Below are 57671 nucleotides of genomic sequence, written 5' to 3' on the forward strand. Positions count from 1 at the left end.
GCCGTGACGCGGGCTCGGCATCGCCTTGCGCACGAGGTCGCCATCGATGATCTCGTGGAAGCGCTCGGGCTCCGGGATGGCGAGGAGGTCGGCGACCGTGGCGGGCGCCTTCTTCAGAGCGGCGGGCGGCATGGCGGGAGGATAGGGCTTCCGGCTGCGGGCAGCCACCCGGGGCCTGCGCCGCCCCTTGCCGCGCGCGGCCCGTCAGGGCGCGGCGGGCGGGTAGCCGGCGGCGGGGGTCATCGCCTCGATCCAGGCGCGGACCGCTGCGACGGCCTCCTCGTCGACGCGGCGGGTCGCGAGCGGCGGCATCTGCTCGGGCGGCGCGCCGGGCGCGTCGCGCCGGGACATGGCGCGGAGCAGCGTGCTGCGATCCGGATCGCGGGGCCTCAGCCGGTAATAGCGTGCTTCCGGCGGCGCCCCGGACGGGCGGAGCTTCGCTGGCTGGTTGATCGCCGTCTGGTAGACGCGCGTGCCGCGCACATCGCCCACCTGGCCGGCAGCATCGATGTTGAGGCGCATCTCGAAGTGCGTGGCGACGCCGGACGGATGGTGGCACGAGACACCGCAGTTCGCGTGGAGCAGACCGAGCGCGCGCCGCTCCGTCTCGGTCCCGGGCACCGCGAGCGCGGCCGCGCTGGGCAGCGGGCCGCCGGACGCCGTCGAGAGCAGGCCGCGCTGGATCAGCTCGGCGTACGTCAGTCCGCCTGCTCCCCGCGCGGCGAGCTGGATCGCCTCGAAGCCGAGCGGGTTATCGGTCTTGCCCGCGTGGCAGCGGATGCAGTCGACCTGCGCCGGGATCGCATAGCCGTCCGCGCCGGGCACGTGGGGAACACCGGCCTTCACCTGCAGCGCGCTCGCGCCGTCCTCCGACCAGACATAGGTGGCGCGCGTCCAGCGATCCTCCGCGGTCTTCCAGAGGAGCCTCGTCTCGAGGCGGCGGCTCGCGCCGGAGGCGGGGCTCCGGAACTCCTTCCACAGCCTGGTGCCGACAGGGAAAATCCAGTCGTTCATCCTGGAGACATCGATGGTCGAGCCCGGAGGGAGGTAGATCCAGCGCGTCTTCTCGGCGCCGTCGCTCCAGAGCTCGAACGCCGGCCTGAACTCGTGGACGCCCTCCGCGAGCGAGCGCGCGCCGAAGTCGCTGTAGAGGCCGGTGCAGCGGAGATCGTGAGGATCCTCGTCCCCGTCCTTGCAGGGCGGCGGATCCCGGGGCGCGGCGGGCGCGCTCGCGGCTGGGCGCTCGTCCGCTCCGGCGCCGCGCGCGGCCGTTCCGGCGTGTGCGCCGAGCCGGTCGGGCGCGGGCAGGGGATCGGCCCGGGGCGTCTCCTGCGCGCTGCAACCGCCGCAGCTCGCGAGCAGCAGCGACGCGACCACGGCTTGCCATGGATGGCCGGTCATGCTGAAGGTGGAGGCGGAGGTGTCCGCTTGTCCGAGAGACCGATCCACCGCCGCGCCGCGGGGCGCGCTGCCTGTGTGACGAGAGCGTGCGCGTTCCATCGGACCGCCTTGTGCCTCCTGCTCGCGGGCAGTGTAGCCGCCTGCGACAGGCGTGTGCAGGTCGCTGGGCCGCCCGAAGGGCCGCGCGAGGGCGGCGCCGCCGGCGCGGCCGCGGCAGGGAACGCGGCCGCGCCGCCGGCGCAGGCGAGCGCGGCGCCCCCCGGTCCGGCGCCCGCCGCGGCGGAGGGCGCGCCCGCCACGAAGGGCGCGCCCGCTGCGGAAGACGGGCAAGCGCCGCCGCCGGCGAGCGCGGCGGAGCTGGCTCGCCCGGCGAAGTGCGGCGGCGTCCCGCCGCTGAAGCTCACGCTTGTGGCGAGCGGGTTCGACCAGCCGACGTATGTCGCCGGGCCGCCCGGCGATCCGGCGCGGCTCGTGGTGCTCGAGAAGGCGGGGACGCTCCGGCTCGTCAAGGACGGCGCGGTCCAGCCGGCGCCCTTCCTCGACGTGCGATCGCGCGTGTTCTTTCCGGCGCCGAACGCGGAGGGCGGCCTGCTCGGGCTCGCCTTCCACCCGGACTACGCGAGGAACGGGCGCTTCTGGCTTCATTACTCGTCGGCCCCGCGCGGCAACGTGGTGATCGAGGAGTGGAAGCGCGCGGCGCAGGGCGAAGGCGCCGCCCATCCCGAGCCGGTCCGGTCGCTCGTCGACGTGAAGCACGGCGCCTGGAACCACGTCGGCGGCATGCTGGCCTTCGGCAAGGACGGCCACCTCTACGCCGCCATCGGCGACTCCGCGCGATCGCCGAGCCCGGCGGCCGATCTCACCTCGAAGCTCGGCAAGATCCTCCGGATCGACGTCGAGCAGCCGGGGAAAGCGCCGGCGGGCAACATGACCGGCGGAGATCCGATGATCTGGGATTACGGGCTCCGGAACCCGTGGCGGTTCAGCTTCGACCGGCTCACGGGGGACCTGTACATCGGCGATGTCGGTCAGAAGAGCTGGGAGGAGATCCTTGTGGAGCGCGCTGGCCAGGGCAGGAACGATTACGGCTGGGAAGCGATGGAGGGCGCCCATTGCTATCCACCGGGCGCGGCGTGCAAGCCGCGCGGGGTCCCGCCTACGGTCGAGCACCCCCGCAGCGAGGCGGGCTCGATCGTCGGCGGCTACGTCTATCGCGGGGCGAAGATCCCGTGCCTGCGCGGCCGCTATCTGTATGCCGATTACGTGACAGGGCGCTTCTTCTCCTTCGTGTGGGACGGCAAGGCCGCGACGGATCGCGCAGAGCTCACCACCGCGTTGAGCCCGAACGGTCTCCCGTCCTCGTTCGGCGAGGACGCCGCCGGGGAGATCTATGTGGTGATGTTCAACACGGGGCGTATCTACCGGATCGACCCGGGGTGAGGCGTCCGCGTGGCGCTTTCCAGGCGCCGAGCCCGGCACGAGCCCGCGCCGCCGGCGAGGGGCTTCACCCGGCCCGGGCGAGTTCGTCGCGCGCCTGCGCGGTGAGCTCGAGCGAGCGCACGCGCGCGGCATGATCGAAGATCGGTGAGCTCACCATGAGCTCGTCGGCGCGGGTGCGGGTGATGAACGCGTCCAGCCCCCGCCGCACGGCCTCGGGCGAGCCCGCGATCGTGCAGGCCAGCATCTGCTCGAGGCCAGCGCGGTCCAGCGGGCTCAGCTGGCGCTCGAGGTCGTCGACCGGCGGCGGCAGGGGCCCCGGGCGGCCGCGGCGCAGGTTGACGAAGGCCTGCTGAAGCGAGGTCCCCAGCCGTCGACCCTCCTCGTCGCTGTCGGCGGCGAACACGTTGACCCCCAGCATGACAACCGGCTGCGCGAGCTGATCCGAGGGGCGGAACTCCCGGCGATACAGCGCGATCGCCTGCGCCATCTGGCCCGGCGCGAAGTGCGAGGCGAAGGCGTAAGGGAGGCCCAGCGCCGCGGCGAGCTGCGCGCCGAAGAGGCTGGAGCCGAGGATCCAGATCGGCACGCTCAGGCCCGCGCCGGGCACGGCCTGCACCAGCTGGCCAGGCTCCGCCGGGCGGAAGTAGCCCATGAGCTCCAGGACGTCCTGAGGGAAGCTGTCGACGTCTCCGGACAGGTTACGCCGTAGCGCGCGGGCGGTCGCCGGGTCGGACCCGGGAGCCCGCCCGAGGCCCAGATCGATGCGCCCCGGAAAGAGGGACGCCAGCGTGCCGAACTGCTCGGCGATCATGAGCGGCGCGTGGTTCGGCAGCATGATCCCGCCCGCGCCGACGCGGATCGTCGAGGTGCCGCCGGCCACGTGCGCGATCACGACCGAGGTCGCGGCGCTGGCCACGCCGGCCATGTTGTGGTGCTCGGCCAGCCAGTAGCGGCGATAGCCGAGCCGCTCGGCGTGGCGGGCGAGGTCGAGCGTGTTGCGGAAGGCCTGGGCGGCATCCCCGCCTTGGACGATCGGAGCCAGGTCGAGAACGGAAAAGGGGGTCATGTGGGCACCTCGCTGGACTGTTGCACGGCGAGGACGGTTTCGGGAGCGCTCGGGGGGGGGTGGCGCTCCCTGGAGCAGAGAAACTCCCTCCCTCCAGCGCCCCCGCACCCTCCAGCGCCCCCGCGTCCTCCCTCCAGCGCCCCCGTCCGCCCGGCGCCTCGCCCTCGGCGCTCGAGCCGCCTGGAACGGTCATGACGCGGCCGCGCTCGCTGTACTACGCTCGGGTCGTGCGCCGTACCGTCTCGCCGCTGCGCCGGCTCCCGCAGGTCCTGCTCGTCGTCGCCGCCTCGGCCGCCGCGCTCGCGCCGCCCGGGGACGCCGCCGCGTTCCTCTGGCCCAACGTGCCGGAGCAGATCGCGCGCGCGCTCACGTCGGGCGACGTCTCGGAGCGGCGCCTCGCCGCCACCCGCGTCGGCGAGCTCGCCCCGGAGACGGCGATCGGGCTGATCCAGAAGGGCATGAGCGACCCGGACATCGAGGTGCGGCTGTACCTCGCCGGGGCGGCTGTGCGCTTCCGGATGCCGCGCGCAGGAGACCTCGTGATCGAGTGGCTCGGCGAGGGCGACGCGCGCCTGCGGCTCGCGGCCTGCGACCTCATCCGCGCGGCGCCCACCGATCGATCCGTCGTCGCCCTCGGCCGGGTGCTCGGCGATCCCGATCCGCACGTCCGCCTCGCCGCCGCGGCCGCCATGGGCGCGGCGGGGCTCCCGGACGCCGTCTCGCCGCTGCTTGGCCACCTCGACGACACCGCGCCGGAGGTGCGCGCGGAGGTCGTGCGTGCGCTCGGCCGGATCGGCGACGGGCGCGCCGTCGTGCCGCTCATCGGCAAGGTGCAGGACTCGGTCCCGGAGGTCCGTCGGGCCACGGCGCGGGCGCTCGGAGAGCTCGGCGATGCGCGGGCGGTCAGCGCGCTCATCCTCACGCTCCAGGACGCATCTCAGGACGTCCGCGTCGAGGCGGTGAGCGCCCTCGGCCGGCTGCGCTCGGACGAGGCCACGTCCGCGATCGCCGATCTCGTCGAGGCGTCGCCGGCAGGCACGGGCGCGTTCCTCGGAGCGCGCCCGGCCGACAGCGGCACCTCGAGCAACGACGTGCGTGATGCGGCGCTCCGGGCGCTCGGCCGCATCGGCTCCGACGCGGCGGTGAAGGTGCTGCTCGCGGCGCTCGCGAAGGACGACCCCGCGGCGCCGCGGTCCGCGGTCCGCGACGCCCTCGTCAGCGCCGGGAAGCCGGCTGCGGCCCCCGCGCCGGCTGCGGCGCCCGCGCCGGCTGCGGCCCCCGCGCCGGCTGCGGCGCCCGCGCCGGCTGCGGCCCCCGCGCCGGCTGCGGCCCCCGCGCCGGCTGCGGCCACCGCCCTCCCCGCGCTCGTCGCCGCGCTCGCGGCCGCGCCGTCGGCCAACACCGCCGCGGGCGCCGCCCTCGTGCTCGGTGAGCTCAAGGCCAGGGAAGGGCTGCCCGCGATCGTCCGGGGGATGCAGCGGGGCGTCGTCCCGCTCCGGCACGGGCTCCGCGCCCTCGGGGCGCTCGGCGACCCCGCGGCGCTGCCCAGCGTGCTCGAGCTGCTCGGCGACGTCGACCCCTCGGTCCGCCGCGAGGCGATCCGCGCCGCGACCGCGCTGCTCGATCCCGCGCGGCCCGACGGGCGCGCCGTCGACCCCGCGCGCGCCCTGCTTGTCGACCCGGCGACCCCGCCCGACGAGAAGCTCGCCCTCGTCCAGCTCCTCGGGCGCACCGGCTCGCCCCGCGCGCAGGAGGTGCTCCTGCCGCTCGCGAAGGCCCGCTCCGCGCCGCTCCGCCTCGCCGTGATCGAGGCGCTCGGCGCGGCGCGCGCCGCCGGGGAGCTCGGCGCCGCCGTGGACGCCGCGCTGCTCGAGGCGCTCGACGACGAGTCGGCCGACGTGCGCCTCCGGGCAGCGGTCGCGCTCTCCCGCGTCGCCGGCCCCACGAGCGCGCGCGCGCTGCTCCAGCGCCTCACCGTCGCCGCCGAGCAGGACCGGGGCGCCCTCGGCATCGCCCTCTCGGGCGCGCTGTCGCGCGCGGCGGACGACCCGAAGGACGGCAGCGGCAAGGGCCTCGCCCACGACGTCGCGGCGGCCATCGCGAGCGCCCCGGACGCCGCGCGCGACGCGCTGCTGGAAGGGCTCGGCCGCATGCCCGGGCAGGCCGCGGGCGCCGCGCTCGTGCGGATGGCCTCGGCGGCGCCCATCGACGACCGCCGCAAGATCGCCGAGGCGCTCGCCGGGCACCCGGCGGCCGCCGCCGCGCTCCGCAAGCTCGCGGGCGATCCGGATCCGGGCGTCCGCGCCAACGCCGTCTGGTCGCTCGGCGCGGTGGGGGACAGGGACGCGCTGCCGCTGCTCCAGCCGCTCCTCAAGGACCCCGACGCCGCCGTGGCGGGCAACGCGGCGGGCGCGATCGGGCGCATCGCGGGCCGCGCCGGCCAGCCCGCCCGCGCGGCCGCGGCGCTCTGCGGGGCGCTCGCCGACGCGCGCCCCTACCTGCGCGCCAACGCGCTCGCCGGCCTCACGGTCGCCCGGGCGCGCTGCGACGGCGCCGCGGCCCGGGACCTGCTCGCGCGCGACCCCGCCGAGGCGGTCCGCCTTGCCGCCGCCGACCACCTCGCGCAGGGCGGCGACGACGCCGATCGCCGCGCGCTCGCCCGCTGCGCCGGCGAGGACAGGAACGCCTCGGTCGCGGTGCGCTGCGCCCACGCCGTCCCGCCCCGCGCGCCCCCCTCGGGCGCCGAGGACGTCGCGGTCTTCGTCGTCCCGTTCGACGCGGGCCGGGGCGGCTCGGCCCGCGACGCGCCGGTCCCGCGCGCCCCCTTCGCGCTCGTGCGCGCGGACGGCCTCATGCGCCTCGGCGTCGCCGACCGGCGCGGCGAGGTCTTCGAGCGCGGCGCTCCCCGAGGGCCGCTCCGCCTCGCCGTCCCGGCGCCGCTCGTGAAGTGAGCCCGCGCCCGCCGCGCTGAGCCGCTCTCCATGCGCAGCCGACCCGACGTCGAGCTCCGGATGTCCAGGACCGTCCACCCGGGCGACGTCGTCCAGGTCGAGCTCGTGCTCCGCAGCCGCGGGAGGACGCCGGTCGACTCGATCGAGCTCCACCTGGAGGGCATGCAGGTCGCCCGCGTCGAGGAGCGCGTCCTCGTGCCGCCCCACTTCCTCTCGCTCGTCGCCCGCCTCGCGGGGGAGACGACGCTCCCGGAGGGCGAGCAACGCTACCGCGCGAGCTTCCCGCTCCCGGCCGACGCGCCCTGCTCGTACCTCGGCACGCGCGCCGAGATCCGCTACGGCATCACGCTCTCCATCGCGATCCCGTGGTGGCTCGACGTCCAGGAGTCGTACGAGGTGCTCGTCACGCCGCGCCCCGTCACGCGCCCGGCCCGGTCGCCTGTCGCTGGCACCACGGCGCGCGGCGACAGCCCCTTCATCGAGGTCTCGCTCGACGATCAGGTCTTCGCGCCGGGCGACGAGATCTCGGGGGCGGTGGCCCTCGGCAACGTGCAGGGCCGCAGCGTCCGCGGGATCGAGATCTCGCTCGTCGGTGTCGAGCGGCTCCTCAGCGTCGACCCCGCCGCGTCGAACCGCGCGACCGAGGCGCACCGCTTCACCGCCTTCCGCCGCGCGGACAGCCGCGACGAGGGGCGGGAGCTGCCCTTCCGGTTCCGGATCCCCCGCTCCGTCGCGCCGTCGTTCGACGCCGGGTGGGTCGCCCTCCTCTGGGGGCTCGAGGTGCGCGTCGAGCTCGCGCGCTCGGACGGCGTCGTCCACACGACGCCGCTCGCGCTCGGCGTCTTCGATCGGCCGCCCGGCCTCGGCGCGATGCGCCGGCAGATCGGCTCGGGGAGGTGGCGCGGGGTCTGGGGCACGGTCGGCGCGCGCCACGGCCTGTCGCTCGACCCGCTGGAGCTGCGCCTCTCGGGCGCGCTCGCCGGCTGCGCGGCGTCCGTGTGGATCGACGCGGGCTCCTCGTCGAGCGGCGCGATCGTCGGAGAGCTGCGCTGGCCGTCGTGGGGGCTCGACCTGGAGGTCGGCGTGAAGCGCTTCCTGCTCGCGCTCGCGTCCGAGGACGACGAGGGCTTCGGCCGCCGCTACCGCGTGCGCGGGCGCGACCCCGGCCAGGTCCGCGCCGTCGTCGCCGGGCCGCTGCGCCGGGCGCTGCTCGCCTTCGACGACGTCCGGCTCGACGACGAGCACGTGTCGGTCCGGTCCCGCACGCCCGGCCATGACCAGCCCTGGCTCGGCGCGTTCCTGGAGCACCTCGCCGCGCTGGCGGCCGAGATCCGCGCCGCGTCCGCGCGCATCCCGCCGCCCACGCCCATGGCGGCGATGCGCCCGGCCTGGGAGCAGTTCGCGGCCGAGGTCCACGGCCGCTTCGAGGTGGGCCGCATGCGCATCCGCGACGCGCAGCTCGACGGCGCCACGTTCCACATCGACACGTGCTTCGAGCGAGGCCCGCACCCCGAGCGCTCCGAGGTCACGCTTGTGCTCGATCCGCCCCTGGATGTGACGCTCGATCCCGATGACCCCGAGCAGCTGCGCGCGGCCTCGCCCCGGGCGCGCGAGGCGGTGAGGCGCCTGCGGGCCCGCACGCACGCGCTGCGCATCGCCCCGCACGCCATCGTGATCACGGTGCCGGCCCCGCTCGAGGACCCCGCCACCCTGCGCGACCTGCTCGACGCGCAGCTGCACCTCTCGGCGCTCCTGCGCGGCCCGCGCGTCGCCCGCCCGTACCGCTGAGCCGCGGCCAGCGGGCGCAGCGGGCGAGCCGCCGGAGCCGCCGAGCCGCCGAGCCGCCGAGCCGCGCGTCAGGGAAGACGCGGGAGCGCGGGAGCGCGAGCGCGGGAAGGCCAACGCGCCGGGGATCTCCTTACAGCGGACCGCGAGCCGATTTCCACACAGAACGCCGGCTGATCCGGGCTAAAGTCTTCGCCCATGCTCGACAAGCTCTCTCGGCAAGAACGCCTCCAGCTGATGCGGTTCATCTGTTCGTTCGCCTGGGCCGACCTCCAGGTGCGCGAGCAGGAGCGCGAGTTCGTGCGCAAGATGATCCTGCGGCTCCAGCTCGACGAGGAGGAGGCCAGGGAGGTGCGCAGCTGGCTCGATGTGCCGCCCGCGGCCGACGACGTCGATCCGATGCAGATCCCCCGCGCGCACCGGCAGCTCTTCCTGGCGGCCGCGCGCGAGATGATCTCGTCCGACGGCGAGATCGGCGAGGAGGAGCGCGAGAGCCTGAGCCTGCTGGAGCAGCTCACGCGCTGACCGGGGCGCAGCGCCTCGGTTGACGGATGGATGATGGATCGATGAGTCGGCGATTGGTGGAACGATGAGCACGATGGCGCAGCGAGGGGCCGGCGAGGGCCGGGCCCCGACCGAAATGGGAGCGAGCTCGACCGAGAGGCCCTGGGTCGGCGTGATCATGGGGGGCAAGAGCGACTACGAGCACCTCGCCGTGACGAGCGAGCTGCTCACGCAGCTCGGCATCCCGCACGAGGTGCGCGTCGTCTCGGCGCACCGCACGCCGGACCGGATGTTCGAGTACGCGAGCACGGCTGAAGGGCGCGGGATCGAGGTGATCATCGCCGCCGCGGGCGGCGCCGCCCACCTGCCTGGGATGGTCGCCGCGAAGACGGTGCTCCCGGTCATCGGCGTGCCCATCCCCGCCACGGCGCTGAACGGCATGGACGCGCTGCTCTCGATCGTCCAGATGCCGAAGGGGGTCCCCGTCGCCACGATGGCCATCGGCAAGCCCGGCGCCGCCAACGCCGCCCTGTTCGCGGCGGCGGTCCTGTCGGGCAAGCACCCCGAGCTCCGCGAGCGCCTCGCCGCGTTCCGCGGCGCCCAGGAGGCGGCGGTCCTCCGCGACGCGGTCATCGTTTAACCCTCCACCTCCACCTCGCCCCGCCTCGCCCTAGGTCCTCCGGAAATGCCCATCGCTCCCGGCTCTACGCTCGGTATTCTCGGCGGCGGTCAGCTCGGCCGCATGACGGCGCTCGCCGCCCGCACGCTCGGATACAAGGTCCACGCCCTCGACCCGGACCCGGACTGCCCGGCCCGCTCGGTGCTCGATCGCTGCATCGTCGCCTCGTTCGACGACGCGGCGCAGGCGGCCGAGCTCGCGTCGCAGTGCGACGTCGTGACGCTCGAGATCGAGAAGATCTCCACGGAGGCGCTCACGGCCGCCGCCCGGCTCGCGCCGGTGCGCCCGTCGGCCGACGTGCTGGCCATGGTGCAGGACCGCGGCGTCCAGAAGCGCTGGCTGTCGAGCAACGGCTTCCCGGTGGGCCCCTTCCGCGAGGTCGCGACGAGCGCGCAGCTCCTCGAGGCGACGCGCGCCATGGGCGGGGCGTGCTTCGTGAAGTCGTGCGTCGGCGGGTACGACGGCAAGGGGCAGCTGCGGCTCTCGGGGGGCGCATCGCCGGGCGACGGCGACGCCGGGAGCGAGGCGGCGGCGCTCTTCGGGTCGCTGGGCGGCCAGCGCTGCGTTGTCGAGCAGGCGCTCGATCTCGAGGCCGAGCTGTCGGTGCTCGTCGCGCGGAGCCCGAGCGGCAAGCTGGCGGTCTACCCGCCGGCCCTGAACCACCACCGCGACCAGATCCTCGACTGGTCGCTGCTGCCCGGCCCGCTCTCGGCCTCGGTGACCGGGCAGGCGGTGCAGATCGCGCTCGATCTCGCGGTCGGCCTGCGCGTCGAGGGCCTGCTCGTCGTCGAGCTCTTCCTGCTCCGGGACGGCCGCCTGCTCATCAACGAGCTCGCCCCGCGGCCCCACAACAGCTACCACGCGTCCGAGGTCGCCTGCGCGACGAGCCAGTTCGAGCAGGCGGTCCGCGCCGTCTGCGATCTGCCGCTCGGCTCGACCGAGGTCGTCCGCCCCGCCGCGATCGTCAACCTGCTCGGCGACGTCTGGATGGACGGCGCCTCGCCGGCCTTCGAGGCCGCGCTGGAGATCCCGGGCATCCGGCTCCACCTCTACGGCAAGCGGATCGCCCGCCCCGGCCGGAAGATGGGCCACCTCTCGGCGACGGGCCGCACGCCGGAGGAGGCGCTCGTCGCCGCGAAGCTCGCGATGGCCCGGCTCTCGGCGCACGCCGGGCTGCCGCTCACCGGCCGCTGAAGGGCCTCCCGGCAGCGCACGGCGCAGGCCCCTGACAGGCGCATTTCGAGCCCCCGCGCGGCCCGGTCACGTCGATTCCTGAGCCGCCGGCGAGCCGCGGTCCAACGACAGACCTCGGCTGACGCGATCGCGTCACTGTTCCTGAGTCGATGCAGATGTGCCCACGTGGTATACATCGTGTCTTCTGTTCCGATGCTCCTTCACGTCCAGAGCTTCGACGCCTTCGAGGACGTGGGCGCCGCCTTCTTCACCGCTGTCCCGGCGCTGATGGACTCGCACCATCGCGCCATCAGCCGGGCCGTCATCGCCGCAGGCACCTTGTTCCTTGTCTATTACACGCTCGCTTCCCGCTCCCTGGACAGGCGTGGCTACCGGGTGTCGTTCCCCGAGGTGTGGCTGCTCGCGAGCGCGGGGCTCTGCTCCATCTACGCGTGGGGGTTCAACCCCTGGGGACAGGCGTTCTTCATCATGAACCTGTTCCACGCGGTGCAGTAGGATGTATGAGGATCCAGGGTTGTCTCGGCTCCGTGCGCTTCTCGCTCGCGGTTGCCTCGAAGGCGCTCGTCTCGCCCGCCTGCAGCAAGTCGCCGCAGATCACGGCGGAGAGCCTCGAGGATAGCTGGGCGCTCGTGGAGTAGCACGATCCCGGCTCCGTATGAAGGGCCCGAACGGGGGTGTGCTCCAGCCCGTCGGGGACGACATCGTGAGGGTGGAGGTGCTCGCCGCGGCCTCCCGCGGCGCCCGGACGCGGTAAGGTAGCGGCGCCGCGCGCCCGCGCCTCACCCGACGGAAAGCCCCTCTCCATGACCGAAGCGCCCGATCTCCCCGACCTTTCCCCCGACGACTGCCACCCCCGCGCGGCCGCCGCGCTCGCCGACCCGTTCTTCTGGTCGCTCACCGACGCGACCGCCCCCTTCGGCAACGAGACGGCGCACGACACGCTCACCGCGTTTCGCGACTTCCGCGACGAGCACCCGAAGGCGAGCCCCATCGAGCTGCTCGACGCGCTCCTCGCCCGCTGGGAGGTCGACAACGCCCACTGGGACGCCGTGGACGCGGCCGAGGTCCAGGCCCTCGGCGAGGAGGACGAGTACAGCCTGCTCACGCGCGACGAGGCGCTCCTCGCCCTCGCCTTCAGCCAGATCGTCACCGAGGGCAGGCTCGAGCCCGAGGTCCGCCGCCGCGCGCTGCTGGCGCTGGCCCGGCAGGCGCTGCCCGCCCTCCTCAGCGCCTTCGAGGGCCGCGCCCTCGAGCGCGCGCTCAGGATCGACCGGATGAGGGCCGTCCTCTCGGAGCGATGGGCCTAGACCTCGATCAAGCGCGTCGAAATCGCTTCGTAGCGGGATCAAAATGAAAAGCCCGGGTGTTCGTCGAGTTGCTGAAGCTTGACACAAAACACCCGGAGGCTTTTCAGGTGAAGGATCGACGAAATTGGGCCGAAAGTGAAGCGAGAAAGATCGCGCGCCGACTGAAGCCCGTCGAGGGCGGACGCGAGCCGCGTGGAACGGGTCCCGAGTTCGCTGCACGCACGATTCGTTACGAGGCGTCCGACCGGGTTCACGCCATCCCCTGTGGCGGGCTCGGGGCCATTCATCAACTGGCCTGGAAGGTCGGGCTGGTGACCGCGCTCGACACGAGGCTGCCGATCTTGAAGCGCCGGCGCCCGTACAGCGAGGCCGACCATGTTCTCAACATTGCCTATAATTTCCTGTGCGGCGGAGCGGTGCTCGATGACATCGAGGTGCGCCGCAACGACAGGGCGTTCCTCGATGCGCTCGGTGCGCGTACGATCCCGGATCCCACCACTGCGGGCGACTTCTGCAGGCGCTTCGGGGCCGAGCAGATCCAGGGCCTGATGGACGTCGTGAACGACGTGCGCGTCGGCGTCTGGCAGAGGCAGTCGCAGGCGTTCTTCGAGCAGACGGCGCGAATCGACGCGGACGGCTCGCTCGTCGCCACCAGCGGTGAGTGCAAGCAGGGCATGGACATCGCGTACAACGGAATATGGGGCTACCACCCGCTTGTGGTCTCGCTGGCGAACACCGGGGAGCCGCTGTTCGTCGTCAACCGCAGCGGGAACCGACCTTCCGAGGAGAGAGCGCCCGAATTCTTCGCGCGCGCGATCACGCTCTGCCGTCGCGCCGGCTGGACGGACATCCTGCTGCGCGGCGACACGGCCTTCTCGCAGGCCGCGTACTTCGACCGTTGGCACGACGACGGCGTACGCTTCGTGTTCGGGTACGATGCCTACAAGCCGATGGTGGCACGCGCTGAAGGTGACGATGTGAGCGATTATCAAGAGCTCGTTCGCAAGGCCGACACCCTCTTCGAGGAGAGCAAGCGGCGCGCGAAGCAACCACGCATCAAGGAGCAGATCGTCCGTGAGCGCGAGTATCGTAATATGCGCCTCGAGCGTGAGGAGTTGGCGGAATTCGAGCATCGACCCACCAAGGCGGCGCGATCGTACCGCTTCGTCGTGCTTCGCAAGACGATCGTTGAGGAAAGGGGCCAGCGGTACCTGGGACAGACCTTCCGCTACTTTTTCTACGTGACCAACGATCGCGAGATGACGTGCGAGCAGGTCGTCCGCGAGGCCAACTGCCGCTGCAACCAGGAAAATCTGCTCGCGCAATTGAAGAGCGGCGTCCCGGCGTTGCGCGCCCCGCTGAACACGCTCGAGTCGAACTGGGCCTATATGGTGATCGCGTCGCTCGCGTGGTCGCTCAAGGCTTGGTTCTCTTTGCTCATGCCCACGGCGCCGCGATGGCACGAAGCACACCAAGCCGATCGAGAGCGCGTTCTGCGCATGGAATTCCGCTCCTTCGTGCAGCGTTTCATTCTCGTTCCGGCGCAGATCCTCCATACCGGTCGAACTCTCGTCTATCGGCTCCTTGCCTGGCGTCCCGAGCTGCCCATCTTCTTCCGCTTCCTTGATGCGCTCTGACGGCCGGGGCTGCCCGACGCACTGAGGCACGGGCAGCCCGACCGCGAACCCACAACCTCGAACCACGAAACGAGGGATCCTTGACCAGCCGCAGCGACGATCACCGAATCCCGGCTCTCCGGCAGGACGGATCCGCTCGGCGATTCGAGACGGCGGTTCGGCCCATTTCGAGGGTCGCCAAGCGCTTGTTTGAGGCCTAGAGCACCGATCAGCTTGAAATGCCCGGGAATGAAGAGATTTGAACCACAGAGGCACAGAGGACACAGAGGGACAACAAAAAACTCTGTGCCCTCTGTGCCTCTGTGGTTCATTTTCTCGGGGTTTCAACCTGTTCGGTGTCCTAGCGCCGGGCGACGAACGGGGTCTCCTCGAGCCTACCGCTTTCCCGTGCGAACGTAGGAGCCGCCGATGTCCGAGCTGGCTCGGTAGGACTCGCAGCAAGAGAGCTTGGCGCGCGCCACACAGCTGTCGCCCGCCGCCGCCCGATCGCAGGACGCAACACGCTGCGGTTTGTACATGGACGGCTTGAAGACCAAGAGCGCTTTGTGTCGCCGGTGTTCTTACACTTCATGCCGTTGAGGCTCGCGGCCGTCGGACGTACGCCGGCGTGGAATTCTCCGCCGCGGTGGTGCTGGTGCCCTGCGATACCGCGCGACGGTTGCGCTCATGGATCGTCGAGCTCATCGGTACAGGAGGTGAAGCGGGTGACGCGGGTGAAGCGAGTGAAGAGCGTGAAGCGGTCCCCCTCTTCGTTTGTGAAGGCCCGGCAGGAGCGGCGAGGCTCGTCGGCTCCGCCCTCGGCCGATCCGCTGGAGCCAGCGCTGCGCGCATGATACGATCATCGTTCCGGCGATCGGTGTCGCATGGGACCTTGAAACGAATGGGTAGGGCATGGCGCCCCAAAACGAAGGAGTGAGGAATGGAGCTCAGGGCATGGTGCGCGGCGCTCTGCGCAGGGACGATGGGTCTCGTGGGGTGCGGCGGGGGCGCGGGCACAAACCAGGACAGCGGTTCGCCGGGCGCTGGAGGCCCGGGCGCCGGAGGCCACGGGCAGGGGGGTGACGTCTTCGGGCAGGGGGGTAACATCTTCGGGCAGGGGGGTGGTTCCATCGGCAACGGGGCCAACGGAGCGAGCGGTGGGACAGGGGGCAACGGCCCGAACGGCTCGGGGTGCCAGCACGTCGATGTCGTGTTCGCGCTCGACAACTCCTCGAGCATGCGTGAGGAAAAGCAATCGATGCGCGAGGTCGTGTTCCCGGCCTTCGCGCAGGCGCTGCTCGATATCAGCGGCATCCAGGACTTCCGCGCGGCCGTGCTGGACGCCTGCCCTCGGCCCGCAAATTTCCACACGCGCGGCGTCGGGGGCGACTGTTCGTTCCAGAGCGGAAAGTCGTGGATGGAGAGCTCGAGCACCGACATCCTCGGCGAGTTCGAGTGCGCCGCAGATGTTTACTCGAACGATGTCGAGTGCAGCAGCAACAACGATGACGAGCAGCCCGCGTCCTCGGTCGCCGCCGCGCTGGAGCCGCCGTTCTCGAACGAGGAGAACGCGGGCTTCCTCCGCGAGGATGCGCTGCTCGTGGTCGTGGCGATCACCGATGAGGACGAGCAGCCCGTCCCGCGCCAGCAGCCGCAAGCGATCCACGATCGGCTCGTCGCCGTGAAGGGCGACGCAAAGAACGTCGTGTTCCTCGGCATCGGCGGGAAGACCGATTGCGAGGGGGCCTATGGGAGCGCGGACGAGGCCGAGGACATGCAGCGGCTCGTGGACACCTTCGCCGCCGACAACCGTGGCTTCTTCTGGGATCTTTGCGAGGGGCGCCTCGAGGACGGCCTCACGAACGCCCTCACGGCGATCGAGGAGGCGTGCGAGGAGTTCGTGCCCGTCGTGAATTGATGCGCGCCGGGTGCCAGGGAACGCCTTGAACGCACCTGGCCCCGGAGCGGCGGGGCGTTCGACCTTGCCCTGATCACGCCTCGCGGCGGTACGATCGCCGCCATGGACACCGCTTCCTTCCTGGCCGAGGTCGAGCCGCTTGCCCACGACGACCGCGTCCGCCGCGTCGTGGCGCTGGGCGGCGCCGTCGCGCGCGGTGATGCCGGCGCCGCGGCCCTCCTCGGCGCGCTGTCGGGCAGCGCTCAGCCCTACGAGCGCCTCCTCGCGCTCATGGCCGTGTATGGCTCGGGGGACGGCGCGCGCGTCGTCGCGGCCGTGTCGGACCCGTCCCGCCTCGTCCGGCGGCGCGCGGGCTGCATGGTGGCCCGCTTCTGCGACGACGCGCAGGCGCTCGCGGCGCTCGGCGCCCTCGTCGAGCGGCGCGCCCTCCGGCGCACGGTGGCCCAGCTCGCCCGCCGCAAGCGCCAGGGGGTCGTGGACGCCTTCCTCGGCGCGCGCATCCAGCAGGGGCGCGATCCGGCGATCGTGGATCTGCTCCCGTTCGGCTCCGAGCCGCTCGTCGCGGCGCACCGGCACGCCCTCGACGAGGCGGGCGGTCCGCACTGCCTCGCGCGGCTGGCCGGCAGGCACCCCGCGGCCGCGGCGCGCTGGTTCGGGGAGGCGGTCGCGCGCTCCGGATCGCTCGATGTCCGGCTGCGCTACCGCCTCGCGCCGCTGCTCGTCCCGCTCGCCCGGCGCGCGCCCGACGCGGCGCTCCCGCTGATCCGGGCCCTCTTCGACCTCGGCGAGGAGCCCTCGTTCCTCGCCGGCCCCCTCGGCGTGCTGGCCCGCGCGCGCCCGGCCGCCACGTTCGACCTCCTGAAGGCGCGCCACGAGAGCGGCCGCCCCGCGCGGCCGCCCGGCGCCTTCGCGGTCGTGAGCTTCGACAAGGGGGCGCCGGCCCTCGGCGCCGAGCGCCTCGACTACCTCATCCGCAACGCCTGGGGCGCCCTGAGCGACGGGAAGCGGGGCCCGCGGTGGTTCCTGCGGCTGCGTCCCGACGACAAGAGGGCGGTCCTCCGGGCCTTCCTCCTCGGCGGGCGAGGGGGCTTCGGCGCCTTCCTGTTCCGCTACGTGACGGCCGAGTCCGCCGAGGAGCAGGCGCTCCGGGAGCGGGCCTTCGAGCGCTGGTCGCGCGCCGCGCAGGCCGCCGACGGCTCGATCGCGCCCGAGGTGCTCGACGCCCTGCCCGGCGACCTGCGCGAGCGCGAGGCGCGGCGGCACCTCGTCGACTGCCCCGCGCTCGTCGCCAGGCCGGACCGGCGGATGAGCTACGCGCGCCTCCTGCCGTTCGCCGAGGCCAGGACGGTGCTCGCGCCGCTCCTCGGGCACCCCGAGGGCGACGAGCGCGCGAAGGCGCAGGCGCTGCTCCTCGCGAGCGTCCTGCACGATCGGGGCGCGCTCGCGGACGCCCTCGCGAACGTGCGCGCCCGCAAGTTCGAGCAGGATCCGGTGCGGCGCGCGATGATCGGCGCCCTCGCCGCGCTCCCGCTCGCCCGCTTCGGGCCGGAGCACCTCGAGGCGGTGGGCGCCGTGGCGCAGGACGCGCTCGACGCCGCGGATCTGTCCCAGGCCACGGCCTCGGCCGTGGAGCGGCTCGTGGTGCGGCTGTTCCGCGTCGACGGCGCGTGGGGCGCCCGCTGGCTCGGGCGGATCCTCGCCGTGCGCGGCTCGGTCTCGACGGCGGGGCTCGGGGAGGGGCTGACGAGGGCCGAGGCCGAGCGGCTCACCCCCGCGCTCGCGCAGCTCGCGGGCGCGTGGTGCACCCGCGAGCGGGCGGGGGCGGTGCTCTCGCTCGCGCACAGCCTCGGCATCCGCCTCGGGGTGGTCGTGCCGCTGCTCGAGGCGCTCGAGCGGCTGTCGCGCGAGCTCCCGTTCGTCGGCGTCGCGGCCGGCGCGCTGGCGCTCCTCCGCGCCCATGATCGGCCGCGGTTCGCGCGGCTCGTGCCCGCGCTCCTGCGCGACGACGCGAGCTTCGTCCTGATCGGCGACGTCGCCCGGCACGTGAGCCGGAAGCGCCAGGATCTCCTCGACCCGCTGCTGGACGGCCGGCCCATGACGGGCAGGTTCGCGACGGGCCGGACGCGTTGGGTGCTCGACTTCGGCGCGGGCCACGGCCGCTGGACGGCGCGGCAGCAGGAGCGGTACGCGGCCGGCCTGCGCGCGCTGCTCGCGGACGAGGGGTGCGATGTCCCCACGCTGCGGTTCGCCGTCTCCGCGCTGGTCCGGCTCGCGTACGTCGACGCCTCGGCGATCACCCCGTTCGCCGCGGATCCGAGGCCGCCGCTGCGCGAGATGGCCATCCGGGGCCTGCCGTGGCTCGACGCCGGCCAGGGCGTGCCCGTCCTGATCGAGTGCCTTGGCGACGAGCGCGCGCGGTGGGCCATCTACGCGCTCCGGAAGGCGTTCGCCGAGATGCCCCGGGACCGGGTGCTCGCCGAGCTCCGGGCGGTGCCGACCGCGAAGGTGACCGTGGCCAAGGAGGTCGTGCGCCTGCTCGGCGAGATGGGCGGCGACGACGCCTACCGGGACCTGCTCCGGCTGGACGGCCCGAAGACCCACCGCGACGTGCGGATCGCGCTGCTCCGGGCGCTCTGGGACCACCTCGACAAGCCCGGGACCTGGGACGTCTTCGGCCGTGCCGTCGGGGATCCCGACTGGATCGTGGCCTCGAAGCTCGCGGACCTCCCGCTCGGCAGGCTCTCGACCGAGGCCGAGCCGCGCGTCGTGGGCCTGCTCGCCGCGATCCTCGGGCGGGCGGAGCCGGAGGCGCGGCTCGACCTGCTCCGGCGCGCCGCGCAGCTGCCGCTCCGGGACGAGCAGCGCGCGCTCTTCCTCCGGCTGCTCGCGCACCTGGACGCGCCGGCGCCCGAGGAGGCGGCCGAGGCGCTGGCGGCCGTGCTCGCCCGGATGCAGCCGGCCGAGGTCGCGGCCGTCGTGGCGCGGCTCCGGGAGCTCGCGCCGAGGCGCCGCCACCTCGTGGCGTTCCTACCGGTGCTCTCGGCGCGGCTCGGCGCGTATGCCGCGCGGCACCACCTGGCGGTCGGCGAGGGGCTCCTCGCCGTGCTGCAGGCGGACGCCCTGGCCGTGCCCCAGTACCTCGGGCTCGCGGCGCGCCTGCTGCAGTGGCGGGAGCTCGGGCAGGCGCTCTCCGAGCTCGGCCGGCGGGATCTGCTGCACCACGACGCGATGGTCGCGGCGATGGCGGCGGTGCAGGGCTGCGTGCACCCGTCGCTCCTCGAGGAAGCGCTGCGGGGGAGCGACGATCCGCGGCTGCGCCGGCTCGCGCTGGAGGCGCTCGTGCAGGCGGCGTCGCCGAAGAACGGGTGGACGGAGGAGCGGCGCGCGCTGCTCGAGCACTACCGGGGCGACCGGTCCCCCGCCGTGGCGGGGCCGGCGGGGTTCGTCGCGCCGCCGTGAGGGCGGGGCGCGGGCTGTCTTGGGTTGAGGGATTTCCTGCGCGATTCGCGGCGCTGTTCGCGCGCAGCGAGCCGCGCGAGCGGGCGATCGAGTACGTGCGCTCGCGGATGGGGACGGCGGCGCGGCGGAACGGTTGGCAGCGACCCATCTTTTCTTGGAGGCGTGTCCACCGGGAGATGGGTGCGACCCATCTTTTCTTGGAGGCGTGTCCACCGGGAGATGGGTGCGACCCATCTTTTCTTGGAGGCACGTCCACCGGGAGACGGGTGCGACCCATCTTTTCTTGGAGGCACGTCCACCGGGAGACGGGTGCGACCCATCTTTTCTTGGAGGCGTGTCCACCGGGAGATGGGTGCGACCCATCTTTTCTTGGAGGCGTGTCCACCGGGAGATGGGTGCGACCCATCTTTTCTTGGAGGCGTGTCCACCGGGAGACGGGTGCGACCCATCTTTTCTTGGAGGCGTGTCCACCGGGAGATGGGTGCGACCCATCTTTTCTTGGAGGCGTGTCCACCGGGAGACGGGTGCGACCCATCTTTTGGTGGACGCGCCAGCCCACCCGGACGGGTTCACGGCGTGCCGCCCGCCAGGGCGAGGGCGCCGGCCCTTGGAAAGGATGTTCGTCGCGCGGCACGGCCTTGCCCTTGCCCGGCTCCAGGAGATAGCTAGCGACGGGCATGGACTCGCTCACGCACGGGCTCTTCGGGCTGGCGGTCGGCGCGATGCGTCGCCCGGACGTCATGCCCGGCCAGGGGCGCGCGTCGCCGACCGACCGGGCCGTGCTGCTCGCGTGCGTGATCGCCGCCGAGCTGCCGGATCTCGATTACCTCTGGCCGGCGGGGGACGCGGTGCTGCGCACGCTGCGCGCGCACCGGGGGCCGTCGCACGCGCTCCTCTTCGCGCCGGTGGTGGCGGCGGTGGCGGCCGGGCTCGCCTGGCTCGTCCTCGGGCGGCGGGCGCGGCTCGGCCCGGTCTACGCCTTCAGCATGCTCTCGGTCGCCCTCGCGCACCTCTTGCCGGATCTCTGGACCGGGTGGGGGACGCGCCTGCTCCTCCCGCTCTCCGACGCGCGCCTGACGCTCGACTGGACCGGCGTGCTCGACCCGCTCGTCACGCTGCCGCTCGCTCTCGGCGCGCTCGTCGCGTGGCGCCGGCCGGCGCGCTGGCGGCGCGCAATCCTCGCCGGCGCCGCCGTCGCCGCCGTGTACGTCGGCGGCCGGATCGCGGCGCAGCAGGTCCTCGTCGCCCGCGTCGCCGCCGCCCACCCCGAGGCGCAGCGCGTCGCCGTCTTCCCCGCGATGCTCGGCGTGACGACATGGCGCTTCATCGCGACGCATGAGGACGCTTACGTCGCCGGCTCGGTCGCCCTGTTCGGCGGCGCGCCGGTCGAGGAGCGCCGGCTCTCGCGCGCGCCCAGCGGCCCTGTCCCCACCCAGGTCATGGCCGTCCCCACCGTGCGCGAGGCGCTCGCCTGGGCTCGCTTCCCCGTGGTCCGCCACGCCCCCGCCGAGGGAGGCGGGACCACCGTGCGCGTCGCCGACCTCCGCTATCACCTCCGCGGCAACCCGACGCTCGAGTTCATCATCGACATCGCCCCCGGCGGCGCCGTGACGCGCGCCCGCCTCGAGCGCGGCGGCTCCGCCCGCGAGCTCCTCGAGCGCTGGCGGGAGTAGTAGCTCGTCACCTGGGGATGGGTCGGCCCATGCGCGCCGGCGCCCAGCCACGTGGGATCGGTGTAGCGACGGGACAGTAGAGGATCGGTCTCCAGGAAGGCGCCCGAGCCGGACGCGGGCGTGCGGCGCGCGCGCGCGAGGAGGGTCCAAGCCCTCGACGACGGCGAGGAGCCAGGCACGATCGTCCTCCTCGGCGAAGGTGTCGAGTCCGGCGAGCATCCCGTCGAACGGCTGGTCGCCGCGCTGGCTGGCGAGCTCGAGGATCGCGCGACGGAGGCGCGGCCGACAGGAGATCAGCATGCACCCCCCGTGGCCGGGAGACGCGAGATCGCTCCGAGGCGCGCCGGGCGGCCCGTGGTCTCCACGTGCGCGGTCATCGGTCGTCTCGCCGGTCACGTGCCACGATGGCTGAACTCCAGGCGTTCTGCGAGATGGCGCAAGCAAGCGAGCAAGTTCCGGTATGGCATACAGGATCAGGCAGTCCGGGCGGTGAACGCTTACGACTCGCCCTGTGACCGGATCGACCGCCTGCATCGCGGGCCCGTGAGGCCGCTTCCTGATACTCCAGCTAGCCTCTTCCATCCTTCCATGTGAACCGACCCCTCTGTAGCACCGGACCAAATCCATGCACGCATCCTTGCTCGATCGCGCAACGGGCCGTGCTCGTCTCCGCCTCTGAAGCGGCCCTCGCAGCGCGTCGTGGCGTGAAGAACCGTCGAAAAGAGGGGCTGCGAGCCCGCGCTCCGCGCCTCGGGAACGCTGGCACGGGCGATGCTGAGACGGTTTCGTGACGGGAAGCCGGTCCCGGAGCGGAGGCCAATCGAGAATGCTTGCTCGACCGGCGCCGTGGCCGGGCTCATCTCCCCCGTTGCACCAAAGGAAGGAAACACACAATGAACGCCATGACCATCAAGAAGACGAAGCTCAGCAACGCAGGTCTCTCCGTCCCCGGGCGGAGCCTCTCGATCACGAAGATGAAGCTCAGCAACGCAGGCCTCTCGGTGCCTGGCTGAGCCTCGCGCGTCCGGCGAGCCTCCCGTGACGGGGAGGCTCGCCGCGGTGCCCATCCGCCACGAGCGCACGCTCGCGGGCTCTTGGGCTGCACGCTGGCCGATCCCTGCCGGCCGGCATGTGTTCTACCGGCGCATGCCCGCGCTCTCGGGCTGAGTTCATCGTTCATCCAGAAAAAATCGTCTCCGATCCACAGCGTGAATGACATGGAAACATCAGCTTTGCCAAGAAAGAAGTCCACGCTCGTCGTCCACGAGATCGAGGGCACGCTCTACTTCTGCAGCTCGGGGTACGCGACATCGATCCAGGACCCTTCCGGGGAGATCGCCCACCTGTTCGCCGTCATGGATGGCAGGCGGACGCTCGACGAGATCCACGCGCTCCTGAGCGCGCGGTATCCGCACGTGACGCGAGCGAACCTGGCCGAAATCATCGAGACGCTCGATCGAAGCGGGCTCTTGGAGAATGCCTCCTTCGGCCCGGAGGGGCTGCTCGACGCATACGAGCTCGCCCGCTGGGATAGAAACCTCAAGTTCTTCAATGCATACTCCGGACTCAGCACGAGCCGGTACGAGCTCCAGCACAGGCTGAAGACGGCGAAGATCGCCTTGCTGGGGCTCGGCGGGCTTGGTTCGCACATCCTCTACGATCTCGCGGCCATGGGCGCGCAGGACGTCTCGGCGGTCGACTTCGATCGCATCGACATCTCGAACCTCAATCGACAGATCCTCTACGGCGAACCAGACATCGGGCGCAGCAAGGTCGAGGTCGCGCGCGAGCGGATCAGCGCCTTCAGCTCGCGCCTCCGCTTCGAGGCCCGCGAGGTGCGCCTGAGCTCCACCGAGGACGTGCTCGAGATCATCCGCGGCCGGGATTACGTCATATGCGTCGCGGACCGGCCCACGACGGAGATCATGACCTGGGTCAACGAGGCATGCGTGCGCGAGCGCGCCACGCTGATCACCGGCGGCCTCGATACCCAGCGAGCGATCTATTACTCCGTGATCCCCGGCGTCACCGGCTGCATCCGCTGCTGGTCCATGGAGGTACAGAGGCGAGACCCCGTCTCGCATCGACTCCTCGAAGAGCAGCGCCGGATACGCGGCACGCGCGACGACGCGACCTTCGTCACGCTCATCTCGGTCCTCGCCGGCCACATGCTCACCGAGCTCGTCCGGTTGATCACGGGCATCGCGCCGCCGGTCGGCGCCGGGAGGCTCATGGAGATGCACTTCGACACGATGAACGTGCAGGTGGGCGAGCAATGGTCGCGCGCCGACAGTTGCCCTGTCTGCGGCGGCGTCTGCCCCGGCGCGGAGCTCGCCTCGGAGCCATACACCTCCGCGGCGTGACCGCCTGAACGAAGGGAACGGGCCGTGACACGGAATTACTACCTGCTTCTGTCGGCATATGCCCTCTCCGCGGTCGGGAACTGGATCTACAAGCTCGCGCTTCCACTCCTCATCTACGAGCGTACACACTCCGCCCTGGGCATGGCACTTGCGTTCGGGGTCACCTACCTCCCGTTCCTGCTCTTCTCCCCGTTCGGCGGAGTCCTGGCCGACCGTCACGATCGCCGGCGCCTGCTCTGGGCCGGAGACACCGTGTCCGGCGTCGTCGCCGCGTCGCTGGCCTTCGCGGTCCTGGTCAAGCCGGACGGGCTCTGGCTCCTCTATCCGCTGGTCTTCCTGCTCGCGTCGGTGGAGCCCTTCTATCACGCGGCGTTCCAGAGCATCCTCCCGTCTCTGGTCGCGCCGGATCGGCTCGCCAGGGCCAACGCCGGGCTCCAGGGCGCCGACAACCTCACGGCCTTCGTGGGACCGCTCCTCGGCGGCGGCGTGATCGCCGCCGTCGGCACGCTGCCCGCGCTGTACGTCAACGCCGGGTCCTTCCTGCTCTCCGCGGTGCTCATCGGCCTGATCCGCGGCACGGAGCGCTCACGTGCCGGAGAGGCGCGACCGCGTCGCGACGTGCTGGAGGAGCTGAAGGAAGGACTATCGCACGTGCTCAGGAGCCCGATCTTGCGCTACGGCTCGCTCCTCTTCGTCGGCGCCAACTTCGCCCTTTCGCTCTTCACGGCCAACTTCATGTACTACCTGGCCAGCACCCTCGGCCTCGGCGCGGCGCAGATCGGGCTCGTCACGTCGGCGTCGGGCGCAGGCGCCATCGCCGGGGCCGTGGCGGCTCCCAGGCTGGGAAGAGGCCTCTCCCCTGGCGTCATCTTGGTCGCCGGCACGATCCTGGAGGGGCTCTCCATCACCATGCTCTTGCCGGTCCGCGGCCCGATCGCCGCGGCGCTGGTCCTCGGAGCCATGATGTTCTTCGAGACGCTCCTCGTGGTCACCTGGTTCACGCTGCGCCAGCGTACCGTGCCGGAGCACCTCCTCGGCCGGGTCGTGGCGACGACGCGGCTCATCGCCTTCTGTCCCATCCCCATAGCCTCGGTGGTGGCCGGGCTCATCCTCCGCGTGAGCGGGAGCACGGCCCCTGTCATCGCCGCCTCTGGACTGCTCACCATGCTGGTCGGAGTCGCCGCCTGGCGATCTCCCATCTGCGCGTCTACACGCGTCAGCGCGCCCTTCGTGCCTACAGATACGAAGCATTGATAGAGAGTAATCTGAACGAACCATGAACAGAGATCCGAACGACTGCCTGCCACTTGACGTCTCCGCGGAGGAGTGCGTCGCCCGGCTGGAAGATTATGCCTCATCCTCGCTCTTACAGGGAGTCGAGCGCCCAGCGGCGCACATCGTGATCCTCGACGTCACGGGCCTGGGCCGCCGGCGGGAGAGGAGCGCCGGCGGCTATCGTCCGGGGTGGGCGGCCCCAGGAGCGCCGCCCGCGACCCGCCGCGCCGATCAGCCGATGCCGCCGCCGCTGGCCGTCCCGTCGGATCGATAGCACGCGAAGTTGTAGCCGAGCTGCCCCGGCGTGCCCGACTCCGAATAGGCCGCCGTCAGGTAGTACGCCATCGCGTAGCCCCACCGACCGAGCGAATACGAGTAGCCGTACGACCAGCTACCGCTCGTCGACTGCACGTAGAACTTCGAGATGCCGTTGAACGGGCCCGTGTACATCGTGCCGAGCGTCGCTCCGCCGGGTGAGCTGCGGAGCGTGAGCGACTCGGCGCAGGCGGCGTTCACCGCGCCGTTCGTCACCCCCTGCTCGGCGACACCGATCTGCTCGTCGACCTCCGCGTCGTCCCCCTGCTCCGATGAGGAGTCCATGTCGGCGACACACCCCGCGAGCCCGCACACCGAACCCAGGATCATGAGCACACTGAACAATTTCATGATTGCGATACCCTTTGATACCCACCGCGCGACGACTCGCACGCGGCTTCCCGAAGCAAGCGCGCCGGAGGCGCATGTCCTATCGGCTCCCCGGGCCCTCTCCTGTGCTTCGCTGGCTCGGGGGCGACGGATCTCCCAAACGTAGACTAATAGAGCGTGAGGGCTCGTGGGGGATCTATTTGATTCATCCGTTGCATGCGCGCGTTCGCGCGTGTGCGCTACGACGGAACGCTCTCCCTCACATCGGACGACATCGACATCAGCACGCGCACGTAGGCCACCAGCGCGCCGTCAGAGGCTCCAGGTCTCGATGAGCGAGGGCGAGCCATCGCGCGACGCGTCGCTGCTTTGCCCTGAAGCGGCTCAGCGTGTTAAGGCATCGGGATAACGAAGGTGGTGATGGAAAAGGCCGGGACCGTGATCGCCAGGCGATAGTCCTCGATCGCCATGTCGGGGAGCCGCTCGAGGTCCTCCGTGCGCGAGGTGCGGTGCGCCTCCGCCGCGAGACCGACCGTGGGGAGCCGGGTGAGATCGAGCGTATAGCCGCGGCTTGCGCTGCGATCGCCGTTGCGGACCACGAGCGTGAGAGAGCTGCCGTCGGCGCTGACCGCGGCCACCATGTCCTCGCTGTCGACGTCGACGAAGATCGCGCCGGGCCGGATGTAACGACTGAAGCCGGCATGCATGTAGAAGCGCTTGATGGGGGCGTAGGACTGCTCGCTGTCGTTCAGCGTGAAGCTCGCCCAGCTGCGCGCCGGATCGCCCGACTGCCAGTCCACCCAGGCCTCCGGCCTCAGCTCACGCAGATCCCGGATGATGCGCTCCGCCATGAACAGCGCCGTGTCCGTGTCGTCGCTCAGGCTCTGCCCGAGCGGCCCCGATTCAGATTGCCACAGCCGCTTGCCGAGCTCGGTCGCCAGCTGCCGGAGCTCCTTGCGCCGGCTGCCGGCGTAGGAGTGGACGTTGATCTGCTGGAGAGCGGCGAGCGTCCCCGCGCCGAACGCGCGGAGGTTCTGGACGGCATCATCCATGCTGTTTTCGTCCGATGCGCTGACCACCGTCTCGCCGAGGCCCTTGCTGGCGAGCTGTTTGGCGACCTCCTGGATGATCTTCTCCTGGCTCGCCCGGTCGAAGTGGCAACCTTCCTGGGAGCCGTCTGATTTCCACCAGTTGGCGTGAGGCTCGTTCAGCGGCTCCAGCGAGCGAAAGGTGATCGCGTGCTCGTCCCTGTAGTGACGCACGACCTCCGTGAGGTAGTGGGCGAAGTCGTCGTAGTGGTCGGCTTTGAGGTTGTCTCCGCCGGTGCGACTGCCCGAGGCGCAGCCGCTGCTCGTCATCCAGTACGGGGGAGAATTGGAGAACGCCTCGAAGATCAGATCCTCTCCGCGCTCTGCGATGCGCAAGAGGATGGCGCGCTGGTTGGCATCGTTCTCCCACGTGAAGGTCCCGTCGGCGTCCTGGAACCCCGGCATCTCGCGATGCCGCTCCATGTGCTCGTGGGACGGATTCTCCCCTCCACCGATGTTGTAGCGGAAGATGTTGTAGCCGAGGCCACGCACCGGATCGACGACCGCTTCGACCACGGCATTGCGCTTGGCCTCCGCCCATCCGCCGACGTGATGGGCCCACCAGCACAAGCTCGTGCCCCAGCCCTCGAAGGATTGGTGGAGCACGTCCGTGTCGATCCTGACGAGCTCCGTGCCCGGAGCGGCGGTCACCGTGGGGCGTGGCTCGCTCGGCGAGCCCCCGCCCTCGCCCCCGCTCCCGCCCAGCGCGCCGCCGCTCGACGTCGACGATCCGCCACCCGAGCCCGCGGTCGCGCCGCCTCCGCTTCCCCCCTGGCCGCCGCTCCCCGCTGCCGTGGCGTCCACGGGAGGGCTCGGATCGCGCGGGGAGCACGACACGGCCACGGTGAGTGCGGCGAGCGACGCGACGAGAGCTTGAATCTTCAACCAGGTGCGTGCGGCTTCGGGGGGTGCTGTCTTGCGCATGACGACGTGATGCCACTTCAGGGAGGCGCGTGCGGGATCGCCGTGGCCTCAGGACTTTCTCATTAGCGGAGTCTCGTCGAACGGTCAGCGGCTTCTGCACCCGAAACGTGCCTCCGACAGAGAGGGCATGGCGCTCGGGGCGCAAGATTGCAACGGACCTTCACCGTTCGCCCCGACCGGTCGAAATGGCCCGGAGAGGCTAGGGTACCGAGGCGTCGGGGTTCACCACCACCTGGTACTGGCGTCCCGTGGACAGCACGCTCGGATCCATGCCCTCCTTGAGCGGTACGCGCGTCCGCGTGAGCTGGTGGCCGGGCAAGCAACAAGCGAGGGTGAAGGCCGCGTCCCAGCGCAGCCGATCGAGCACCCTGTCCATGTGCACGTGGGCGTGGACGAACGTGACGAACACCGGCATCGGGGGCAGGGCATTGAGCTGATCCGCGACGTCGTCGATGCTGGCCTTGAGCCACGCCAGGCGCCGGACCCCAAAGCGATCGCGCCACGCCTCCACCAGGCCCACGTTGAGCAGCGGATCGACGCTGATGTTGTCCGCCTCGCTCTTCAGCGAAAAGAGGGCTCCGGTCCTCGCGTGGGCCCCGTCCCCGACGTGAATGACGCGACATGGGCGGCCCTTCGGCAGGAGGGGCCGAAGGTGGCAGAGGGCAGAGTAGCTCTCGGTCATTTCCTTGGCGGGCTTTGTCGCCTTTGCGAACAAGGGCCACAGCGCTTCGAACGAGCTCCTTCGCATCAGCCGGTCCAGGTAGTCGCCGTTCGGGGGCTGCGCGTCGGTGCTGGCCATAGAGGCTGTCTATAGCAGAGCTGCCGCGATCCGCGCGGACCTCCCGTCGGAGGACCGGAGCCGCCGCGGGCCTTCCCGGTGACGAGCTGCAAGGGCGCCGCCTCGGGGCCGTGTCTCCCGGGGCAGGCACCGTCGCCCCATCCGAGCCGAGGAGCTGGCTCTGCAACGGCCCGGCCGTCAGCGGCCAGGCTGTTCAAGTTGCAAGATCCCAGGTCAGGGGGCGAGGCGCCCATGCGCGCGCGTCGCTCGCCTCGTGCGCATCGTCCGCGCCCATCGCAAAGGCAGCAAGGACCCGTGGACGCGCGACGCTCGTAACCCTGTGAATTCCATCAGTTCTGCCGGAGGCGGCGTGCATTCTCACCGGTCTGCTGCTCTCCGACCCGGCGCCTCGGTTTTGCATTCGTTGCTGACGCCGAGCCTCTCGCAATACTCGTCGCCTATCCACCGGTTCTCCTCGCAATTGCAGAGCGACCGCGTGGGTACGAAGCTGAAATCGTGCTTCTGCACCGCGCTATGGCAGCCCAGGCAACTGGACCGCGTCGCCTCAGGCTCGACGGCGCAGGGGTCCTGCGAGGCGTCCCGGTGCGACGTCGTCGAACCCACGATATAGGTCTCGATCACCGGATTCCGCAGCGTCTCCGGCTCCGCCTTCGACCCATTGTACGGATTGTACTGCACCCCAATGAGCTGGTAGTGCTGAAGTACAGTGTTGCTGGATTTTAGCCAGGCGCGAGCCTGCGCGTTGAGTCTTTGTACTTCCAAGGGGATGGGATCAATACGCGTGATCTGTGTTCTGCACATCGTGGATCCGCGCACCTGAACCTGCTTGCTCGCGTTGGGGCGGCACGTCGACGGGTCACACCCGGTATCGTTGAAAGAGGGCCCGCTGGGGGTCTCGGCAGGCGCGAGGTTGTCCACCTGCTCGAACGTGGACCAGATCCACTTCCCGTAGGGCTTGGACTTCTGCGCGATATGAAACCCGACCAGGCCCAGGGTGATCCCATCGCCGGCTCCCGGGCCGGACGGCCGCGGTGACGCGCGCCTCTGGAGGAAGCGACCGCTCGTGCTCTCCTCTTCCGTCAGTGTCTTCCAGGCGAGCTTGATCGCCGTGGCGCCGGTCAAGTCGTAGGAATCCCCTCCGGCGTCCGGACCTTGGAAGCGGCACTGGCCATGCGTGAAGCTGATATCTATGGATGTTCCGGAGCGCTCCCGGACCTCCTCGGGTTCTTCGGCGACCTCGCTCGATTCCAGCGCCCTCATGAGCGTCTTGTGCCAGCTCTCGTCCAGCCTGACCTCATAGAGCACCGCTTGGCCGTTCTGGTCATAGACGAGCCGGTGCGGCGTGGAGGCCCGGCGCCCGCTCCGATTGAGCCCGTTCGTCAGGCAGTCGCCATCACAGCTCCAACCCAGCGGGGCACCGCGCTCCGGCGAATCGTCGCTGGAGTCATCCGTCAGGTCGCTGTAGATCGTCTGCGGTGTGTACCAGCTGTTCCAGCGGGGATAAACGTCCCGCTCGTTCAGTTTGTCGAGCCCACGTTCGGCCCTCCAGCGGCCGGGGTTCGGAATTCGGCCAGGCCAGTTGAGCGCGATGAACTGGCGCCAGGCGAAGAGCTCCATTCCTCGACGCTCCTGGTCGCGATCCTCACTCCATGGCGAGACGCAGTACCACGTAGAGGGCAGTTTGAAGAGCTCGTGTCCGCGCGCGGCGAAGGGGAACTCCGGGGCGCCCTCCGCGGCCTCCCCGGGGCGCTGAGGGTCGATGGCGAGGCCGCGTCGGCATCCGCTCACCGTCAGGCAAGCGGTCCCGGCGAGCAGGGTGAACATAGCACCCACGATCGTGTTCGCGTGCATGTGAAACCTCTGTCTCTGCGGTTCGTCTGTCAGAACACGGAGAGGACCGGCGCGAAGCCCAGATAACCCTTCGCGCCGATGCCTTGCTCCGCGTGGAGCGTGATCTTCACGTCAAGCCAGCGATGAATACGGGTCTTGGCCGAGATCGAGGGGCTCAACTCGCGAGCGCTCCCCGGCCAGGTCTGTAGCGCACGCCCTTTGTCGCCGGCGCAGAGCTCGTGTTCCTCGAGCGACCTCAGCAGCGCGCCCCGCCCAGGGTCGGAGCGCGCCGGGTGGTCCATCTGGAGCTGCGAGAAGGCGATCGCTGCGTAGGGCAGGAGCGCGTGGTCGAGCGAGAGATCGAAATAGACGGTGTCGTCGGCCGTCTCGGGCGTGTAGAAGGTATGCGCGAGCTGCTGCAGCGAATCGAGCGGGCCGGGCCAGCCGAGGTCCTTCAAATAGCCTATCAGATGAGCCCTGGGAACGGAGCCGTAGAGCTTGATCGTCGCCGGCTCTCTGGCGAGCATGAAGGATACGTGGATGATGCGACCAGAGGGCGGGAGACGCCGGAAGCAAGCCTCCATCGCGCACCGGTTGCTCGCGGACAGCAGCCCCTCGAAGGCTGGAGGGACGGCGGGCGTCAAGAAGCTCAGGCAACTCTCGTACGAGTCCTGAGCGTCCCAGGGAGCCGAGGGGAGGCGTGGCGCCGGGTATTCGGGGTCGACACAGATCCAGATCGATGGAGACTGTTGCGCCGCCGGGCGCGTGTTCACGTGGTCGAACTCGAGCCACAGGCAGGGCATCCTGCTGGAGCCTTCATGGGTGAGGGTCGCCCAGCGACGGATGACGTCCCAGGCGAATCGCCAGGCCGGCTCGCGCGTGAGATGGTCCGGTGGTCCCTCGGCCGCGGCACGGATCCTCCCCAGGGGATCTTCGTCGCGGGGAGACGGGGCGATGCAGGCGAGGAAGTCGACCTGCTCCTGCGCCGCCGAGAGGCGACACTCGAGGTAGTACGAAGAGAACATGTCCGGGAGCCGCGCCGTGAGCGCACCGAGGTTGGACCTGACGGCGTGGTCCACGCACACGCCGGGGATCCTCGGCGCGACTAGCTCGATAATTTCATGACTGGACCACATCATGGATCTATCTCGGTCCCGGGGGGAGGGGTCACGGCGCTCGAGGTGATGGACTTGCGACGACAGTCACCAGAATTGTAGCTCGGTCGACATGAGCTCCTCGACCAGGTGCTCCTTGAGGAGCTGCTCGAGCAGGGGCTTCACTTCGTCCGGCTTGGTAGACACGTCGGCGATCTTCAAGAGCAGCTGGGCCCTGGGGTCATCTCTCGTGATGCCGAAGCGGCTTTTCATGGTAGCACTCATGTCCTCGTGGAACTCAGCGTTGATATCGGGGTTGTTCTTCATCCAGTAGAGCAGGGAGAGCAATCCTTTCGGCTTCTTGTCGCTGGTCCTGTTCAAATCACTCATGGCCGTTCTCCGCGTTGTCAGGTTTTTTCGATCGAATGGACGGGCTCTCCGGAGAGCTCGTCGAGCGTCGCTTTGGCCGACTTCAGATGCGAGGTGTCGAATCCCTCGGCAAACCAGGTGTATGAGTCGCTCAACAGCCTCCGCGCGGCCGCGCCTCTCCCCTGATGATGCCACAGGCGTGCCAGGCTGAGCGCGGCACGCAGCTCCCAGGATCTGGCGTGGTGGTGGCGAGCGATTTCGACGGCCTTGTGCAGGGACTCTTCGGCCCGGTCCGCGCCGGAGGCGGTCGGGTCAGCTCGCAGGCTCAGGTCGCCTCGGAGGCGATAGAGCTCGGCTTCGTAGAGGCGGCCCTCGGTCCTGACCACGTGATCGAGCGCCTCGGCGACGGCCTCCAGCGCCTCTTCATGCTGGCCGAGCCCCCCGAGGGCCTCGGCCAGCCCGAACGCGAATTCGGGGTAAACTATCTGCGCGCCAGCCTCCAGCGTTCTCCGGAACCCCGCGCGCATGTCCTCGATTCCTCGATCCACCTGCCCCTCCAGGCAGAGCGCCCGGCCTCGCAGGAAGATGCCGGCGGCGTGCCACACGGGGAACCCTTTGTCTTCGGCGACCGCGAGAAGGGATGGGAGCTCCTCGAGCGCCGCGCCGCCTTCACCGCGCAGCAGGGCGACCTGGAGCGCGCGAAACAGGCTATGAGCATAGCTGTGGGCGTGTCCCCGCGCTTTCGTCTGAGCGACCGCGGCGCGCGCCATCTGGATCGCCTGATCCGGATAGCCCAAGAACCAGAGGGTCATGGCCAGGTACGCCATGCTCGCCGTCCCGGGATCGTATGAATAGACGGCCGCCAGGGCGCTGTGCTCGGCGGCGTCGTAGAACGACAGGCCGCGGCCGAGGTGCTCCTCCGCGGTGCGGAGCTCGCCCCGCCACAGGTGGTTGCCTCCGTGCAGCAGGTGGGCGGGCACGAGGAGCGCCGGATCGCTCTCCTTCTCGGCGATACCCAGGGCACGCACGGAGAGGTGGAGAGCGATGTCCAGCTGCGCCCGCACGCAGTTGAACGCGCTGAGCCCCCAGATTACCGAGAAATTTTGCCTGGAGTCGCCGAGCGCGTCGCACAGCTCACGCGCCCTCTCGTACGCCGCGCCCACCGCCGGCACGGCGTAGCCGTGGGCGCCGATGAGGGCCACCGACAAGGAGAGCCGCAGGCCGAGCTCCTGGGCGACGCGGGCGGGCGTATCCGGTCGGGTCGCGAGCAGATCGAGCGCTCGCTCGAAGTGCTGGATCGGCTCCAGGCTGGCGGATTGTTGCAGGGCCTTCTGCCCTGCTCGAATCCAGTACGGGATCGCTTGCTCGACGAGCTCGGCCTCGGTGTAGTGATGGGCGAGGAGCTCCGGCCGGTCGGTCACCCACTGGGGATAGTGCGCCTCCAGCACGCCTGCGATCCGCGCGTGGACCTCCCTCCGCATCTCCCGCGGCAGCGACTCATACGCCGCGTCCCGGACGAGCGCGTGCTTGAACGCCCACCCTGGAGCCTTCATCCGGCGCTGGCGCAGCACAAGCCCCGTGCCGACCAGGTGGTCCAGGTGCTCCTGCAGCACGGCCGGTTCAAACGGGCTCACCACCGAGAGCACCTCCACGCTGAACTCCCGCCCCAACGCCGCTGCGAGCTGAGCCGTCTTCTTGGCCCGATCCAGCCGGTCCAGGCGCGCCATCAGGAGGTTTCGCAGCGTGCTCGGGATCTCCTCCCGCGCGAGCGGGCGCGCCATCTCGTACCGATCGTTCCGCTCGACCAGCACGCCCGACTCGACAAGCATCTGGGTCAGCTCCTCCACGAACAGCGGCACCCCGTCCGTTCGGGTCACGACCTGATCAATCACCTCGGAGGGCAGCGACTTTCCGCGGAGGAGCGCCGTGACCAGCTCCTCCACGTGCGCACGCTCGAGGCGGCTCAAGGGGAGCTGCTGAACACCGGTCGTCGAGAACGGGGGCGAGAATTCGGGTCGTGCGGTCATAAGCACTGACACCGGAGCCGAGGGGGCCTCGTGGACGAGGTGCGTGAGCAGCTCGAGGGTCGTGGCGTCGCACCAATGCAAGTCCTCTGCCACCAGCATCAGCGGGCGCTCCTCGGCCATCCCGAAGAGCAGCGACAGGACGGCGTTCAGGGTCAGCTCCTTCAGCCGCTGGGGAGAGACGTCGAGCGCGGCGTGGGGCGGTGCCATGGGCAGGGAGAGGAGCGTCATGAAGAGCGGCATCGCCTCCGCCAGCGTGAAGCCGTGATTCGAGAGGAGCGCCTCGAGCCGCGCGCTCCGGCGCTCGGGCGAGGCCTCCTGATCGAGCCCCAGCGCGCGCCCGAGCATGTCGACTACCGGGAAGAGCACGCTGTGCTGCGTGTCCGGCGCGCAGCGGAGCTCCAGGAAGGTGTGGGGATCGCTCGCCAGCCTGGCGCGCAGCGCGCGCGCGAGCCGGCTCTTGCCGATGCCGGGCTCGCCCGTGATCAGGGTGCATTGCCCGGCGCCCGCGCGCGTCCGGCGCCAGCGATCGAGCAGGATCGCCATCTCCTGCTCCCTGCCGAAGAGGGGCGCCTCGCGGCTCTCTGCGTCAGGTGTCGACCGGGCTCCTCGCTCGGACCGCAGCACGAAGATCTCGGCGGGCGTGCCGTCCGCGTCGCCGCGCCGCGGCCCCTCGTCATCGAACTCGAAGGCGCTCCGCAGCAGCCGATGGGCCTCCACCGAGACGGCCACGCCCCCTGCCGGCGCGAGCGCCGCGATGCGCGCGGCTTTGCGCGGCGTCGCGCCCACGGTGAGCCCAGCGGCGGCGCGGCGCTCCTGCGCGACGAGGACGCCCGTGTGGACCCCGAGCCGCGCGTCGAGCCGCACGCCTCGGGCGGCGAGCCGCTCGCCCTCGGCCTGCGCCGCGGCCGCGATCTCCAGCGCCGCGCGGGCGGCGCGTTGCGCGTCGTCTTCCTCGGTCCGTGGATAGCCGAAATAGATCAGCAACCGATCGCCGAGCGTGGCGGCCACGTGCCCCCGGTAGCGGTACGCGATCTCGGCGCAGCGCCCGAGCTGCGCGCGCAGCAGCTCATCGGCCTGCTCCACGTCGAGCGCCTTTGGCGCGTCGGCGAGCACATCGATCGCGCAGCACACCGCCGTGAGCTGCCGCCGCTCCCCCTCGGCCGTGGGCCGCGACGTGGAGCCGGGCCGGGCCACGATGGTGGCCTCGAAGAGGGCGTGCACCGAGCGCGGTCCGCCATGGTTGCTGCCAGGGAGGGGCGGGCTGCCGACCATCGTCTCCCGCGACAGATCGCCGAGATCGACGACCTCGAGCGCGGGGACGAGCGCCGCGGCGTGCGCGTCGCGGGTGGCCGCGTTCTTGTCGGTCACGTGACGGAGCAGCCCGCCCAGCCAGTGGCCATCGAGCGCGCGCGGGATCGGCACCGGCTCCGGACTGAGCTGCGCGTACAGGATGTCGGCCGCTGAGCTCCCGTGGAACACGGGCTTTCCGGTAAGGCACTCCAGGAACACCAGCCCCCACGAGAACAGGTCCACACAGGGCGTCGGGTCCAGGCCGCGGAGCTGCTCGGGCGCGGCATAGCCCACCGTGCCCAATGCCTCGTTCGTGCCGGTCAGCTGGATGTGCTGCTCGGCCCCGGCGCCGACGAGCGCGCCGATGCCGAAGTCGAGTACCACCGCGTTCCGGCGCGCACCCGAGGCGAGCACCATGATATTGCGCGGCTTGAGATCACGGTGGATGATGCCTTGCGCGTGGGCGCACGCGAGCGCGTCGAGCACCTGCAGCATCAGGTGCCGCGCCTCCCGCGGCGCGAGCGCGCCCTCCCGGGCGAGCACGTCCGCCAGCGTCTCGCCGGGTACGAAGGAGAAGACGGTGTAGAGCAGCTGCTCCCCGACCCGTCCGGCGTCGACGAGCGGGACGATGTTGGGGTGGTGCAGCTGCGCGCAGAGCTGCGTCTCGCGGATGAACCGCGCGATCCGCCGCTCGATCTGGGCCGCTCCGTCTTGCTCGGGCGGCCGCATGATCTTGAGCGCCACCGCCTGCCCGGTGGTGAGCTGCCGCGCCTTGTAAACCGCGCCGAAGCCGCCCATTCCGATCTCCGAGAGGAGCTCGTATCGATCCGCGAACGCAGCTCCACCGGCGAGCAACGAATTGGCTTGGTGCATGCCCGTCTCTTCCGTGTGATGAGGTCCGCGGTTTTCCGCGCGACGCGGCGCGCAGCGCAACCGCAAACGCAAACGCCTCAGCGCCAATGAAACCGCCGCGCCTCATCGAGTGTCAAGCTGGGCGCGCGGCTCGTTCCTCCCCTCCCGTCCAGCGCGGCGGCGCGCGCGTCAGCGCCCCTCCGCCGGCGTCTCGGCCTCCTCCTTGAGCAGCGCGGCGAGATCGGGATCGATCTCGCATCCCAGCTTGTCGGCCAGCTCCCGGACCCGGTCGAGCTCCCGCCGCAGCGCTCGGTGGTGGTTGCGGTTCTTGATGAGCTGCTGTTGGCCGAGCAGCGTGAATGCCTCCTCGCGGCTCCCGGTCCGCCTCACCGCCGCGCCCAGCACGAGTCCCCGGAACGCCTCGGCGAGCTCGAGCGGCAGCGGCGTGCCTTCGCGCGCGCGCCGTTCTACCTCCTTCACGAAGGCGTGCGCCGCGCGCCAGATCTGCGTGAGCGGCGCGCCCTTGTCTGGCGCGCCCTCGTAGGCGAGCGCGCGCTCCACGTGGCCCCGCTGGAGCATGAGCTCGCCGCCGGGGCCGCCCCGCTCGGCCAGCGCGAGCGCGTAGGCGCGGCGCATGATGTTGTCGAGTTGCCGCAGGTTGCCCGGCCAGGGTACGTCGAGCAAGAGCTTCACGGCATCGGGCCCGACGCGCGCGGCGCTCTGGCCGCCCCCCTCGCGGTGGCGCCGGCTCAGCATGTAGTCCGCCCAGAGCGGCACCTCGTCGAGCCGCTCGGTCAAGGGCGAGAGCCGCACGGGCAGCACGTTGATCCGGTAGTAGAGATCCTCGCGGAAACGGCCGTCGCGCATGGCCGCGCGCAGGTCGGTGTTGGTGCCAATGATGAAACGCACGTCCGCGCGGCGCTCGCTCCCCTCGTCGCCGAGCAGCCGGTAGCGCCGCTCCTCGAGCACGTGGAGCAGGCCCGCCTGGGCCCTGAGTGAGAGCTTGTCCACCTCGTCGATGAAGAGCGTCCCCTGCGCGGCGCGCGCGATCGCGCCCGGGTTGTCGCGGACCGCGCCGGTGAAGGCGCCGCGCTTCCAGCCGAAGAGCTCGGCCATCTGCAGGTCCTCGGGCACGCTGAGCAGGTCGAGCGTCTCGAACCGCTGCCCGCGGCGCGCCGACTGCTCGTGGCACCAGCGCGCGAGCCGGGACTTGCCGGCGCCGGTCGGACCGCTGATGAGAATCGTCTCCTCCTGCCGCGCGAATACGCGGAGCAGGTCGATGAGGCTTGCGGTGGTGGGGCCGACGACCGGCAGGAACTCGTCCGCGTACGCCGCGCTGGCAGGCCGGGGCGGCAACGCGCGCAGATAGGGCGCCGCGGCGCTGGCGAGGAGCTCGAGGACCTCGTAGCACCCGCGCCAGACGAGCTCACTCGCGATCGCCTGCTTGCAGCTGACCTCCAGCGCGATCATTCCCTCGACGGCGCCGCCCGGCGCGCGCAGGGGCACCACGTGGACGTGCGTGGCGTCGCGCCCGAGCATCCGCTCGCGCGTTTCGCTGCCGGGCAGGCCAGCCCCCTCGCGCCGCTCGACGTGCGCGGGCGCGCCGTCCGGCAGCCAGGGGCGCAGCACGCCGAGCTGGACGTCGATGGAGACCGAGCAGCGGTGCTCGACGAGCCAGCGCCAGACGCTGCCCGAGGTGAGATACCCCGTGCCCTCGACCCGCGCGCCGCTTCGGTGCTCGAGGCCGAAGAGGCGCTGGTAGCCGCCTCCGGGGCGAAGGTGCACAACCCCGCGGAGCACGCGCCCCTGCCGCGCGAGCGGGCTCGCGGCCAGCGCCGCATTGACGCCGGTGAGCATGTCCTGCAGCACCGCCGTCGCGGCGTCCTCGAAGCAGGTGGCCTCCATGAGTCTGGCGATCAGCGCGGGGAGCAGGTCATGGAGCATGGAGACGTAGGCCAGGGTACACGGACTACATTCGGTTCGGACGAAAATTGATGGCGGTTCTCTCGGCATCCGGGCTGGCGTGGGTGCACAGCGGAGTGCGCGTCCGGAGCCGCCGGCGTCCCGAGGAGACGCGCGCGCGTCCTGTTGGGAAACATGAGTTCGCCTGCTTACATGCGCGCCGCGGGCCCGCTCGGCCCGCTCAACCCTGGTCGGTCTCGGGGAGGAGCATGACCTTCGGGGACACGCCCGTCCGTCTCTCCGGACGAGCGCTGGAGCGGCTGCCGGGACGCATCGTTGTCGGAGCTCAAGCGTCGATTCGTGACGGTGCTGTACCTGTACTTCTGTTCGTCGTCCTCATGGGCACCAGAAAGCTCTCGAACCCCATGTGCTCTCCGCGTGAGGTGCGCCTCTTCACGTGGGTCCGTCGAACCAGCGGCGGACCGGCAAATTCGTTATCTGTCCCCACGACCCGCGGCGTCCCATCGCGTTTGCTCGATGCTGTTGCTCGAACCATGCACCCATGGAGTCTGCAGAGGAGCCGGAGCCCGGGTCATGGCCCCTGCACTGGGCTGCCTGTGCCATGGTCCCGATGGATGGCCCCGGTCCGGAAAAATCGATATCCTATCCGCATGCGCCAGCCTGCATCGTCCCTCGCCGCCCTCTCTCTCGTGCTCTCGCTCACCGCGCCGGCGCTCGCGGAGGAGACCGTCGCGGAAGGGCAGTGGGCGAAGTCCCATGGCTTCCGTCTCGGCATGGAGGCGGACGTGCTCACCCGCACCATCGAGGCGAACCTCCCCGGCAGGGAAGCCGCGAGCGGCGACGGGACGAGCGGCGGCGTGGTGGGGAGCTCCTTCGTGGCGTCCTTCGCGGTGGTCGCCCAGATCAAGCTCGTCGCGGGGCTCCACCTCGACGCCGAGCTGCCTTTTGCGTACGGGAGCACCCAGGCGAGCGCGCCCGGCCCGGCGGAGCACGACGCGGCGACCGTCGCGCCGGAGCTCGAGGGGTTCTTCTTCGGCAATCCCTCGATAGGACTCCACTACTCCGCGAGCATTCTCCCCATGATGATGCTCATCGGCGGGCTCTCGGCCTCCATCCCCATCACGCAGGATCCGTCCGACGACACGAAGGCGGCCGCGGCGGCGGCGCTGGCCGTGCGGGGGTACTTCGACGCGCAGCGGGCGCTGCTGGAGCACGTCCCGCTGCGGGTCCGCGGCGGCATCGAGCTGCGCCCGATCGAGGCGTTCTATGTGCGGAGCGATCTCGTGGCGATGCTGGCCATCCCCACGGACAGCGGCGACACGGAGCTCTTCATCGAGCAGAGCAACGAGGCGGAGCTGCGCAGCGTGGGCGGGTTCGGGGTCGGCGCGCGGCTCCAGGCCGCCTTCCCGCTCACGGAGACCGACAAGCTGCAGCTCGCGGCCGAGCCCTTCGTCGGGGTGGAGCCGCCCACGTCGGGCCTGTACTTCCGGGCCGGGCTGCTCGTGGCGCTGGACGAGCCGCTCGGGTTCGGTCTGGAGCAGGGCAAGCTCGCGACGGTCCGTGTCGCGCTGGGGGGCAGATTCTGAGTCGCCGCTGAGGCGGTCGTCGACGCGGCGATCGCCGCCCTCCGTTACTGGCAGGGGGCGTCGCCGACCGCCGCGGCGCACACGCTCGGATCCTCGAACGCGCGGCTGACATGGAGCAGCCGGCAGGCGAGCGTGTCGCCCTCGGCGCTCGCGACGGCGTAGCCGGAGTCGTGGCCCGCTCCCGACACCGCGCCGCAATCGAGCTCGCACGCGGCCCGGTCCCCGCCAAACAGATCGTAGAAGGCGTCATTGCAGGCCGCCTCGAGCAGCGTGCAGTACGACGCGCAGTTGCCCGTGGTCGTGGCGTCGCCGTCGGTCCCGCAATGGCCGTCGCCGCCCGGCCCCGCGTGCCCGCAGTGGGTGTCCGGAGCCAGCATGGCGCTGTAGGCGTGGTACTGGCGGCAGCCCACGGTGTTCTCGGTCCGGTGCTCCGTGCCGCCGGGCGGGAGCGCCGCACAGACGGCGAGGCACTGCTCGGTGGACTCGTAGACGGCCAGCTCGCCCGCGCACGAGATCATGACGACCTGGCAGTAGCCCTCGCAGGTCGGCTCCGTCCCCTCCGGCTCGGCGCACGGCTCCACCGGCATCAGGCTCGCATGAACGCAGTGCTCGTCGGGGTCGACCGTCGCGGAGCTCACGTGCACGAGGCGGCACTGCAGCGTGTCGCCCTCGTGGTTCGCGATGACGTCAAACCCGTCGGCGTCCGGGAGCCCCGCGCACTTGGCGATGCACTCCTCGTGCGTGTCGAGCTCGGGCGAGCACGCCGCCGCCTGCAGCATGCAGTAGCTCTCGCAGTTGCTCCCGCAGACCCCGTCGCCGCCCGGGCCCGCCGCCGGACAGTGCGCCGCGGGCTCGCCGGTGCGCCCCGCCAGGCCCGCCTGGCGGGCGCGGCAGGCGAGCGTGTTGTCCACCGGCTCCAGGGGATCGCCCGGCGGGAGCGCCGCGCACACGCCGTGGCAGGTGTCCAGCGTGGAGTAGGCCTGATGCTCGCCCGTGCAGTTCGCCATCACGTCGGCGCAGTACGACGCGCACGCCTCGCTCACGGGGGCAGGCTCCTGCTGCTCCTCCGGTGGAACGTAGGTGCGGTCCTCGATGCCGGCGATGGCGTGGCAGCCGAGCCAGCCGAAGAGCGCCGGCGGGGCGAGCAGGACGAGCGACAGGAGCCCGATCATGCGCCTCATTCGAAGGTCCCTCCGACGCGCAGCCCGACGTTGCGCGCGTCCACGATCGGCCCCACCTGAACGCGCGACGACTGCGCCGGCGCCACGACGAACGCCAGCACGGCGCCGCCGACGACCGCGGCTGCCCCGAGCCCGAACGCGATGTTCGAGACGGTGGCGGCGCTGCTGGCCTCCTCGGTCAGCGTGACGCCGCGCGGATCCTCGCACGTGCTGCCGCCCTTGCAGTAGCCCTCCGCGTCGCCGTTCCTCGAGATGGCCTTCACGCCGAAGAACGTCCCGACGCCGAGCCCCACGACGCCCGCGCCGCCCACGACGAGGCCGAGCAGGCGCATCGTGTCGCCGCCCGCCGCCGGCGCCGGCGCCGGTGCCGCCGGCGCGCCGCGCGCGGGCGCCGGCGCAGGGCCACCTGCCTCGCTGGGCGGCGGCTCTACCGGGGTGGGCGGCGGTCCCTCGACCCGCTTGAGCGGCGGCACATCGACGTTCGTCGCGGCCTTGTTGCTCCCCAGCTTCACGGTCGTCGTCCAGGCCTCATGCCCCGGCGCGCTCGCCTCGATCGTGATCTCGCCCGGATCCACCGGGATCGCGATGCCGAAGACCGCCTGTTCGACGGGGTTTCCTGAGGAGCGCACCGAGAACCCCTCGATTGACGTGTTCTCCGGCGCGACGCTGATGCTCAGCTTGGACAGGCTCGGCTCCAGCCGGGCCGCCCTCGCCTGCGCCTTGCGGGAGCGATCGGCCTGCCCTGCGGCCTTCGACTCGGACGCGGCCTGGCGGAACGTGGCCCAGGCGCTCGCCGTGCGGCCCGTGTTCTCGTAGCACTCGGCCAGGTAGAGGAGCGTGCCGATCCCCGGGTCGATGCGGTGGCTCTGCTCCAGCCTCGGGCACGCCTCCGCGCTGCGCCCCTGCTTCATCAGATCGAGCGCCGCGTCGAAGAGCGCCTCCGCCGTTGCCTTCTCGGAGGCGCTCGGCTCCGCCCGCGCGGGGAGCGCCCCGGAGATCAACGCCGCGCACAGACCCAGGCAGGCGGGGAGTGCGATGCTTCGCTGATGCCATCTCATTCGTCCTGTACTCTCCTCCAAGCTGTCCGTGACAGGGCCCGAGGGCCGCTGTCCGGTTGACGCGGGCGCCGCGCTCAGCGCCGCCCGCCGAAGTCGCTGATCTCGTTGCTCCGACGCGGCTCCGGGCGCGCGCCCGGGCCGGGCTGCGGGCGCTCGGCGGGCCGGGCCACGGCGCTCGCCGGCGGGGCGGCGGCGGCAGGCGCAGGCGGGCTGGAGGACGCCGCCGGCGGTGGCGCTGCCGGGCCGCCGCTGGCAGGCGCGGGCGGCTCCGGCGCGGACGGCTCCGGCGCGGGGGGGGCCGCCTCGGGCGCGGCGACGCTCGCGGCGCCGGGCGCGGCTTCGCGCGCCTGCTCCGGCGCTCCGCGCGCCTGCTCCGGCGCTGCGGTCGGCGGCAGCGTCGCCGCGGGCGCGGGGGCCTGTCCGTCGCCGGCTGTGCCCCCGGAGCGCAGGAAGAGCACCGCGCCGAGCGAGATCGCGGCGCCGACGGCGAGGGCGGCGCCGGACGCGAGGGCCAGGCCGACGAACGCGCTCTTGCGCCCTGCGCGCGGCGGCTGGCCCGTCTGGCTCCACGAGCTCACCGTGGGACCCATCTCCACGGACGCCGCGGTGGACGGCCCGCCGTGCGGCACCGACAGGCGCGCTCCGGGCTGCGCGCCCCCGGTCAGCGCGCCGGGCGGGCTGAACGTCACGCCGGGCGGGCCGAACGTCACGCCGGGTTGACTGAGCCGCGGCAGCCCGGTGTCCGAGAGCCCGAGCACGCGGCGCGCGCGCTCGACGTGCACGTGGCCCCCGGCTGGACCGAACCCGAGGAGCGCATACGCCAGATCACCGACGTTCCTCCACCGGTGCTCGGGTTCCTTGGCAAGGCAGTGCATCACCACCGTATCCAGCTCGCGCGGGATGTCGGGGCGGAGCTGGGCCATCGTGGGGGGCACCTCGTGGAGCAGGGACGCGAAGAGCTGCGGTACGGAGTCGCCGTTGTAGGGAGTCCGCCCGGTCAGCATCTCGTACACGATGACGCCGAGAGCCCAGATGTCGGTGCGCGCGTCCACGTCCTTGGCACAGCGCACCTGCTCCGGGGACATGTAGAGCGGTGACCCGAGGAGGGCCGCTGTCTTGGTCAGGGCCAGCTCGTCGCGCGAGCCGCCGAGCAGCGATTTGGAGATACCGAAGTCGAGGACCTTGAGGATCCGCCCGCCGTCGGGCCGGCGCGCGAGGAACAGGTTGGCCGGCTTGAGATCGCGGTGCACGATGCCCGCGGCGTGCGCCTCGGCCATGACCTCGATCGCCTGGAGGATGTACCCGACCGCCTCCACCACGGGCAGCGGCCCTCGCCCGCGGATCTCCTCGGCGAGGTTGTTCCCGTCCAGGAACTCCATCACCATGTAGGGCATTCCGTCCTGCAGCGAACCGACATCCAGGACGCGCGCCACGTGCTCGCTCTTGATCCTGGCCAGCGCGCGCGCCTCGCGCCGGAACCGCTCCGCCGGGTCGCCGCCCTCGACGCCGGGCGCGTGCAGGAACTTCATCGCGACGCGCTGATCGAGCTCCATGTGCCACGCGGCGACGATCGTGCCCATCGCGCCCGCACCAACGACCTGCTCCACGCGGTATTTGCCCGCGAGCACATCACCTACCGCAACGGGAGCCGCCGCCATGGGCCCCAGGCTAGCCGAGATCCGGGGGAGCACATACTTCGGAGAGCCGTCACGGACGCGCAGGACGCAAAATCCCTGTGAATTATTCCATTCAGACAAAATTGTGTGTCCGGACACGTCGTGGACGGCTCGATGATCGGTGCCCGCGGCGGCGAGGCGCTCACGGGCGCTCGAGCGCCCATCGCCGACTCCCTTGCGCTGCCGGGCCTCCGGGGGCACGCCGGGCGTGCCGGGGTGAGCCAGGATGAAGCGGCGTAGATGTGAGCGTGCTCGTGGCGAGCGTCTCGCCGAGCACGACGCGTGCGTCACGCCCGCGCCGCGAGGTGCCGCTCGATGTGGTCGATCGCCGTCGCCACGCCGTCCTCGCCGCGGATCTTGCGGCCGAGCTCCCCGGCGCGCTGCTGCATGCCGGGGTCGGTCGCGGCGGCGTGGATCGCGGTCGCGAGCGACTCGGCGGTGAGGCGCGGCCGCGGGATGGCGCGCGGGCCGACGCCGAGCTCCTCGACGCGCCGCCCCCAGAAGAGCTGGTCCCCGAGGTGCGGGACGACCACCGAGGGCCGCCCGGCGCGCAGGCACGCGGCCACGGTGCCGGCGCCCCCGTGGATCACCGCCGCGGCCACGCGCGGATAGAGCCAGTCGTGCGGCACGGCGTCGACCCGCAGCATCGAGTCGGGCAGCGCCGTGTCGCCGAGCCCGGCCCAGCCCGAGAGCAGGACCGCGCGCCGGCCGCTCCGCACGACAGCGTCGACGAGGAGCCGGGTGGTGGCGCCGGGATCGTGGGACGTCATGCTGCCGAAGCCGAGGGCGACGGGCGGCTCGCCCGCCGCGAGGAACCGCTCGAGCGCCTCGGGCGGCCGGTAGTCTCCGCCCTCGTCGAGGAACCAGTAGCCTGTCGTGTGGAAGCTCGGCGGCCAGTCCGGCGGGTGCGGGACGACGTGGGCGCTGTAGCCGTGGACGACCAGCATGCGGCGCAGCGCGGCCAGGTACCCCCGCCGGTCCTGCGGCGGCAGGCCGAGCCGTGTGCGCACGCGGTTTGTCACGCCGCCGTACCAGCGCCACACCGTCGGCTCGATCAGGAGCTTGCCGACGAGGAGGTTGAGCAGGCTGTCGCGGCGCGGGACGGGGGCGACGGTCGCGGTCGGCCCGTGGCGCGTGGCCAGGATCGAGGGCTGGAGCGGCATGCTGATCTGCACCGCGCCGGACGCCTCGGCGATCGACGCCGCGTACGAGTCCGAGGTGAAGCTGCTCAGGATGAGCTCGGCGCCCTCGCAGGCGCGCAGGGCGTCCTCGGCCATCGCCGCGCCGAAGCGATCGATGATCTGCTGCAGGATCCGCGGCTGGGCCAGGGGATCGGTGCCGCGCGACACCCACGCCTTGCCGAGGTCGCTCTCCATGATGTCGACCGTGTCGACGCTGGCCGGCGTCGCCTTGAGCCCGTGCGCCTCGATCCAGCCGTGGAAGCTCTTGCCGGCGAGGACGCGGACGGCGTGGCCGCGGGCGGAGAGCGCCTTGCCGAGCGCGATGGCGGGCTGGACGTCGCCCCGGGTCCCCACGGCGAGAACGGTGGTCTTCATCAGGGGCCGGCTCGCCTCAGAGCGCCTTCCAGGACGCCTCGCTCGACGGCAGCCGCGGCGGCTCGATCGACAGGATGTAGTCGACGCGGCGGTTGCGCGGCTCGTCCGTCTGGTCCGCTGTCTTCACGAGCGGCGCCGACTCGCCGAGCCCCTCGAAGGCCACCGGGAGCTTCAGGCCGCGGCCCTTGAACCAGGCGGCGATCGCGCGGGCGCGCCGCCGCGACAGGGCGAGGTTGTGCTCCACGCTGCCCACCGTGTCCGTGTGGCCGGCGATGAACAGGGTGATCTTGCCGAGCTCGCTGGTTTTCGCGACGATCTCCGCGATCTTCTGGAGGCTCGCCTCCAGCTTCGGCACCTCGGGCGCCCGGATGACGTCGGAGTTGGTCTCGAACTGCACCTCTTCGTGGGGGATGCTCACGTTCCACGGGATGATCGCGACCCCTGCCCAGTAGCCCTGGGTGTCGTGGCCGTACACCTCGATGCGCGCGACGGTCTCGTCGCTCGAGGGCGTCCAGGTCACGGCGAGCGGCGTGCCGGCGGCGGCCCCGCCGAACGGCTTCTCCTCCTCGGCGAGGACGGCGCCCGACTGGCCGACGACCTTGATGCGCACCTTGGCGGCGGCGCGCGACAGCTTGACCTCGATCTGGCGGCCCTTGATGTCCACCTTGGCCCGGTCGATCGTCACCTCCAGCGCCGGCGGCCTGGCCTGCGCGCCCTGCGCGGGCGCGGGGGCCGGGCCGTCGCCCCGCGCGGCGGCGGGGGCGAGCAGGGAGGCGGCGAGGAGCAGGGCCGGGACATGGCGCATGGGGGTTGCCATCTTGGATCTTGGAGGGTGATGGAAGTGCGGGAAGACGGGCCGAGTATACCACCGGGACGGGGGCGCCACGCCGGCGGGTGTCGGGCGCGCCGGGCGTTTTCTCCCGGAGCTCCTCGGGCACGCCGGCCTGCGCCTGCTCGCCGTCGCTGCGTTTGGTGTGCTGCCCTGCGCCGCGCTGGCGCGACAGTGGCGGTGGCCGGCGCCATCTCGTAGTGTCCGTGGGCGTCAACAGGCCCTCCGGCGAGGGCTCTCCGGCGTTCCAGCATCCATGGCAGTTACCATTTTCGACCTCTTCAAGATCGGCATCGGGCCGAGCAGCTCGCACACGGTCGGGCCGATGCGCGCGGCGCGCATGTTCGCGGTGGATCTCGATGCGTCGGGGCTGCTCGTCCGCACCGCGGCGGTCCGGGTGGAGCTGTTTGGCTCGCTCGGCGCCACGGGCCGCGGCCACGGCAGCGACAAGGCCGTGATCCTCGGGCTCATGGGCGAGACGCCGGACGGCGTGGATGTCGAGCGCGCGGGCGAGATCGTCGAGGGCGTGCGGCAGAGCGGCCGGCTGTCGCTGCTCGCCCGGCACGAGATCGGCTTCGAGGTGAAGGGGCATCTGGCCTTCCTGCACCGCAGCTTGCCGTTTCATCCGAACGGGATGCGCTTCACGGCGCTGGACAAGGGCGGCGAACCGCTGCGCGCGCGCGTGTATTACTCGGTGGGCGGCGGCTTCGTGGTGAACGAGGCCGCGGCGAAGGGGGAGAGTCCGATCGAGCAGGACGCGACGCCGCTCCCGTATCCGTTTCACAGCGCCGCGGAGCTGCTCGCCGCGTGCGCGGCGGGCGGTCTGTCGATCAGCCAGGTCATGCTGGAGAACGAGAAGGTCTTCCGTCCCGAGGCGGAGATCCGGGCGGGGCTCCTGCGGATCTGGGGGGTGATGCAGGAGTGCGTGCGGCGCGGCTTCCGGACAGAGGGCGTGTTGCCGGGCGGCCTCAAGGTGACGCGCCGCGCGCCGGCCCTGTATCGCAAGCTCATCGAGAGCCCCGAGGCGGGCCTGCGGGATCCGCTGACGGCGATGGACTGGGTGAGCCTCTACGCGCTCGCCGTGAGCGAGGAGAACGCCGCCGGGGGCCGCGTCGTGACGGCGCCGACCAACGGCGCGGCGGGGATCATCCCGGCGGTCCTGCACTATTACCGGCGCTTCGTGCCGACGTCGACGGACGAGGGGGTCGTCCGGTTCCTGCTGACGGCGGGCGCGATTGGCCTTCTCTACAAGGAGAACGCGTCGATCAGCGGCGCGGAGGTGGGGTGTCAGGGCGAGGTGGGCTCCGCGTGCTCGATGGCCGCGGGCGCGCTGGCCGAGGGGCTGGGCGGCACGCCGGCGCAGGCGGAGAACGCGGCCGAGATCGCGATGGAGCACAACCTCGGGCTCACGTGCGATCCGGTGGGCGGGCTCGTCCAGGTGCCGTGCATCGAGCGCAATGCGATGGCCGCGATCAAGGCGATCAGCGCCGCGCGCCTGGCGCTGCACGGCGACGGCGCGCACTTCGTGAGCCTCGACAAGGTGATCAAGACGATGCGCGACACGGGCGCGGACATGGAGTCGAAGTACAAGGAGACGGCGCGCGGCGGCCTCGCGGTGAACGTGGTCGAGGTTCCGCTGGAGGTCGGGGTCCATCTGCCGGAGTGCTAGCGGACCGGCGACGCCATCGTTGTTGCTGCAATTGTTCAAGTTGCGCGCTGTTTTTCGCGCTCGGCGGCACCGCGCGCCACCGTGCGCCACCGTGCGCCGGTGTCCAGGTGATAGGTTCCGCACCATGCGCGCGCGTTCCTTGGCCGAGTCTTTCGCACGGTTCACGCTGGCGGCGGCCCTCGCCGCCGGTTGCTCTGGATCTTCTGACGACGGAGGCTCCGGCGGTGAGGCGGCAGGTACCGGAGGTAGCGGCAGCGCGAGCGTCAGCAGCGGCACGGGCGGCACCACGAACCCGGGCTCCGAGCTCGGCGCCGGCACCATGAGCGGCTCCGGCAACTCGAGCGAGCGGTACGAAACGGGCCTCGTCTCGCGCGACGACACGCCCTACGTGCTCATCACCAACGGCTGGGGCCCCGGCTTCGGCAGCCACACCGTCTCGTGGGAAGGCACGTCGTTCACGGTGGAGAGCATGAGCGGCACGGCCGGCTCCATGGGGCAGCCCGCCTCGTACCCGACCGTCTTTTGCGGCCGCTACTCGGTGAGGGAGGTGCCCGATTGCGGCTTGCCGGCGCCGAGCGCATCCATCACGAGCCTGCGCACCGGCTGGCGCTGGGCCAAAAATGGCAATGAGGGCGAGTACAACGCCGCGTACGACATCTGGATGGGCAACGGCACGCAGCTCCGCGGCTACCTCATGGTGTGGCTGCGCGATCCGCCGAGCTATCAGCCCGCCGGGCAGCCGAACTCCGCGCACCAGGGCGTGACGGTCGCGAACGTCCCCGGCTCGTGGAACATCTGGAACGGCATGGTGAACGGCCTGCCGATCGTGAACTGGGTGCGCGCCGAAGGGAACGACAGCTACGAGATCGAGTTCGACGTGATGGACTTCGTGCGCGACGCCGAGACGCGCGGCCTCAGCGTGCCCGGCGACACGGTGAACGCGGTCGCCGTCGGGTTCGAGATCTGGGAAGGCCCGATCACGAACCTGAAGAGCGTCGACTTCTATGTTGACGTGAACTGAGCGCGCGCCTCGCGCCTCGAGTCAGCGCGCGCCGACGCACGATCAGGCCGGCAAAGCTGGATCTCCGCTGGAGCACGGCCCCAGCGCTCTGGCCTGGACATTATAAAGGGGCTGGGGCGGCGCGCGACGTCACGGTCGGAGCGTGACATGTCGCGCCCTCGGCCGTGACATGTCACGGTGGCTCGCCCGGCGCAGAGGTCGAGCCCTCGGCCCGACGTGCGCCGCGGTTCGCCGACTTCGGCCGGAGTTGCCGCGTCGGCGCGCTTCGTCGGCGTCAAGGGATGTCACGCCGGCGAGGGGCGCCGGGCGGCATGCGCCTTGCTGATTGCCCGCTGGCTCGCAACACACACGGGCGGGCGGGGTGGCCGCGCCATCGCCCCGGGGGGACGAAGCATCATGATGTCTGCGCCGACGCCGATCACGACCCTCAGCCTCCTCACGAGGTCCATCTCTGCCGGGGAGCGGCTCGACGAGGCGGTCCTCTGCGCCAACGTGCCGAGCCCGCTGTCCGCGGTCGCGTTTCATCAGGACGTCGAGTGTATCCGCAGGTTCTTCGCCGCGGGATTCCCGGTTCACCTGGCGGTCCACCGCGTGGACAGCGCCGAGCCGGCGCGCCGGGACTACACCGCGCTGCACACCCACGACGGCCCGGAGATCAACCTGATCCTCCCCGACCCCACGGGCCTCGAATACCGCATCGAGCTCGGCTCCAGCGTCCACCACGTCACGACCAGCACCAGCGTCTGGATCCCGCCAGGCGTCCCGCACTCCGCGAACGTGGTCCGGGGCTCCGGCTACCTCGTCGCCGTGCGCTTCGATCACGGGGCTGCGACATGAGGTGTGACCTTCCTCGGGACCTCGACGGTGACGCCGACGCAAGGACGCCAGCCATGACCAGCTCCCGTGTCGCTCAGGCTTACCGGAGAGGGAGCCTCTGGCAGAAGGGGCGCGGCGAGCGCCTCATCGAGCTCGCCGGCGTGCGGCGGGGCGAGCTCGTGCTCGACCTCGGCTGCGGCACAGGCGGCCTCACGCAGCAGCTCGCCGAGCTCGTGGGCCCCGGCGGGCGCGTCATCGGGGTCGATCCGGACGAGGCGCGGATCGCGCTCGCCCGCGACACCGCCGGCGCGCCCAACCTGGAGTTCCACGTGGGGGCGGCCGAGACCCTCGGCGAGGTCGCCCTGGACCGCCCCTTCGATCTCGTCTTCTCGAACTTCGTGTTCCACTGGATCCGCGACAAGCGGGCGGTCCTCGGCCTGATGCGCGGCCTGATCCACCCCGCGGGGCGCATCCTCGTCCAGTGCGTCTCGTCGCTCCCCGTGCTCATCGGGGAGCTCTCGCGGCTCGCGGACCCTTCGGGGGAGAAGATCCTCCGGGACCTCGCCTTCGAGGACGCCGCGGCGATCGCGCACCACGTCGAGGGCGCCGGCCTGCAGCTGAGCCGCCTGGAGGAGCAGCAGGGGACACACGTGTATCCGACGCTCGACGCGCTGCTCATGTGGTGGAGGGCGACGACGCACGACCGGTTCGACCCGCGGGCCATCGAGCCCGCGGCGCTCTCGCGGTTCGCCGAGCAGCACGGCGACGGCGGCGCCTTCCACGTGCGCGAGACGTTCTGCTGGTTCGAGGCGCGGCTCCCCCCGGCGCACGCGTGGGGACGCGGCGGCTGACCGGGCGCCCCCTCCGGGCGTCGCCGGTTCTTCAACTTCGGCGGTTTCCTCGGCACGGTGGCCGGGGGCTCGTTCTTCGCGCTCGAGCCGCAGCCGCCCGTGTGCTACTTCTTCATACGCGATGGCCATCGCCGTCGCGCTTGTGGTCGTGAGCTTCACCTCGCTCCGCACGCACATCCCGGGCCGGAACAGGGGCGCTTCGCTGCAGGCGTAAGGGGTTGAGGAGGGCAGCGGGCAGCAAGAGCGCCTATCGAAACGTGCAAGCCTTGGCGCCGCCGCTCCTGACACCTGCCAGCGGACGGGCAGCCGTATGGCCTGACACCACGTGGTGTTGACGTGCAATCAGCGCGGGTGAACGCCGGAGAGCGCCGGTGTCGGAGATTTGCTTACGGTTTTTTGTAAGTAGCATTTACATACTTGCCGCGGCCGCCCGCTCATGTGCAGCTTGCTCTGTGGCGCGCCGGTCATGGTCGTCAATCCCGACGACTGTTGCGGTCGCGTCGGGTTGCTTTCTTTCAGCCGTGGCGGCGCTGTGTCCGGGGGACAGCCTCGTGCTCGCGCGGCCTGCGGTGGAGATCAAGAGTCATGACCGACAAGAAGCAAGGAGCACGTGCGTCCAGCTCGGACCGTACCCGTCGCCAGGTGTTGAAGCAAGCCGTGGGCCTCGGCGCGGGCCTGGCCGTCACGCACCTGCTCGGTGGAGAGGCGTCCGCCGCGCCGCGCATCCGCTCCAGGACCTTCACGACAGACGACGGGGTCGCGCTCAACTACCTGGAGGCGGGCAGAGGCGAGCCGCTGCTCCTGCTGCCGGGGTGGTCTCAGTCGGCGGCGCTGTACAGGGCGCAGATCCTCGCCTTCGCGCGGCATTACCATGTGTTCGCGCTCGACTGGCGCGGCCACGGCGCGTCGGAGAAGGTCGACCACGGCTACCGCATGGCGCGCTTCAGCAGGGATCTGTACGAGTTCATCCGCGGGATGAGGCTCAAGCACGTCACCGCCCTCGGGCACTCGATGGGGTGCGGCGTGCTCTACAGCTACTGGGACAACTACGGGGGACAGTCCCTGGACCGCCTGATCCTTGTCGACGTGGGCCCGGCGCTGACGGCCTGGCCGGACTGGTCCGCGGAAGATGCGGCCGAGGCAGGGGCCGTGTTCACCCCGCAATCGCTCTACGACACGGCCGCCGCGCTGCGCGGCCCGAACGGGATCCCCACGACCCAGGGCCTCCTGGCCAGCATGTTCAGCCCCGGCTATCCGGCGGATCAATTCGCTTTCGTCGTCGAGGAGAACCTGAAGCTCCCGCGCGAGTACGCCGCCAAGCTGCTCGTGGACCAGGCCGCGCAGGACTGGAGGGGCGTGATCCCGCGGATCGACGTGCCCACCCTCGTCGTCGGAGGCGAGGTGAGCATCTTCAACCCCATCTCCCAGCAGTGGGTCGCCGACCAGATCCCCGGCGCCGAGCTCATCGTCTTCAGCGCCGAGGAGGGGGGCAGCCACTTCATGTGGCTCGAGAACCCCGAAAAATTCAACGAGGACGTCCTCGACTTCCTCTGCTGAGCCACGCCGCTCCTGAGCAGCCGTCGCGCGGGCGCGCGCGGCGGCGCTGCCGGCGCTCTCCTCGTCGCCGGGTCGGCATGGTGCGGCCTGTCCGCTTCTAGCGAAGGGCGCCCCATGTTTCACCGAGAGCTACTGCCGCCGTGATCCGCGAAGAGAAATGGAGACGCAGACAATGAGACACCGATCGATAACATACGGTAGGCGACTGTGCGCTGGAGCATGCTTCACGCTGCTGGCAGTGACCGTGGGGTGTGGAGGGGCCGCAACTGTAGAGGACGACACTGGTTCAGTAGCGCCCTCTGTCGGGGCCGGCGGGGGCTCAACAGCACCCTCTGTCGGGGCCGGCGGGGGCTCAACAGCACCCTCTGTCGGGGCCGGCGGGGGCTCAACAGCACCCTCTGTCGGGGCCGGCGGGGGCTCAACAGCACCCTCTGTCGGGGCCGGCGGGGGTTCAATCGCATCCCCTGATGCAGGTACGTGGCCAAAAACGGTTACCTTGACGGCGCGGGAGGTCGGGGCCGGCGATTATGTGCGCCTTTCAGATGGGACCGTGTCTGATGCAGGAGACCTTGGTATCCGATCGGCGATGGTGATTTCTCTTCGGTCTACTGCGGCCGAGTCAATCTGTGAGAGGGGGACGTCCTTCGCGGCGCTGGCGGAGATCCCGACCGACGTGGATGGCTGCTCGAGCTGGACCGCGTTCGCATCCCTGAGCGGGACATCGATCCATGAGAGTGACGAGTCGTACCGCATCGGACTCGGGTTGCTCGTGTGGGACGCTGAGCATGCCGCGCTCTACCGGCTCCGAGTGCTGGGTGATTCGTATGACGTGACCGGCGGTTCAACAGCCACATTCGAGTACGAGCCGGTGCGTTGACCGTCGCGGGCTCGCCATGGAGCACGTCGTTGACTGGATCGGCGACCTCGATCTTCCTGTCGACCAGGCGCGATTTGACGCCATCGAGCGTGCCATGGCCGTGATGGGCTGCGCTGAGAGCTCAAGGATGACGTGGCTCCGTGAGTATTGCGCGGCTCGAAACCCTCGGCCGAAAGCGAGATGACCACGTACCTCAGCGCCGCTCCGCCATGGCGCTGCCACCCCTGAATTGGCTCTCGCCTCGCGTTCTCCCGTCGTTTGATGTCGGCATGGGGTGTGCTCGAGGCCGAGCGTCATGCCGACGCTCGAGCACAACGCCCTCGTCGAGATGTTCCGTGAGCACCCGGCGCTCGCACCCCGCTTGCTCGCGACGCTCTTCCACGTCGAGGTGCCGCCGCACGCGTCGGTCGCGGTTGTCGAGTCGTCGCTCGACCAGCCTGGAACGGGTTGCGCGAGCAGCTCGCGGGCGGGCAAGGTCAGGCGGCGGACACGCGATGTACGCTGGCGCGCGGCCGCCCGCTCGGGCGCGCGGGGCCCGCGGGTGCCAGCTTGGCAGTACCTCGACGCGCCCGGGTCTCGTAAGATGGTGAGCTCATGCCGCGACCGCCGGCACGACCCGACCCCATCCCCCGGCGCTGCACGAGCGCCCGGGCGACCCCGACAGACGCGGAGCCGAGGAGACCCACGTGAGCGCTCGAATCCCTCTTCAGCCGTTCCCGACAGGCTGGTTTCAGGTCGCGTCTTCGGACGAGCTGTCCGCGGGCGGTCCCCTCCCGCTCCGCTGCTTCGGGCAGGATCTTGTGCTGTTCCGGACGCAGGACGGCGAGGCCCGTGTCCTCGACGCCCACTGCCCCCATATGGGCGCCCACCTCGGGGTGGGAGGCCGCGTCGAGCAGGGCGGGATCCGGTGCCCGTTCCACGGATGGGTGATCTCCGGCCAGGGGGTGTGCGTGCGTATCCCCTACGCGGACACGATCCCCCCGAAGGCGAGGATCCGCTGCTGGGAAGTCCGGGAGCTCGACGGCGTGATCCTTGTCCACCACGCCCTCGGCGGGGAGCCTCCCGAGTTCGAGATCCCGCCGCTCCCGGAGGCGCGGTCGGCGGAGTGGTCCCCGGGCATGAGCAAGCGCTGGAGGATCCGGACGCACGTCCAGGAGACGCTCGAGAACATCGTGGATCCAGCCCACTTCGTCGTTGTGCACAGCATGCCGGCGCCCCCCCGGACCGAGGTCGAGTTCGAGGGCCACATCATCCGATCCCGCTCGGCGGTGAAGCAGAAGGGCCCGGGCGGCCAGGTGGTCGACGGCACGATCACCTGGGAAGGCCACGGCATGGGGTACGGGACGATCCGCTTCACCGGGATCGTCGAGCTCCTCTTCGTGAACACGGTCACCCCGATCGACGACGAGCTCATCGACGTCCGCGTCGCCTTCTGGCTGCGCAACGACGGCGCGCTGCGCCTGGCTCAGGCTCTCGCCGCCGAGGTGTGCCGGCAGATCGAGGAGGACATCCCGATCTGGGAGAACAAGATCTATCGCCCCCAGCCCGTCCTGTGCGCCGGGGAAAAGGGCATCATGACGTTCCGCAAGTGGAGCAGCCAGTTCCTCTGAGCGCCTCTCCGCCGCGGAGCACGCCGGCCAGCGGCGCGCTCAGGGGCGTGCCGGCGCTGCTGCCAGCCGATTCAGGGGGCGGAGCACCTTGCCGTCGAGGAATGCGCGGATGTCCTCGACCGCCTGGCCGTAGAGCAGGCGATAGCCCTCCTCGGTGACATAGCCGAGGTGCGGCGTGATCACCGTGTTGTCGAGGGCGAGCAGCGGATGACCCTCGGGCAGCGGCTCGGGCTCGAAGACGTCGAGCCCCGCGCCGGCGATGCGCCGCTCGCGCAGGGCGGCGAGGAGCGCCGCCTCGTCCACGATGGGGCCGCGCGAGGTGTTGACCAGGAAGGCCGCGGGCTTCATCAGGCCGAGCTCGGCGGCGCCGACCAGCCCGCGGGTCCGCGGGCTCAGCACGAGGTGGATGCTCACCACGTCCGCGCTGCCGAAGAGCTCGTCCTTTGGCACGAGGCGCGCGCCCGCCTCCGCGGCGCGCTCGGCGGTGAGGTTCTGGCTCCAGGCGATCACCGCCATGCCGAAGGCGTTGCCCACCTTCGCCACCTGGCCGCCGAGCCGGCCGAGCCCGAGGAGCCCGAGCGTCTTGCCCTTCAGGCCGAGGCCGAGCGTCGTCTGCCAGCGGCCCTCGCGCGCGGCGCGGTCCTCGCGCGGGATGTGCCGGAACAGGGCGAGGATCAGCCCCCAGGTCAGCTCCGCCGTCGGGTAGGGCAGCATGTCGGTGCCCGAGACCTGGACCCCGCGCGCGGTCGCCGCCGCGAGATCGATCGACGCGTTGCGCATGCCGGCCGTGACCAGCAGCCGCAAGCGCGGCAGCCTCTCGAGCAGCGCGCGCGGAAACGGCGTGCGCTCGCGCATGAGCACCGCGCCGTCGAAGGGGCGCAGCCGCTCGGCCAGGGCGTCGAGGTCGTCGAGGTGGTCGGCGAAGGCCTGCACCTCCGCCGCCGGATGGAGGCTCTTCCAGTCGGCCATCCGGAGCGCCACGCCCTGGTAGTCGTCGAGGATCGCCACGCGCATCATTGCTGACTCCTTCAACTCCGTCGCGATCCGTCGGATTCTCCGGGATCTTGGGAGAGTGTGACGACGGATCGCACGATCGCCGAGCTCGCGTGGTACCCGCTCGACGCCTTGCCTTCGCCGCGCTTTCGCCCGGTCGAGCTCTCGATCGCCAGCTACCGCCCAGGGAATCGCTACGATCCCCTGGGTCCGCCGTCGAGCGAAGCGTCGTCGCATCAGGCTCAGAGCCCGATCACGGCGATGGGGATGTTCACCTTCAGGCTGCCATTGCCGAGCTGGCCGGCGTTCGCGCTGCCCCAGGCGATCGGCTCTCGTCCGGGCAGCACCTCCGGCGGCACAATCTCGACGATCGCCCTCGGGATGACGCTGATGCGACGGCGCCCGTGGTCGTGGCGCTTGACGCGCTTGCGACCGCCGTGGTCGGAGCCGGAGGACGACTCTGCCGCTCCCGCGAGCTCCGACGGGCTCGCGGGGTCCTGCGGCGGGCTGCCGGTCTCGCTCGAAGCCGCTTCGGCCGAGGCGTCGACGCCCTCGGCGTGCGACTCGGCCGGAGCCGGAGAGGCGCCTGGCTCGCCGGCCAGCGAAAGCCGCAGCTGGTCCGGCGAGACCCGCTCGGAGACATGGCGCCGGAACCCGATCTCCAAGGCACGGATCGTCTCTTGCAGCTGTTGATTCTGCGCCTTGAGCGACTCGACCAAGCGATCGAGCTCTCGCGCCTGCTGCTCCGCCGTCGACAGCTCGGTCAGCTTCGCCTCGCGCTCCTGCACCCGCCGTAAGAGCGCGTCGACCAGCGACGCGGCGTCCACCGCGGCGGCTTGTCCTTGTGCCCTGGCCTGGAGATAGCCGAGCACGAGCGCCGCGCCGTCAAAGCGCTCTGTCTCCGCCGCTTGCGGTAGCTCGGTGTCACCGTGTCGCGCCGTCGAGGACAAGGCGTGCCATCAATGCACCCTCTGTCCCCTCTTGGCAAGTGCCTCGTGCTCAGAAACTGCCGGAGGATGAACGCTTGATGGAAGCGGGAGTCACGCCGTCAGCGAGGGCAGCGGCTCTTCATCGATACTTCACTGATTCAATGAGAAAATCGGGTCGCTGCGCGGAATGCACGACGGGGCGTGCTGCACCCCCGGCGATGCGCCCTCACGAGGTCTTCCGGGCGGCCCGGCACGCGCTCTGCTTCATCTCCCCGTCGCGCTGCGCCGGCAGCCATCGTGCCTCACCGAGGCCGAGACCTCGGCCTCCGAGCTACGTCCTCGTGTCCCGGTCAGTGGACAATCCGGCGACGGTTTGCCAGCTCGTCCACGGGGAGGCCAGCGAGCAGCTGGGCGAAATCCTGTGCCGACAGCTCGATGCATTTGCCGTCCGCCTCCGTGAACGGGGGCAGAGAGAAACTCCCCTTCGAGAGACGTCTATATAGGATCGTGTATCCGTTGCGATCCCACCAAAGCGCTTTGAGCCGGTCGCGCTTTCTATTGAGAAACAGGAAGAGCGCGCCGCTCGCCGGGTCGAGGCACAGCACCTGCCGGGTGATCGCGGCAAGCCGGTCGAACGCTCCCCGCAAGTCGATCGGACCGACGGCAAGGTAGACCGCTATCGTCGCGGGGGTCACCGTCCCCTCCGCACCGCGTCGATCGCTTCCACGAGATCGCGCGCACTGAGCCCACAGACCTGCATCCGCGTCCCGTCGGCGAACGCAAGCCTCAGCCGCATCGCCGATGCATCCCGGCGCTCCGGACGCACCACCACCGGCACGAACGGCAAGGCCTCGACCGTCTTGGGTGTTGCCCGCGGCGCGCCCTCGTCGGAGCCCTCACCTCCGGAGACCCATCGGCTGGCGGTCACGGTGCGGACTCCGAGCTCGGCCGCGATCTCGCTCGGCGTCGCCCCCGCCCGGCAGCGCTCCTTCGCATAGGCCTCGGCCCGCTCCCGCAGCTCCCTCGGGTACTTCCCGCGCCGCTGCTGCTCTCGATACCTCGACAACGCCGCACGCAACTGCACCAGATCCCTGCTCCCTGGCATCGCTTGCTCCTCGTCGCTCGGCGAGGGCACCGCCCTCTTCCGGCGCCGCGTAGCGTGCAGCCGAGTCTGGCCAGGTCAAAGACGCGGTCTGCGGAGCGGCTACCTCCGGCGGCGCCGGCAACGACCGATTGTTCGGCGACGGCGGGGACGACCAGCTCTTCGGCGATGGCGGAGACGACTACCTCGACGGCGTCGCGGGGACGGACACTCTCGATGGCGACCGACTCACCAACGGCGCCGACGGCGACGTGTGCCTCGTAGAGGCCGCCGACTCCGCCGCCAACTGCGAGCTTTGACGGCGTCGCCCGGCGACCGCCTCCCCATCGTCGTTGCGCCCGACGCAGTCCTCGACTCGAAATCAGAATTGCGTGATGAATTTCCACGCCTCGGGGGCGTTCCAGCTCGTCGATTGCCCGGGGTCCTTCGGCTCCCAGCCGTGCGGGCCGTCGAACACGCAGTACTTGGTGGGGTGACCTGCGGAGCAGCCCTTGTACTCGGTACACGTGTGGGGCTGGCCAGCTGCCGGGAAGGTGGTCGCCGACGGCTCCTCCATGCAGCCGTTGACCTTCGCGAACTCGGCTTGTTTGACGCGACCGCTGGTCGGCATGGGGGGGCCGCTGCTGTCACCGCTGGCTTGCGACGCGTAGTAGGCGATCGGCTTGGTCAACGTCGCCGTGCAGGAGCCCGTGAGATCTGCCCCCGAAAAGAAGGCGACGCCTCGGAACACGTCCGCGCGGGTGCAGGCGAGAGCCAACGACATCGCTCCCCCGAAGCTGAAGCCGGTGGCGAAGATCCGAGTTTTGTCGATGCAGAGATCTCCCTCGAGCTCCTCCAGGATCGCGTCCGTCAGCTCCACGTCCGACTTGCTCCAGGAACCGGCGCCGT

General features: G+C 71.1%; 45 protein-coding genes and 1 pseudogene (2 of these 46 only partly in view). 25 read left to right on the forward strand and 21 right to left on the reverse strand.

What is annotated here, in order from left to right:
• Positions 1–132, reverse strand: the 5' end (the start) of a protein-coding gene (locus tag WMF17_RS09610; protein WP_437579283.1) for a Uma2 family endonuclease. It extends 459 nt beyond the left edge of the window; only the first 132 of its 591 coding nucleotides appear in the window; its start codon is at positions 130–132; its stop codon lies off the left edge, out of view.
• 72 nt (positions 133–204) lie between these two features.
• The gene (locus WMF17_RS09615; RefSeq protein WP_437648971.1) at positions 205–1401 is read right to left on the reverse strand and encodes a hypothetical protein; all 1197 of its coding nucleotides are present in this window, start codon (positions 1399–1401) and stop codon (positions 205–207) included.
• Positions 1402–1554: 153 nt separating this feature from the next.
• Here WMF17_RS09615 and WMF17_RS09620 point away from each other — a divergent pair, with 153 nt between their 5' ends.
• Positions 1555–2841 carry a PQQ-dependent sugar dehydrogenase gene (locus WMF17_RS09620; RefSeq protein ID WP_437648973.1) on the forward strand — a complete coding sequence of 429 codons (1287 nt, stop codon included), beginning with the start codon at positions 1555–1557 and terminating at the stop codon, positions 2839–2841.
• Positions 2842–2905: 64 nt separating this feature from the next.
• Here the strand turns inward: WMF17_RS09620 and WMF17_RS09625 are convergent, their stop codons facing one another.
• Entirely contained in the window at positions 2906–3907 is a 1002-nt protein-coding gene (locus WMF17_RS09625; protein ID WP_437648975.1) for an LLM class flavin-dependent oxidoreductase, read from the reverse strand.
• 227 nt (positions 3908–4134) lie between these two features.
• Here WMF17_RS09625 and WMF17_RS09630 point away from each other — a divergent pair, with 227 nt between their 5' ends.
• The 14 genes from WMF17_RS09630 to WMF17_RS09695 all read left to right on the forward strand — a co-directional run bounded on the left by WMF17_RS09630 (position 4135) and on the right by WMF17_RS09695 (position 24610).
• Positions 4135–6858, forward strand: coding sequence for a HEAT repeat domain-containing protein (locus WMF17_RS09630; protein WP_437648977.1), 2724 nt, complete (start codon positions 4135–4137; stop codon positions 6856–6858).
• 30 nt (positions 6859–6888) lie between these two features.
• A complete protein-coding gene (locus WMF17_RS09635) occupies positions 6889–8646 on the forward strand; it encodes a hypothetical protein (protein WP_437601664.1) in 1758 nt (585 codons plus the stop codon).
• Between the two features lie 195 nt (positions 8647–8841).
• Positions 8842–9168, forward strand: coding sequence for a TerB family tellurite resistance protein (locus tag WMF17_RS09640; RefSeq protein WP_437648978.1), 327 nt, complete (start codon positions 8842–8844; stop codon positions 9166–9168).
• Positions 9169–9232: 64 nt separating this feature from the next.
• Positions 9233–9787, forward strand: coding sequence for a 5-(carboxyamino)imidazole ribonucleotide mutase (gene purE, locus WMF17_RS09645; RefSeq protein ID WP_437601666.1), 555 nt, complete (start codon positions 9233–9235; stop codon positions 9785–9787).
• 45 nt (positions 9788–9832) lie between these two features.
• On the forward strand, positions 9833–11020 hold the full coding sequence (gene purK, locus WMF17_RS09650) for a 5-(carboxyamino)imidazole ribonucleotide synthase (protein ID WP_437648980.1): 1188 nt from the start codon (positions 9833–9835) through the stop codon (positions 11018–11020).
• Positions 11021–11212: 192 nt separating this feature from the next.
• Complete coding sequence (locus WMF17_RS09655) at positions 11213–11515, forward strand: hypothetical protein (protein ID WP_437648982.1); 303 nt, start codon at positions 11213–11215, stop codon at positions 11513–11515.
• 5 nt (positions 11516–11520) lie between these two features.
• On the forward strand, positions 11521–11658 hold the full coding sequence (locus WMF17_RS09660) for a hypothetical protein (RefSeq protein WP_437648984.1): 138 nt from the start codon (positions 11521–11523) through the stop codon (positions 11656–11658).
• Between the two features lie 165 nt (positions 11659–11823).
• Positions 11824–12327, forward strand: a complete 504-nt coding sequence (locus WMF17_RS09665) for a hypothetical protein (RefSeq protein ID WP_437601670.1) — start codon at positions 11824–11826, stop codon at positions 12325–12327.
• Between the two features lie 107 nt (positions 12328–12434).
• Positions 12435–13964: an IS1380 family transposase gene (locus WMF17_RS09670; protein WP_437604211.1), complete on the forward strand. Its 1530-nt coding sequence runs from the start codon at positions 12435–12437 to the stop codon at positions 13962–13964.
• Positions 13965–14883: 919 nt separating this feature from the next.
• Entirely contained in the window at positions 14884–15861 is a 978-nt protein-coding gene (locus WMF17_RS09675) for a hypothetical protein (protein ID WP_437648986.1), read from the forward strand.
• Positions 15862–15963: 102 nt separating this feature from the next.
• A complete protein-coding gene (locus WMF17_RS09680; RefSeq protein WP_437648988.1) occupies positions 15964–19320 on the forward strand; it encodes a hypothetical protein in 3357 nt (1118 codons plus the stop codon).
• A 677-nt stretch (positions 19321–19997) separates the two neighbouring features.
• Entirely contained in the window at positions 19998–20993 is a 996-nt protein-coding gene (locus tag WMF17_RS09685) for a metal-dependent hydrolase (RefSeq protein ID WP_437648989.1), read from the forward strand.
• A gap of 1217 nt (positions 20994–22210) precedes the next feature.
• The gene (locus WMF17_RS09690; protein ID WP_437648990.1) at positions 22211–23356 is read left to right on the forward strand and encodes a HesA/MoeB/ThiF family protein; all 1146 of its coding nucleotides are present in this window, start codon (positions 22211–22213) and stop codon (positions 23354–23356) included.
• A 24-nt stretch (positions 23357–23380) separates the two neighbouring features.
• Positions 23381–24610, forward strand: coding sequence for an MFS transporter (locus WMF17_RS09695; protein ID WP_437648992.1), 1230 nt, complete (start codon positions 23381–23383; stop codon positions 24608–24610).
• A gap of 252 nt (positions 24611–24862) precedes the next feature.
• Here WMF17_RS09695 and WMF17_RS09700 read toward each other — a convergent pair whose 3' ends face one another.
• From WMF17_RS09700 to WMF17_RS09735, 8 genes are all read right to left on the reverse strand, one after another.
• Positions 24863–25297 (reverse strand): hypothetical protein, encoded by a 435-nt coding sequence (locus WMF17_RS09700; protein WP_437648993.1) that lies wholly within the window; start codon positions 25295–25297, stop codon positions 24863–24865.
• A 371-nt stretch (positions 25298–25668) separates the two neighbouring features.
• Positions 25669–27249 (reverse strand): glycoside hydrolase family 30 protein, encoded by a 1581-nt coding sequence (locus tag WMF17_RS09705; RefSeq protein WP_437648995.1) that lies wholly within the window; start codon positions 27247–27249, stop codon positions 25669–25671.
• A gap of 238 nt (positions 27250–27487) precedes the next feature.
• Complete coding sequence (locus tag WMF17_RS09710) at positions 27488–28087, reverse strand: hypothetical protein (RefSeq protein WP_437648997.1); 600 nt, start codon at positions 28085–28087, stop codon at positions 27488–27490.
• 357 nt (positions 28088–28444) lie between these two features.
• On the reverse strand, positions 28445–29938 hold the full coding sequence (locus WMF17_RS09715; RefSeq protein WP_437648999.1) for a hypothetical protein: 1494 nt from the start codon (positions 29936–29938) through the stop codon (positions 28445–28447).
• A gap of 29 nt (positions 29939–29967) precedes the next feature.
• Complete coding sequence (locus tag WMF17_RS09720) at positions 29968–31056, reverse strand: hypothetical protein (RefSeq protein WP_437649001.1); 1089 nt, start codon at positions 31054–31056, stop codon at positions 29968–29970.
• A gap of 63 nt (positions 31057–31119) precedes the next feature.
• Positions 31120–31401: a hypothetical protein gene (locus WMF17_RS09725; RefSeq protein ID WP_437601687.1), complete on the reverse strand. Its 282-nt coding sequence runs from the start codon at positions 31399–31401 to the stop codon at positions 31120–31122.
• A gap of 17 nt (positions 31402–31418) precedes the next feature.
• On the reverse strand, positions 31419–35570 hold the full coding sequence (locus WMF17_RS09730) for a TOMM system kinase/cyclase fusion protein (RefSeq protein ID WP_437649003.1): 4152 nt from the start codon (positions 35568–35570) through the stop codon (positions 31419–31421).
• 168 nt (positions 35571–35738) lie between these two features.
• Positions 35739–37454, reverse strand: a complete 1716-nt coding sequence (locus tag WMF17_RS09735) for a sigma-54-dependent transcriptional regulator (protein ID WP_437649004.1) — start codon at positions 37452–37454, stop codon at positions 35739–35741.
• Between the two features lie 668 nt (positions 37455–38122).
• On the opposite strand from WMF17_RS09735, the gene WMF17_RS09740 reads away from it, so the two are divergent.
• Positions 38123–39058 carry a hypothetical protein gene (locus WMF17_RS09740; protein WP_437649006.1) on the forward strand — a complete coding sequence of 312 codons (936 nt, stop codon included), beginning with the start codon at positions 38123–38125 and terminating at the stop codon, positions 39056–39058.
• Between the two features lie 44 nt (positions 39059–39102).
• Here the strand turns inward: WMF17_RS09740 and WMF17_RS09745 are convergent, their stop codons facing one another.
• From WMF17_RS09745 to WMF17_RS09765, 5 genes are all read right to left on the reverse strand, one after another.
• Entirely contained in the window at positions 39103–40239 is a 1137-nt protein-coding gene (locus WMF17_RS09745) for a hypothetical protein (protein WP_437649008.1), read from the reverse strand.
• Entirely contained in the window at positions 40236–41240 is a 1005-nt protein-coding gene (locus WMF17_RS09750; protein ID WP_437649010.1) for a hypothetical protein, read from the reverse strand. The genes WMF17_RS09745 and WMF17_RS09750 overlap by 4 nt, the downstream gene beginning before the upstream one ends.
• Positions 41241–41371: 131 nt before the next feature.
• Positions 41372–42955, reverse strand: coding sequence for a serine/threonine-protein kinase (locus WMF17_RS09755; protein ID WP_437649012.1), 1584 nt, complete (start codon positions 42953–42955; stop codon positions 41372–41374).
• Between the two features lie 305 nt (positions 42956–43260).
• Positions 43261–44529, reverse strand: coding sequence for a glycosyltransferase (locus tag WMF17_RS09760; RefSeq protein WP_437649013.1), 1269 nt, complete (start codon positions 44527–44529; stop codon positions 43261–43263).
• Between the two features lie 16 nt (positions 44530–44545).
• Positions 44546–45346, reverse strand: a complete 801-nt coding sequence (locus WMF17_RS09765) for an OmpA family protein (protein ID WP_437649015.1) — start codon at positions 45344–45346, stop codon at positions 44546–44548.
• A gap of 268 nt (positions 45347–45614) precedes the next feature.
• Between WMF17_RS09765 and WMF17_RS09770 the strand changes: the two genes are divergently transcribed.
• From WMF17_RS09770 to WMF17_RS09805, 8 genes are all read left to right on the forward strand, one after another.
• Positions 45615–47027 (forward strand): L-serine ammonia-lyase, encoded by a 1413-nt coding sequence (locus tag WMF17_RS09770; protein ID WP_437601699.1) that lies wholly within the window; start codon positions 45615–45617, stop codon positions 47025–47027.
• A 124-nt stretch (positions 47028–47151) separates the two neighbouring features.
• Positions 47152–48048, forward strand: a complete 897-nt coding sequence (locus WMF17_RS09775) for a GH12 family glycosyl hydrolase domain-containing protein (RefSeq protein WP_437649017.1) — start codon at positions 47152–47154, stop codon at positions 48046–48048.
• A 396-nt stretch (positions 48049–48444) separates the two neighbouring features.
• Complete coding sequence (locus WMF17_RS09780) at positions 48445–48885, forward strand: hypothetical protein (RefSeq protein ID WP_437649019.1); 441 nt, start codon at positions 48445–48447, stop codon at positions 48883–48885.
• 53 nt (positions 48886–48938) lie between these two features.
• Entirely contained in the window at positions 48939–49715 is a 777-nt protein-coding gene (locus WMF17_RS09785) for a class I SAM-dependent methyltransferase (RefSeq protein WP_437601704.1), read from the forward strand.
• Between the two features lie 642 nt (positions 49716–50357).
• A complete protein-coding gene (locus tag WMF17_RS09790; RefSeq protein WP_437649021.1) occupies positions 50358–51272 on the forward strand; it encodes an alpha/beta fold hydrolase in 915 nt (304 codons plus the stop codon).
• Between the two features lie 586 nt (positions 51273–51858).
• Entirely contained in the window at positions 51859–52149 is a 291-nt protein-coding gene (locus WMF17_RS09795) for a hypothetical protein (RefSeq protein ID WP_437601706.1), read from the forward strand.
• Positions 52150–52165: 16 nt separating this feature from the next.
• Positions 52166–52333 (forward strand): hypothetical protein, encoded by a 168-nt coding sequence (locus WMF17_RS09800; RefSeq protein WP_437601707.1) that lies wholly within the window; start codon positions 52166–52168, stop codon positions 52331–52333.
• 502 nt (positions 52334–52835) lie between these two features.
• Positions 52836–53759 carry a Rieske 2Fe-2S domain-containing protein gene (locus WMF17_RS09805; protein ID WP_437601708.1) on the forward strand — a complete coding sequence of 308 codons (924 nt, stop codon included), beginning with the start codon at positions 52836–52838 and terminating at the stop codon, positions 53757–53759.
• A 39-nt stretch (positions 53760–53798) separates the two neighbouring features.
• On the opposite strand, the gene WMF17_RS09810 is transcribed toward WMF17_RS09805, so the two are convergent.
• From WMF17_RS09810 to WMF17_RS09825, 4 genes are all read right to left on the reverse strand, one after another.
• Positions 53799–54773 (reverse strand): D-2-hydroxyacid dehydrogenase family protein, encoded by a 975-nt coding sequence (locus WMF17_RS09810; RefSeq protein ID WP_437651313.1) that lies wholly within the window; start codon positions 54771–54773, stop codon positions 53799–53801.
• 221 nt (positions 54774–54994) lie between these two features.
• The gene (locus WMF17_RS09815; RefSeq protein WP_437649023.1) at positions 54995–55702 is read right to left on the reverse strand and encodes a hypothetical protein; all 708 of its coding nucleotides are present in this window, start codon (positions 55700–55702) and stop codon (positions 54995–54997) included.
• 329 nt (positions 55703–56031) lie between these two features.
• Entirely contained in the window at positions 56032–56376 is a 345-nt protein-coding gene (gene tnpB / locus WMF17_RS09820; RefSeq protein ID WP_437649024.1) for an IS66 family insertion sequence element accessory protein TnpB, read from the reverse strand.
• Positions 56373–56747, reverse strand: a complete 375-nt coding sequence (locus tag WMF17_RS09825; protein ID WP_437601711.1) for a helix-turn-helix domain-containing protein — start codon at positions 56745–56747, stop codon at positions 56373–56375. Before WMF17_RS09825 ends, tnpB begins: the two co-directional genes overlap by 4 nt.
• 155 nt (positions 56748–56902) lie before the next feature.
• Here WMF17_RS09825 and WMF17_RS09830 point away from each other — a divergent pair.
• Positions 56903–57082: pseudogene (locus WMF17_RS09830) on the forward strand (hypothetical protein); the annotation flags it as partial.
• A gap of 62 nt (positions 57083–57144) precedes the next feature.
• On the opposite strand, the gene WMF17_RS09835 reads toward WMF17_RS09830, so the two are convergent.
• A protein-coding gene (locus tag WMF17_RS09835; protein ID WP_437649026.1) for an alpha/beta hydrolase family esterase crosses the window boundary here: on the reverse strand, positions 57145–57671 show its end. 574 nt of this gene lie beyond the right edge of the window; only the last 527 of its 1101 coding nucleotides appear in the window; its start codon lies off the right edge, out of view; it ends in the stop codon at positions 57145–57147.

This window comes from Sorangium sp. So ce362, from assembly GCF_051519845.1.
Lineage (GTDB): Bacteria > Myxococcota_A > Polyangia > Polyangiales > Polyangiaceae > Sorangium.

What these genes read in the sequence shown, in the direction of transcription:
- WMF17_RS09615 (WP_437648971.1), bottom strand. Translation starts at nt 1,401, where the DNA reads ATGACCGGCCATCCATGGCAAGCCGTGGTCGCGTCGCTGCTGCTCGCG.
- WMF17_RS09625 (WP_437648975.1), bottom strand. Translation starts at nt 3,907, where the DNA reads ATGACCCCCTTTTCCGTTCTCGACCTGGCTCCGATCGTCCAAGGCGGG.
- WMF17_RS09635 (WP_437601664.1), top strand. Translation starts at nt 6,889, where the DNA reads ATGCGCAGCCGACCCGACGTCGAGCTCCGGATGTCCAGGACCGTCCAC.
- WMF17_RS09640 (WP_437648978.1), top strand. Translation starts at nt 8,842, where the DNA reads ATGCTCGACAAGCTCTCTCGGCAAGAACGCCTCCAGCTGATGCGGTTC.
- purE (WP_437601666.1), top strand. Translation starts at nt 9,233, where the DNA reads ATGAGCACGATGGCGCAGCGAGGGGCCGGCGAGGGCCGGGCCCCGACC.
- purK (WP_437648980.1), top strand. Translation starts at nt 9,833, where the DNA reads ATGCCCATCGCTCCCGGCTCTACGCTCGGTATTCTCGGCGGCGGTCAG.
- WMF17_RS09655 (WP_437648982.1), top strand. Translation starts at nt 11,213, where the DNA reads ATGCTCCTTCACGTCCAGAGCTTCGACGCCTTCGAGGACGTGGGCGCC.
- WMF17_RS09660 (WP_437648984.1), top strand. Translation starts at nt 11,521, where the DNA reads ATGAGGATCCAGGGTTGTCTCGGCTCCGTGCGCTTCTCGCTCGCGGTT.
- WMF17_RS09665 (WP_437601670.1), top strand. Translation starts at nt 11,824, where the DNA reads ATGACCGAAGCGCCCGATCTCCCCGACCTTTCCCCCGACGACTGCCAC.
- WMF17_RS09675 (WP_437648986.1), top strand. Translation starts at nt 14,884, where the DNA reads ATGGAGCTCAGGGCATGGTGCGCGGCGCTCTGCGCAGGGACGATGGGT.
- WMF17_RS09680 (WP_437648988.1), top strand. Translation starts at nt 15,964, where the DNA reads ATGGACACCGCTTCCTTCCTGGCCGAGGTCGAGCCGCTTGCCCACGAC.
- WMF17_RS09685 (WP_437648989.1), top strand. Translation starts at nt 19,998, where the DNA reads ATGGACTCGCTCACGCACGGGCTCTTCGGGCTGGCGGTCGGCGCGATG.
- WMF17_RS09690 (WP_437648990.1), top strand. Translation starts at nt 22,211, where the DNA reads ATGGAAACATCAGCTTTGCCAAGAAAGAAGTCCACGCTCGTCGTCCAC.
- WMF17_RS09700 (WP_437648993.1), bottom strand. Translation starts at nt 25,297, where the DNA reads ATGAAATTGTTCAGTGTGCTCATGATCCTGGGTTCGGTGTGCGGGCTC.
- WMF17_RS09710 (WP_437648997.1), bottom strand. Translation starts at nt 28,087, where the DNA reads ATGGCCAGCACCGACGCGCAGCCCCCGAACGGCGACTACCTGGACCGG.
- WMF17_RS09715 (WP_437648999.1), bottom strand. Translation starts at nt 29,938, where the DNA reads ATGCACGCGAACACGATCGTGGGTGCTATGTTCACCCTGCTCGCCGGG.
- WMF17_RS09720 (WP_437649001.1), bottom strand. Translation starts at nt 31,056, where the DNA reads ATGATGTGGTCCAGTCATGAAATTATCGAGCTAGTCGCGCCGAGGATC.
- WMF17_RS09725 (WP_437601687.1), bottom strand. Translation starts at nt 31,401, where the DNA reads ATGAGTGATTTGAACAGGACCAGCGACAAGAAGCCGAAAGGATTGCTC.
- WMF17_RS09730 (WP_437649003.1), bottom strand. Translation starts at nt 35,570, where the DNA reads ATGCACCAAGCCAATTCGTTGCTCGCCGGTGGAGCTGCGTTCGCGGAT.
- WMF17_RS09735 (WP_437649004.1), bottom strand. Translation starts at nt 37,454, where the DNA reads ATGGAGGCCACCTGCTTCGAGGACGCCGCGACGGCGGTGCTGCAGGAC.
- WMF17_RS09740 (WP_437649006.1), top strand. Translation starts at nt 38,123, where the DNA reads ATGCGCCAGCCTGCATCGTCCCTCGCCGCCCTCTCTCTCGTGCTCTCG.
- WMF17_RS09745 (WP_437649008.1), bottom strand. Translation starts at nt 40,239, where the DNA reads ATGAGGCGCATGATCGGGCTCCTGTCGCTCGTCCTGCTCGCCCCGCCG.
- WMF17_RS09755 (WP_437649012.1), bottom strand. Translation starts at nt 42,955, where the DNA reads ATGGCGGCGGCTCCCGTTGCGGTAGGTGATGTGCTCGCGGGCAAATAC.
- WMF17_RS09760 (WP_437649013.1), bottom strand. Translation starts at nt 44,529, where the DNA reads ATGAAGACCACCGTTCTCGCCGTGGGGACCCGGGGCGACGTCCAGCCC.
- WMF17_RS09765 (WP_437649015.1), bottom strand. Translation starts at nt 45,346, where the DNA reads ATGGCAACCCCCATGCGCCATGTCCCGGCCCTGCTCCTCGCCGCCTCC.
- WMF17_RS09770 (WP_437601699.1), top strand. Translation starts at nt 45,615, where the DNA reads ATGGCAGTTACCATTTTCGACCTCTTCAAGATCGGCATCGGGCCGAGC.
- WMF17_RS09775 (WP_437649017.1), top strand. Translation starts at nt 47,152, where the DNA reads ATGCGCGCGCGTTCCTTGGCCGAGTCTTTCGCACGGTTCACGCTGGCG.
- WMF17_RS09780 (WP_437649019.1), top strand. Translation starts at nt 48,445, where the DNA reads ATGATGTCTGCGCCGACGCCGATCACGACCCTCAGCCTCCTCACGAGG.
- WMF17_RS09785 (WP_437601704.1), top strand. Translation starts at nt 48,939, where the DNA reads ATGACCAGCTCCCGTGTCGCTCAGGCTTACCGGAGAGGGAGCCTCTGG.
- WMF17_RS09795 (WP_437601706.1), top strand. Translation starts at nt 51,859, where the DNA reads ATGGTGATTTCTCTTCGGTCTACTGCGGCCGAGTCAATCTGTGAGAGG.
- WMF17_RS09800 (WP_437601707.1), top strand. Translation starts at nt 52,166, where the DNA reads ATGGAGCACGTCGTTGACTGGATCGGCGACCTCGATCTTCCTGTCGAC.
- WMF17_RS09810 (WP_437651313.1), bottom strand. Translation starts at nt 54,773, where the DNA reads ATGCGCGTGGCGATCCTCGACGACTACCAGGGCGTGGCGCTCCGGATG.